A 57,671-nucleotide genomic window follows, 5' to 3' on the forward strand; every position below is an offset into this window, starting at 1 on the left:
GGTGGGGTTTGTCATCAATCTCCAAGACCCTTTGGGGTCTTTTTTCATTTATGGACGAGTCGCAGACCCGTGGTCGGTTGCAACGATTCCGGCTGCATGATTTGAACCGTGTGGACCATGCGCGTCAGTAAAATAATGGATTCGTATTGAACAAAAATTGAACAATCCCTTTTCCTGCAACCAACCGGAAAAGGGATTCGTCCCTTAGTATGAAAGCGATTTTGAGGTGTTTGAATATATTTTTAACATTGGCAATATTACCTTTTTATTTCTATCTTTTTCTTGTAAACTAGTGAATGTATTAACGCACTACATAAAGAAAGGAGCTGATCTGTTTGGAACCCAAAAGGGGAATGGCTTGCTCACTGGCTGCAACGGTGTTTATTGCTGGGGGAGCATTTTCCGGAACGGTTCATGCGCAAAGTTTGCATGCGAATCACATTCCGGCAAAACCTCCGGTAAATCAGGTCAAACCGGCAGCGATTGAAAAAGTGAACCGGATTGAAACAGCAAAGGAGCCGGTATCTCCCGAAGCTCCGGCATCCGTTTCAGGAAGCAATGAAGAAGTTGCCTCCGGGTTTGGTGTGATCAAGGATAAGCTGTTGTCTGACTTTACCGGTCAAACAGAACAAATGACTGCCAAAGGACAAGCTGTTCCCTTCTTGGCCAAACAAAAAGTTTCCGCGAACAATGATCGGGCCGAAACGCTCGCAAATCAAGCAAAAGACAGCACAGGCAGCAAGACGAAGCTTGAAAAGCAAACAAAAAAAGCGCCAACGCCATCACAGCGCAAGCGCAAACGGTTGTGAAACAAGCGAATGATCGTGCCCTTAACGGGAAAACCAATGCACAGTCCCTCATTTCACAGACGTCACAGGATATAAATGATAAAGTTTCCTCGCAACCTTATGATAGCAAAGTGAAAACGTCTGTGCCAGTAAAAAAGGCACCGGGATCCCCGGTGGTTGACAAAGTGGCAGATCATGTTTTGCCGTATCATACGGAAGTTGAGTAAGACTTGGCTGAAACGACGTAACAAATTTAAACGATCTCTCTTTTGCCTTCTTTCCTCCCCGAACCATATTGGCTGGTGGGTAATCCCGCCGGCTTTTTTTGATCAAACCGTCAAACCCGGGAAACGATCAAGGTCAGTTTCCCGCTGATGTTAAAGGGACCGTATCCGGCCGGAAGGATGAAATGGTCTCCTTTGGTCAGCGGAACGATTTCATTTTCCCGGCTCAATTCCCCTGAACCGCTGATGACACTGGTCAAAAGAAAAGTTGAAGTGACAGGGTGGGGAAAGACCCCGTCCAACTCCCATTTTTGCACGGTGAAATACGGGGACTGAACCAGGGTGGTGATGGTTCCGCCTTTCTGTACGTTTACATGCGGTTCCACTTTCGCCTCTTCATGGGGGACATTGATCACCTCAATCGCCTGTTTGAGGTGCAATTCCCGTTTGTTTCCGTTTGCATCGGTCCGGTCATAGTCATAAAGGCGGTACGTGGTGTCCGAGTTTTGCTGCGTTTCCAGGATCAGGGTGCCGGCGCCCAGGGCATGCACGGTGCCGCTGGGAACATAGAAAAAATCCCCCGGTTTTACCTTGACCCGTTTCAGGAGTGTTTTCCAGTCGCCCTGTTTGATGCGGGAGATCAGTTCTTCTTTGCTATGAGCCGTATGTCCGTAGATAATTTCCGCTCCCTCGTCGCAATCGATCACATACCAGCATTCTGTTTTGCCCCGTTCGCCATTTTCATGGAGATTGGCATAGGCATCGTCCGGATGAACCTGAACGGACAGATCGCTGGAAGCGTGAAGGATTTTGGTCAGCAGCGGGAAGGTGTCCGCTTTGTCGCTGATGCCGAAAAATTCGGGTTTCTCTGACCAGAGCTCGCCGAGCGTCATTCCGGCATAAGGGCCGTTTTTCACGATGCTCTGGCCGTGGGGATGAGCGGAGATCGCCCAGCATTCGCCGGTTTGCCCGGAGGGAATATCATAGCCGAATTCCTCTTTCAGCCTTGTTCCTCCCCAGATCCGCTCTTTAAATACCGGCTTTAAAAAAATGGGATAGCGATGCAATGGACTCGCTCCTTTCGTTGGAAAATACCGAGGTCTTGGAGGATGAGAACGGGGATGACCGGGAGCGTTGGATCACGGGCTCCCGGTTTGGTCAGAACGATGTGTCACTATTCCTCAGTCAAGAGGGCATACACGCCTTCTTTGCTGGTTGCGGAGAGAAGTTTCGCCCGGAAGGAGTCATCGATCAATTTGACCGCAAGCATTTGCAGGATTTTCAGATGCTCATTTCCCGCCTGCGATTCCGGCACGGCGATCATGAAGATCAACTGTGCCCGTTCGCCGCTCTGTTCATCCCAGGTCACATCCGAAACCGTCCGGGCAAAGGCGACTCTGGGAGTGCTGACTGCGTCCGATTTTCCGTGCGGGATGGCGACACCGAAGCCAATGCCGGTATGTCCTTGATTTTCCCTGGCGAAGATCGCTTCTTTAAACGCCTCGATATCGTGCAAGGCGCCAGTTTGCTTCAATTGTGCCGCCAGCGTTTCGATCACACTGTCTTTCGTGTCCGCGGTTACGTCGAGCAAAATGAGATCATGGTTGATCAGTTGGGACAAGTTCACTGTAATTCACTCCTATTGTTGATCTGAGACTGGTTTTTTCAGGGCGTTTACCATAAAGGCGGTGACCAGAACGCCTGCGATAATGCCGATGATAAACATCGGGATGTTGTGAATGGCGCTGAACAGCATCACGATTGGCCCGCCGTGCGGAACACTGTCACCCACATGCCCGAGCATGGAGATGACGGAGCCGACCATTCCTCCTGCCATGATGCTCGGAATGACGCGCAGCGGGTCCCGTGAAGCGAACGGAATCGCCCCTTCGGTAATTCCGACCAGCCCCATGGCCAGGGCAGCCTTCCCCGCTTCCTGCTCTTCGGGGTAGTATTTTCGTTTATTCAGCAAGGTGGCCAGTCCCATTCCCAATGGGGGAATACAGATGGCGGTGGCAATCGGGCCCATGATGTAGGGGTTGCCCTGCCCGATCATCGCCGCCCCAAACAGGAAGGCCACTTTGTTGATCGGTCCGCCCATGTCAAAGGTAATCATCGCTCCCAGGATTAACGCCAACACGATTTTGGAAGCTCCCTGCATCGTGTTGAGGAAGTGTGTCAGTGCTTCCATCAGCGCAGAAATCGGGGCGCCGATAATATAAATGAAGATCAGCGAAACCGCTAAAGACGTGAGCAGGGGGATCACCAGGATGGGCATGATCGGCTGAATCATTTTTGGCACTTTCAGCGCTTTGAGCCCTTTGGCGATATAACCGGCGATAAATCCGGCCACAATCCCGCCGATAAACCCGGCTCCGGCCGCACTGCCGTAAAAACTGCCGTTTGCCGCGATGTAGCCGCCGATCATCCCCGGGGCCAGTCCGGGGCGGTCCGCGATGCTCATGGCGATAAATCCGGCCAGAATCGGCACCATGAACTGGAAGCCGACTGTGCCGATATCATTGATGGTTTTCCAGAGCGAGTGCTCCGGAATCACAAAGCCTTTGTCAGTCGGCACCCCGCCCAGCCCGATGGAAATGGCGATCAGCAGGCCGCCGATCACCACAAAGGGGATCATGAAGGAAACGCCGTTCATCAGGTCGCGGTAGAGATAGCGTTTTACTTTTGACTCCTGCTTCAGCTCTTTGCCTTCAGCCGGAATTGCCGCATCAGCTTTTTCCGTTTTGTCTTTATAAACGGGCACTTCTCCATCTTGAAAACGTTTGATCAGACTTTCCGTCTTGTGGATGGCATCGGCGACGGAACACTCCAGTACCCGCTTGCCACGGAAGCGCTCTTTTTCGACGTCTTTGTCTGCGGCGATGATGACCCCATCCGCTTCCATGATTTCTTCCGGGGTAATTTCGTTCTCCACTCCGATTGAACCCCTTGTCTCCACTTTGATCGTTATGCCCAGATCCGCAGCGGTTTTTTTCAGCTTCTCCGCAGCGATATAGGTATGGGCGATCCCTGTCGGACAAGCGGTGACAGCTAAAAGTTTCATCGTTCAACCTCCTGATGTTTACAGATGCTCTAAAAATTGCCCGACTGAATCTGCCTTGCGCAAACGGTTTAAAAGAGGCGGGTTTTCGACCAGCTCGGCCAGCTCGGCAAACATGCGCTCCGCCTTTTCTTTCTCCGCCCATTTCAATGCCGGCATAAAGATGAGAAAAACATGATTGCCATTCCAATCGATGGGCTCCTTTAACCGGGCGACGGCCACTGCCGGTTTTTGGATATAGTCGCACAAACCATGGGGGATCGACACACCCCCGCCGATACAGGTGCTGGAGAGTTGTTCCCGTGCCAGGGCGCTTTCTGCATAACCCTGATGCACATACCCTTGTTTTTGCAGTTCGTCGGCCAACAGTTCAATCACCTGATTTGGCGTGTTTGCTTCCAGATCGAGCCGGATCAGTTCAGGCTTGAGGAGCTTGCGCAAAACCGGATAGCGGCGCTGATCGTTTTCCTGATCGGACAGTTTTTTCAGCTCTGTTTCCAGGATTGCGCGGTCGTATTCGGTAAATAAGGGTGTCACGCAAACCGTCGGCAGGAGCGCATTTGTCAGCGGCACGGTGCTGATCAGCAGATCGGGGCCGTGTTCTGCGATCGCTTTTGGCAATCCCTTGATGGAAACGGTATCAAGAAGATGCAAATCCGGAAAGATGCGCCTGATTTTTGCCGCCAGAAGCTGGGAGGTGCCGATGCCGGTTGTGCAGATAAGAAGCGCTTTCATTATTTTCGTTCGCTTTTGTTTCCCTTTAAAGCGTTCGAGCGCTGCCTGAAAATGCAGAGTGAGATATCCGATTTCATCTTCGGGGATGGATTTCCCGAATTCAGCGGCCAGTGGGTTGGCGGCAAAGACAAGCGTTTCAAACATATAACGGTACGTGCGTTTGATTTCATCCAGAATCGGATTGGTCAGGCTCAGGCGATGCCGAATCCGGTGAAGGGCGGCATGCATATGGATGGCCAAACCAATCCACAGATCCTGATCGGCTGAGAGGGGCAGTTGGACGAGCTCCTCTACTTTGCGGATCAGTTTCCCGGCCATTTCCATCGTTTCCGGGCCCAGCTTGGCCAAGGTGTTTTCGAAAGAGTCGCCTTTTTCCAATGAAGTGTAGTGGAGTTTGGCTCCGAGCAGATGTAACGCCATGTAGCCGATCTCCGCTTCCGGGATGCGAACGGCCAACTTCTGTTCAATGGCCTTCGCCAGTCGGACCGCGAGCGGATATTCATTGCGCTGTTTCAAATCGGTCAATTCTTCCGCCGATAATTGGACGATTTTGCCGAGTTTGATCCGTTTGACGGCGATGGCCAGATGGGCGGCCAAACGGGCGACAGCTTCATCTGTAAAGGAGAAATCTGCGGAACGCTCCAGGGTGCGGATCATCTCTGTGATCAGGGCTTCATCGTAGCCCCTGCCCTGCCCATGCGGAAGTCCCCGCAGTTCCTCCGCATCCAATTTGGCCATTGCTGTACGGCGACTCCGCTCATCCCCTTCCACTTTTAACCCGCAGTTGGGTTTGTGGATCAATTGCAGCCGGAAAGATGACAAGTATTTTTCCACCTCGGCAAGGTCATGGCTGATCGTCGCTTTGCTCACATAAAACAGGTCGGCCAGTTGTGCGGCGGTGACATAACCGTCACTCTCCAGCAACGTTTGAAGGATCAGGATTTTGCGATTTTGCGGGTTGAAAGAAGAGGATTGGAAAGATCCTTCCGCATTCTTGGATAGCGCTTTCGAAATTGCCTGCCGCTGGTGTGAAGGGGCTTCCAGCAAAATCCCCATTCCGGGCTGCCGGATGAGGCGGACATCTGAGAAGGATTGCAGCCATTCATCCAGCCATTTGAGATCAGTGCGAACTGTTTTTTCCGAGACGCCCAGTTCACCGGCAAATTGTTCGGTTGTAGCAAATGTTTCAGTTGCGAGCAAAGATAAGAGTAATCTTTTTTTTCGTTCTTCCATTCATTTCACCACCGGTAGGGAAGGACGGTCACGACGTTCTGTAATTCTGATTATAAATGGTTGTTTCTGTTTAAAGAGCAAATTTATTTCCGGAAGCTTGCGGAAACGTGTAAACAATGGCTGCACTGAAAGAATACGAAGAGACTGCCAAGTCCATGTTGAAGCAGAATTGAGTTTCCAAAAGAAGTGAAAAGCGGAACCGGGGGTCTTTTTCCTCTGCCGGGGCTGGGAGCGGGAATCGCGCATGGATTTGATGCCGGTTGTATGGGGCGTCAACGCAAGTGTGTGGGTCTGGCAAAGGAGTACGGAAACAATGGGACCTGATCTTGGGGTTTGCCGTGGATGGCATGTTGACCAGTTTGTTACAAAAGCCGGAACCTGCGCCATACCAGGGTGCAAGCCGATTGACGGAAGCAAACGACCTTTTGTATGATAGGTTAGAACATGACAAGCGGATAAATCGTACCCACTCAAGCTAAAGGGGAGTAGCTGTTACAGCAAAGTCGTCATTACGGGCGGAAGGCCCCGGCTTTGTTGGCAACGCGACGTTGTTGGCAAGACCTTTACTTTTTCGGTAAAAGTAAAGGTCTTTTCTATTTTTTGGGACTGAAAACGAAGGGGAGGATTCCGGTGGAATGGTTATCAATGGAATTTTTGACTGCGTTGTTGTCGATTGTGGTGATTGACCTCGTTCTGGCGGGGGATAACGCGATTGTGATTGGCCTGGCGGCGCGCAATCTTCCGCGGGAACAGCAAAAGCGCGTGATTTTTCTCGGGACGGCCGGAACTGTGGTCGTGCGCATTTTGTTCACATTGGCGGTTGTATGGTTGTTGAAGGTTCCCGGGCTGCTGCTCGCGGGCGGTTTGATCCTGTTGTGGATTTCCCTCAAACTGCTGTATGAGGAAAAAGATCATGGCGAAGTCAAAGCAGCCAAGAACATGTGGGCGGCCGTGGGGACGATTGTTGTCGCTGATACCGTGATGGGCTTGGATAATGTATTGGGCGTGGCCGGTGCGGCCCATGACAGTTTTCTGCTGGTCATTTTGGGATTACTGATCAGCGTGCCGATTGTTGTCTGGGGAAGCACTCTGTTTTTAAAAGTGATCGAGCGCTTCCCGTGGATCATTTATCTGGGGTCGGCCGTTCTCGCTTACACGGCTGCCCGCATGATTACTGATGAGAAGTTTATCGCTCCCCTGTTTGAAGACAATCCTCTTGTAAAAATTCTGCTGGAAGGGTTGATTGTCGTCGTGATCCTGATAGTCGGAAAAATACTGAAAGGGGAGCGCAAGAAGGCTGCTGATGCATCATAGCCGATCATGCGGTTTCATCCAGCCCAAAGCAACGGCGGTAAATCCATTTGTATGCATCCAAATCCAAGTCGCGTGGATTGCCGAAGGTTTGTGGATCTTCAAATGCAGCCTTTGCGTAGCGATCGATTTGTTCCGGATCTGCCCCTTGTTGGCGAAGGGTGGGGATATTCAGGTCTCTTACCAGTTTTTCCACTTCGATCACGGCCGCTTTAGCTGCGTCTTCCGTACTCATTCCTTCAACAGGAACGCCGAGTGCCCGGGCGATTCGGGCGTATTTTTCCGGTGCTCCCATCCAGTTGTACTCCATCACGGCGGGCAAGATCGCCGAAACGCATTCTCCGTGCATGACCGGGATCATCCCGCCCAGCGTTTGCGCCATCGCATGGGCAGCACCGGCTGAATCGCTTCCATAGGAAAGACCGGCCAGCATTGCTGCCTGAGCCATGTGATAGCGCGCTTCAAGATCCTGTCCGTTTGCATAAGCGCGGCGAATGTATTTGCCGACATATTCGATCGCCAGCAAGGCGACTGCATCCGTCAATGGTTGGGACTGATTCATCGTATAACATTCAATGGCATGAGATAACGCATCAATCCCGGTGGCTGCGGTAATTCGTTTGGGCATGGACAGATGAAGTTCGGGATCGATCACCGCGAGATGGGCAGGGAGCAAAGGTCCGCCAACATTGAATTTAATCTCACGAACGGGATCTTTGATTACCGCCCATTGGGTCACTTCGCTGCCGGTTCCCGCAGTTGTCGGGATTGTTACCAATGGAGGGATTCGCTTTGTCAGCGATTTTCCTTTTTCCGATGCCTCAAAGTGGATGACCGGTTCACCGTGAACCGCTTCAACTCCGATCGCTTTGGCGGTATCCATCGAACTCCCGCCGCCGACGGCAATCAATCCGTCACATTTTTGCTCAGCAAATGTTTTCGACCCCATGGCGACCAACTCGGTATCCGGTTCCCCGGCGATTTCGTGGAAGACATAAACATCGATTCCGTTCTGTTTTAAATGGGTCTCAATCGGCTTGATGATCCCGGATTGATAGAGGGCGCGATCGGTGACAATCATGGCCTTTTTAATGTTCAGCTGTTTAACTTCTTCCCCGATGTTTTTTGACACACCGATGCCAGAAATCACTTTTGTCGGCATCACAAACGCTTTTTGTTCGAGCATTTGTTCAATTCTCATCATAAAGATCCCCTCCTGAAGAATGTTTGATTAACCAAACCAACGCAGCGGTTGAGGTTGCAAGTTCTTATAGACGTGTTTTTGCTCTGTATATTCTTCCAATCCGGTTTTTCCAAGTTCTCTCCCGATGCCGGACTGTTTGTAGCCGCCCCAGGGAGCCTGAGGGAAATAGGGATGATAATCGTTGATCCAGACCGTCCCCATTCTCAAGGCGCGGCTCACGCGCTCAGCCCGGTTCATGTCTTGTGTCCAAACGGCACCCGCCAGACCGTAAATGGTGTCATTCGCCAGGGAAATCGCCTCTTCTTCGGTTTGAAAGGTTTCAACCGTCAAAATGGGCCCGAACGTTTCTTCTTTCACGATCCGCATATCGCTTGTACAATGGTCAAAAATCGTCGGTTCAATAAAAAATCCACGGGCGAATTCGGGGCCGTCGGGACGTTTCCCGCCTGTAAGCAGCTTGGCGCCTTCCCGGATTCCGATGGCGATGTACTTTTCCACTTTGTCCCGATGTTCAGCTGAGATGAGCGGACCCATTTGCGTATCCGGGTTCAGCCCGCTTCCCAGCCGAATGCGTTTGGCTCGTTCCACCACTGCTTTAACGAACCGGTCATGCCATTTTTCTTCAATCAAAAGCCTGGCGCCCGCAGAGCAAACTTGTCCTGCATGAAAAAAAACGGCATTTAACGCGTAATCGACCGCTGTCTCAAAATCACTGTCGGCAAAGATGATATTGGGATTTTTTCCTCCCAGTTCAAGTGCGATTTTTTTCATGTTCCGCGATGCAGCCTTCATGATTTTCCAGCCTGTTTCGATTCCTCCGGTAAAGGAAATCAGATCAACATCTGCTGATTCGGACAGTTCAGCCCCCACGGTTTCACCGGGACCGGTCACAATATTGACCACCCCTTTGGGAATTCCGGCTTTTTCGAGCAACCCGGCCAGTTTCAGCGTGGTTAAAGGGGTGATCTCGCTCGGCTTCAACACCATTGTGCAGCCTGCCGCAAGTGCCGGAGCCAGTTTCCATGATGCCTGCAAGAGCGGATAATTCCAGGGGGTAATCATCCCGCATACCCCGACTGGCTCCCGGACAACCTTGCTTTCGCTGTTTTTCAGGGGGGAATGAAGCATTTCGCCGCCGTCCTTGTCGGCAAGACCGGCATAGTAGTCGAACACGGAGGCGATATCATCCATATCCGCTTCGCTTTCCGCAAGTGTCTTGCCGGTATTTAATGTTTCCAGACGGGCGAATTCATGTTTCTCCTCTCTGATCAGACTGGCAATCCGGCGCAGTTTTTCACCGCGTTCCGGGGCGGGCAGCCGGGGCCATTCTCCTTCGTCAAACGCTTTGCGCGCAGCTTTGATTGCATTTTGCGCATCCGTCCGGTTTCCTTCCGCCACGACGGAAATCACTTCCTGATTGCAGGGGTTGATGATGGACCGGGTTTGGCCGTCTTCTGCATAAACCCACTCGCCGTTAATCCACATCGGTTTCGTTTGCAAAGCATTTCCTTCCTCTCTTAATACAGTTAGTACAGTTTTTTCTGTACAAACTGTACACTTTTACGATATCATGACTGGTGACCGGCTGCAACCCAGCCCGCTCTCCGTAGAGAAAACATCCATCTTTTGATCGGCAAAACTTTGGGATTAAAGTATGAAAACTCGAAAGGGAAGCCGGGTGCCCCTGACCGGCCATGCCCTTTCACATATTTGACAAACATTTTTCTTGTGGTTAAGATTTGTGAAGTACTTTGCAAGGAAAACCAGGTCGTTCATCAGATGTGTTGATTAACCAAATCGTGAATGCAAACGCGGCTGATTCTGAATAAAACGCAAGAAAATTGATAGAGAAGGAGTGACATATGTGGCGCCGCATTATGAAAAATTGGAAGAAGCCCGCCGCGACTATATCGAATCGCTGGCGGAAACGATGGAAATGTATGGATTGAGCCCCTCGATGGGACGTCTTTTTGGCATCATGTTTTTTCACGAAGAACCGATGACTTTGGATGAGATGCGTCAACTGACAGGGATGAGCAAGACGAGCATGAGCACGGGTGTCCGGGCATTATCCCGGTTAAAACTGGTTCAGAAAAAATGGCAAAAAGGGGTCCGCAAGGATTTGTATCAGGCAGAACAGGACCAGTTTCACTCATTTATTGAATTTTTTGTTTATTTATGGGAGAAGGAGATCGAAATCAATGAAAAAGCGCTGAACTCAACGGAGCAAAAGCTGCGTGATCTGTTGACCGATCCGAAATTGTCTCCGGATGAGGCAGCCCTGGTGGAAAGGGACTTGCAAAAATTGGCCAAATCCAAACAGTATTATGCCTGGCTCCGTGCGTTGGTTCAGGCGTTTAAAAATGGAGACATCTTCGATCTTGTTCCAATCCCGGATGATTCGGCAAAGTGATTATCGGCACAGTCTCAGGATGAAAGAGAAGAAAAACAGGAGGGGAAGGTCTTTACACCCCGGACTGCATCACTTTCATATAAAAAAGCGGTTCCCGTAATTTGAACCGCTTTTCGGATTTGTCACGGCCGTCCACGTCTGGGATGGCCGTTTGTTTTTGGCATTTCGCTAATGTAAATAGTCTTCCAGTTTCACAAAGCGGAAGCCTTTTTTCTTGAGGAGCGGAATGCTTTTGATCACGCCTTCTGCCGTGTCGTGGCTTGGTTGGTTCATGTGCATGATCACGATCGAACCGGGTTTTGCGGTGAGCAGGGCTTGTTCGACCTGACGGGTGTTGTAGGTTGCTCCGGCGTCACCCAGAATATCGTAGTTAACAGGCTTTTCACCCAATCCGTATACCAGTTTGACGGCTACATCGTCATAAAAAGCGGTTCCGGTACGGAAAAATTTCGGCTTGCGCCCGGTAAGTCTGGTGATCAGCTGGTCATTTCCCAAAACTTCGTTGATCACCGCCGCGGCATTTTTGGTTCCCCCGATTCCGTAAGCGCTTCGGCCAGTGACGGATAACGGGCGATGCTCCGTCCCGTGGTTTTCAATTTCAAAGAGAGGGTTATGCGCCAGTTTCATAAAGGTTTGGGGATTTGCCTCAATCCAGCGGCTGTTGATGAACAATGTCGCCGGAATCCGTTCCTTGTTCAGATAATCGATCAGCTCCCGGTCATATCCGTTCCCGTGTTTGCCGCCGCATGCATCAAAGGTGAGGGCGATGACTTTCTCCTTTGTCGGGAGACGGTCGATAATCCCGGGAAAGTGTTCTCCCCACCGATGGGGCGACTCACTCCCGTATCGCTCCAGGAGCGTTTGTTCCAATTGTTTCATCTGTGCGGCAGGTGAGGGTTTTGTGGCGGAAGCCTTTGTTTCATGGGAATGGGTGGGGTCCGTCTTGGCGGCCTCGATGTGGGTCACCGGACCGGAGCAAGCGGTCAGAAGGGTGAGACAAAGTGCGCTTCCCAGACAAATGATGTTTCTCCACATAAGTTGCGTCTCCTCTGGATTCTCTCTAGTCTTCGTTAAACCAGCCTTTTTTCTTAAACCAGATGTACATCAACAAGGCGATCAGCGCCATCAATCCGAGTACGGCGAAATAGCCGTAGTGCCAGTGCAATTCGGGCATATAGTCAAAGTTCATGCCGTAGATGCCGGCGATAAAGGTGAGCGGCATGAAGATGACCGTAATCACGGTCAAAACCATCATGATCGAATTGGTGCGGTATGCATTGAGCGAGAGATAGTTGTCGCGGATGTCCGCCGTCAGTTCCCGGCTCGATTCAATCATGGCGGCCAATTTTTCCAAATGGGCGTAAACGTTTCGGTAATAGGGCCTGTCCTTTGCCGTCAGCGAAACCCGTTCTGAATTGAGAATCCGGTAGAGCAAGTCGCGCATCGGCCAGACTATATGGCGCAGGGACAGCAACTGTCCGCGAATGGTAAATACTTCGTTCATCAGGAAATGGATTTTGGCCGAATGCCGTCTCGTCTTTGCTTCCAATTCATCAATGCGCTCTTCCAACTTTTGCGCAACCGGGAAATACTGGTCGACAACCTTGTCCATCACCTTATATAAGAAGAACGAGATTCCCTTTTTCCTCGTTTCATCGTCGGAGAGCAGGCGCTCCCACAGTTCGTTCAATTCCTCGTGCTCCTGATAGTGAAATGAGACAAGAAAGTTTTCGCCGGTAAACAGAGCAATCTCTTCTGCTGTCCATGTATGGGGGTTTAATTTGTGTATGGTATAAAACATGTAGTTTTCATAGTATTCCAGCTTCGGCCGGGAGAGGCCGTGCAAACACTCTTTCACCGACAGCGGATGGAACGGGAATCGGCTCAGTTGGTGCGCTTCCTCCATCGTCGGGGTGTTAAAATCGACCCAATACCACTGAAAGGAAAGGGATTGGATTTCTTCCGGCGGTATATTTTCCAGCAGTTTCCCGTCCGTGGTATAGACGAGCGTGCGTATCACTTGAATCCCCCCTGGATCCGTGTAATCGAACCTGTTTTCCGTGGAAGTTTGCTGAATGTCGGGCGCAGGAGCACCAATCCCTTTACGGCGTGTCTAACTTCCACTCACGGATGATGGCGACAAATTCCGATCGTTTTTATTATAACCCGCCACCGGGAAAACCCCCTGTTGCAACATTATGAAGGGATATCTAAAATTATCTATTTTTGACATAATTGAAACATACAGAAACATCTATTTATGATATTATCGTACATAGATTATATTTTTATTAATAAAGGAGCTAAATGATGAGCAATTTATGGTTACGTGTTTCTAGTATCCTGGTTGCCGGTGCACTCATGGTTAGTGGTTGTTCTGCTTCGGATTCCCCTGATAAACCAAAAGAGCTGACTCCGACTGAAGTCATCGAAAAATCAGTGGAAGCCATGAGTGAAAAAGGCTATACTTACGAAATGAAATTGAAACAAAATACGCAGACCAAAGTGTTTGGGCAACAACAAACGGTCAATATGAATATGGATACCAATGTCGATGTGACCACGCACCCGGTGGCCATGCACACCAAAGGAACGGTGAATGCGAACGGAAGCCCGATTCCGGTTGAAATCTATGTCGCTGATAATGCGATGTATAACCATACACCCCAGGGGTGGACGACGGTTGCCGTTGACACCTCTTCGCTCGATTCTTCCGATGACCCGGCTTCGGGGTTGAAGCAACTGGATAAATGGATTGAACAGTTGGGAGGCAATGTATTGCCCAAGGGCGTATCCGTGAAAAAAGTGGGCGGTTCCTATCTGATGGAGGTTGATTATGCCGCTCTGAAAAGCGATCCCTCTTTTGACAAGATGTTGAAGGATCAGATTGCCGCGGGGATTCAAAGCGGAGGAGGCTTCATCACGATCGACCCGAACCAGATTAAAATTGAAAACTACAAGCAACAAATCTGGATTGATGCAAAAACATTCAAGCAGACGAAACAAGTGGTGGACACAAAAATATCCGCTTCTGATCTGGCGGTCGACCAGCACCTGGAAATGATCCTCAAAGGGGAATTTAACGGGAAAATTACCGTACCGGCCGAAGTGAAGAACAGTGCGAAATCAATGTAAGGAAAAGAAAGACTCCTTTGGTATAAAGAGGAGTCTTTTTTTGTTGCGGGAACTTCCTCTCCGCATTCGATGGCCGGTCAGTGGAATCCCCGCGCTTTTTTAGGAATGGGAAATATTCAAGATTTTACACTGCCAAAAACATGAATGTTATCTTTTGCAATTGGGGGTGGATTTTTTGCTCAAGGAATGTATAATAATCCATGAAGATGAATTTTTATTAAGAGGGGATTCGAATGGGAAAACAAAAAGTCGTATTGGCCTATTCGGGCGGTTTAGATACATCGGTTGCGATAAAGTGGCTCTCGGAAAATTACAGATTTGATGTAATTGCGGTCGCGCTGGATGTAGGAGAGGGGAAGGATCTTGATTTTGTCAAACAAAAAGCGCTGAAAGTCGGTGCGGTCAAATCAATCGTTGTCGACGCCAAGGATTTATTTGCCCGGAATTTTCTGATTCCGGCTCTGCAGGCCAATGCCATGTATGAAGGAAAATATCCTTTGGTTTCGGCATTGTCCCGTCCTTTGATCTCCCAGGTGCTGGTGCAGGTGGCCAAGGAGGAAGGGGCGGTTGCCGTGGCGCACGGTTGCACGGGGAAAGGAAATGACCAGGTGCGTTTTGACGTCTCCGTCTCCGCGCTCGCTCCCGAACTGGAAGTGATTGCTCCGGTGCGCGAGTGGGGGATGTCGCGGGAACAGGAAATCGCTTATGCGGAAAAACACGGGATTCCCATCCCGATCGATCTCGATAACCCGTTCAGTATCGACCAAAATCTGTGGGGCAGAAGCTGTGAGTGCGGAGAATTGGAAAACCCGTGGACTGCTCCTCCGGAAGCGGCTTACGAGTGGACCCATCCGCTCGGCAAAACGCCGGATGAGCCGGATGTGATCGAGCTCTCGTTTGAACAAGGGGTTCCGGTGAAACTGGATGGGAAGAGCATGCCTTTCCACGAACTGCTTGCCGTGTTGAACAAGCTGGCCGGAAAACATGGAATCGGGCGGATTGACCATGTGGAAAACCGTTTGGTGGGAATCAAGTCGCGGGAGGTTTACGAAACGCCGGGTGCGACGGTCTTGATCAATGCTCACCGCGAATTGGAACATCTGACGCAAACACGGGACGTGGCGCGGTTTAAGCCAGCCGTTGAGCAAAAATGGGCGGAGTTGGTCTATGACGGCCTCTGGTTCTCCCCTCTGAAAAAAGCGCTGGACGCCTTCATCAAGGAAACGCAGGCGCCTGTTACAGGAACTGTCCGGGTGGTGCTGTTTAAAGGGCAGGCGACTGTGACGGGCAGAACGTCGCCGTATTCCCTCTATAATGAAAAGCTGGCTACTTATACGGATGAGGACTCGTTTGATCACAAAGCAGCCGTTGGTTTTATTAAATTGTGGGGACTGCCTACGCATATTTATGCAAGCGTGCATAAAGAGGAGGGGGAGAATGAAACTCTGGGGCGGACGCTTTACCAAGCCAACCCATCGGTGGGTGGAGGAGTTTAATGCTTCGATCTCGTTTGATCAGGAACTGGCCGAGGAAGATATCCAGGGGAGCATCGCTCATGTGACCATGCTCGGCGCGTGCGGGATTTTGTCCCCGGAAGAGGCGGGGCAAATCATCAAAGGGCTGGAATCGATTTTGGCCAGAGTGCGTTCGGGAGAAGTTGCTTTTTCCGTCGAGCATGAAGATATCCATATGAATATCGAAAAAATCCTGACAGACGAGATCGGTCCTGTCGGGGGCAAGCTGCATACCGGACGGAGCCGCAATGACCAGGTGGCGCTCGATCTGCATCTGTATGTGCGCAAACAGACGATCGAACTGGTGCGCCTGCTGGTGCAGCTGGAGCAGGTGCTGCTGGAGAAGGCGGAACAGCACATCGATACGATTCTCCCCGGGTACACCCACCTGCAGCGGGCTCAACCTGTCAGGCTGGCGCATCATTTGCTCGCCTATGTCAGCATGTTTGAGCGTGACATCGACCGGCTGAAGGACAGCTTCAAACGGGTGAATCTCTGTCCGCTCGGCGCAGGGGCCATCGCCGGCACCACCTTTCCGATCGACCGGAAGATGGTGGCCAATCAGCTCGGATTTGACGGCATTTATGACAACAGTATGGATGCAGTGAGCGATCGCGATTTCCTGGTCGAGTTTCATTCCATTTGTTCCTTGATTATGGTTCATCTGTCCCGGTTGTCCGAAGAGTTGATCTTGTGGGCGAGCGAAGAGTTTAACTATATTGCCTTGGACGATGCCTTTTGTACGGGCAGCAGCATGATGCCGCAAAAGAAAAACCCGGATATTCCCGAACTGGTGCGGGGGAAAACCGGACGTGTCTTTGGTCACTTAATGGCGATGCTGACGACATTGAAGGCCCTACCGCTCACTTACAACAAGGATTTGCAGGAAGACAAAGAGGGGCTGTTTGATACGGTACGGACGCTGACCGGCTCGCTCAGCCTGATGGTGCCCATGATCCAGTCGATGAAGGTAAACCAAAAAAAGATGCGGGAAAATGCCGAATTTGGTTTTGCCAACGCGACCGATCTGGCCGATTACTTGGTGAACAAAGGCATGCCGTTTCGTCAGGCCCATGAAGTGGTGGGAAAACTGGTTCTTTACTGCATTCGGGAAGACAAATATCTGACCGATCTTTCATTGTCGGAGTTTCGTTCCTTTGCCGGGCAGATCAATGAGGATATTTATGATAAAATCGCGTTGGAACAAGTGGTGGAAGCGCGGAAAAGTGAAGGCGGGACGGCAAAAGAACAAGTGATGGCCACGTTGAACAGCAAGAGAAGCGAAATTGCGAAAATAATGGATTGGCTATCCAGTGTTTTCCAATAGTTGCCATTGGGTGACCGCTTTCTTTATGAAACCCTGACTCCTGACAGTTGGGGTTTTTTGTATATTTGAATAAAATTTGATTTTGAAAAATGTATACCTGGGAAAATGAAAGAATGGTGTTATAATAGGGAAGTAGTTTCGGGAGAGGCCGAAAAAAGCGGGATTTTCAGGTTTTTTTAACTTTTGGTGTCCAGATGAAGGATCTGGCCTTTTTTGGTACTATTAAGTAATGTAGGAGAAAAATAGATTAAGAGTGAACGATCATTTATCATGTTTCCTGGGGTGAGTTTCGTGATTGAAATGCATGATGTCTGGAAAGTTTATCCGAATGGAGTGGAAGCTCTCCGTGGCGTTGATGTGCGTATCGACCAAGGGGAGTTCGTCTATATCGTCGGCCCTAGCGGAGCCGGGAAAAGTTCGTTTATCAAACTGATGTACCGTGAAGAAAAACCGACGCATGGCATCGTGCTGATCAACGGCGTGAATGTCAAACGCGTCCGCGACTGGAAAATCCCGCATGTTCGCCGCAAGATCGGCGTCGTTTTTCAGGACTTCAAGTTGCTTCCCAATATGACGGCTTACGAGAATGTCGCGTTTGCCATGGAAGCGGTGGAAACGCCAAAGCGTAAAATCAAGCCCCGTGTGCAGGAAGTGCTGGAACTGGTCGGTTTGAGCGACCGGATGCACGCGTTGCCTTCTCAGTTGTCAGGCGGTGAGCAGCAACGGGTTGCGATTGCGCGGGCGATTGTCAATAATCCCAGCTTTATTATTGCCGACGAGCCGACAGGAAACCTGGACCCGGAAAACTCCTGGGATATCATGTATCTGCTCGAGGAGATCAACAAGTTTGGCACGACCATTGTGATGGCCACCCACAACAAGGAAATTGTGAACACCATGCGCCAGCGGGTCATTGCCATCGAGCAGGGCGTGATCGTGCGCGACGAGTTGGGAGGTGAGTATGGGTATGAAGATTGAGACCATGATGCGACATTTTCGGGAAGCGTACCGCGGGGTGCGGCGAAATTCCTGGATGAGTTTTGCCGCAGTCAGCGCAGTGGCGGTAACGCTGTTCATCTTCGGGCTCTTTTTGATCACTGCCTTTAATGTCCGCTACATGGCAGGAGAACTGGAGAAGCAGGTTGCGATTCGCGCGGCACTCAGCCCGTCGATGACCGGAGCCCAGGAGCGGCAGCTCACAGAGCAGATTCAGCAGCTTCCGGGCGTTAAGAATGCGACGCTGATCCCCAAGAACGTCGGCCTGAGGCAGATGCGCGATGAATGGGGACCGGGAGGAGAACAGCTGTTCAAGGATTTGGACGGAGAAGGGCAAAACCCGCTCCCGGATATCATTACGGTTGAACCGACAGATCCGAAGAATGTCGAAAGCCTGAAGAAACAGATTGAGAATTTCGGCAGTGATAAAATTGAGCGCGTGGAAGCCGGTGAGGGCGTGACGGACAAGTTGCTCAATTTCTCCAGTATGCTGCGCAACATCGTCCTTATTTTCGGATTGGGATTGGCCGTGCTTGCGGCGTTCCTCATTTCCAATACGATTAAGCTGACGATTATCGCCCGCCAGCGGGAAATCGAGATCCAGCGCCTGGTGGGAGCGAGCAACTGGTTTATCCGATGGCCGTTTTTCATTGAGGGGGCCTTCATCGGATTGGTCGGGGCTATTTTCCCGGTTGTGATCGTACTTACCATTTATCAGGTTTTCTATAATGTCCTCGGAGCCGGTGAAGCAGCAGCGATTCTGAAACTGATGCCGGTCGTCTCCCTGGGGATTTATGTCACGATCAGTATTTTTGCACTGGGGGTTGCCATCGGAACGATCGGAAGTATCATTTCCGTTCGACGATTCCTGAAAGTGTAAAAATGATTGATTTGAGAAGGAGCAAGGTGAAGCAAAAACTTGTGGCTGGGATGTTTACTTTTGTGCTGGTTTTTTCTTTAATCCCCCATCCGAACACCTTTGCGAGCGCAAACTCCTCTGAGATCCAACAGAAAAAGGAAGTCATCAAAGAGCGAGATAAACAGATTTTACAGCTGGAAAAAAAGAAGAAACTGGCGCAGCAGGATCAGGCAGCGATTTTAACCCAAATTGAAACAACCAGAAAGCAACTGAACCAACTCGATTTGGAGGTCGCGCAGCTCGAACAGAGTGTGAATGAGGGTCAGGCGCAGGTGGCCAGGTTGAAGGAGCAAGTGGACAAGCGACGGCGGCTATATGTTGAACGGGTGCGCAATTACTACCTGAAAGGGCGCATGTTCTATTTTTCCTTGCTTTTAAATTCTTCGTCATTTGGTCAGTTTTTGGAGCGATATGATATGCTGTCGATGATGAACAGAGCTGACCAAGAGGCGATTGCCGGGCTTACGCGAAAAAAAGCCGAACTGGAAAAGGCGGAACAGAAGCAAAAGGCAATGCTTGCGCAAATGAAGGATAAACAAGAGCGGGCAGAGAATCTTTATGCCAAATTGCAGGCTGACTACCGGGAGCATAAAGAGTTGATTGCCAAGCTGAGCCAAAGTGTGGAGAATTTAGAGGACGTCAATGCAAAAGAGCAGGCAGAATTGAACCGGCTCGTGGCCAAGGCGGAGCAGGATGCGGCACGCAAGGAGCAGCAGGGAGCGCGTTCTGCCCATCTCTCCGCCGGTGATGGAAAACTGTTGTGGCCGGTTGCCGGCGGTTTGATCACATCTCCGTACGGGATGCGCTATCACCCGATAAAACATACATACCGCATGCATGAAGGGATGGATATCGGCGCCGATTTGGGTGTGCCGATTCGTGCGGCGGAAGCAGGGGAAGTGATTGAAGCCCGGCCTTCCAACGGATATGGTTACATCATCGTCATCTATCACGGAGACGGTTTGGCCACTCTTTATGCCCACATGTACGAGCAAACGGTCAAGGTTAAAAAGGGAGATGTCGTCAAACGAGGCCAGGTGATCGCCGAAGTGGGAACCAATGGCGATTCCACCGCGCCACATCTCCACTTTGAGGTTCATGTGGATGGAAAAACCGTCAACCCTGCGCCGTATCTGAAATAGGTTCCAATGGGGGAAGGGCGAGGGACGATCCCGTTGCAGTTTTTCGCGGTGGGGTCGGCTCTTCATTTTTTTGGTTTAGTTGATGAGATGAAAGAAATCGTTGCTCCCTGATGCGGGATTTGTAGCTTTTCAGCGGTTTTTCGCGTTTGGTCTTTTGGGAAGGGACGACGGGGAACGCAGAAACCCTTTGCAGGAACAGCTCGATATGGGAGGCGCTTCAAACGATGAAGAGGAGATGGTTGGCATTTACGCTGGCGGCAGCGTTGGCGGTCACCGGCGTTCCGGTCTCTGAAACACACGCGGAAGTATCATCGGCAACGAGACAAAAAATTGACGAAATCCGAAAACAGAAGCAGTCCGTTTTGGAAGAGAAGAATCAAATTAATGAAAATATATCGAAGCAACAACAAATAATGGAAAACGCAAAGAAGAAAATCGAGGAAATCCAAAAAGAAGCGGACCCGATTGAGGAAAGATATCAGGAGAAATTAAAGGAAAAAGAGGAAGTTGACCAAAAATTTAAGGCTCGTATCCGCGTTTTGTATATGCAAGGGGAGACCAATTACCTGGCCCAGCTTCTCTCGGCCAATTCGTTTAACCAATTCTTAAAACGGTTTGAGGTAGTCCGGTTGATCGCCGAGCGTGATTATGAACTGGTGGCGGAGCGGCAGAAAGTGCTGAACGATGTGCTGCGCGAGAAAGCCAAATTAGATGAAAAGATCAAGGAGCAAAACAAATACATTGAACAGGCAAATAAAGCTTATCAATCGTTGATGGCGCAACTGAACAAGACGAACTCACAATTGTCCAAGGTTGAAGCGATGGAAGATGATTATGAAGATGAAATCATCAAAATCAACTTGGCGGATTGGAAGGCAGGAAAACTGCATTTCCCGTGGACAGGTCCGCTGAGAAAACCGGTCAACGGGCCGGTCACATCCACTTTCGGCTGGCGTGTTCACCCGATTTTCCATACGAAAAAGCTTCATGAAGGAATGGATTTTGGCGGGAGCCTGGGGACACCGATCTATGCCGCGGCCGATGGCGTGGTTGTATCAAGCCGCCCCTCTTACGGGTATGGATGGCTGATCACGATTTATCACGGGGATTATCACGGCAAGCCCTTCTTTACCCGTTACGCGCACAGCTACCCGTATCAGGTGAAAGTGAAAGTGGGTGAAGAGGTAAAAGCCGGACAACAGATCACCTCCATGGGCAGCAACGGGAACTCCACCGGACCCCATTTGCACTTTGAAGTGCGGATCGGTTACGGGGACAGACCACAACCGTATAATCCAATGGATTATATGAAGTAACACGGATGGAGCGGTCGGTCGGACTGCTCCATTCTGCCAAGGGGCAGTATTTTTGATGACTATTTTCACATGTCAAATCATAAGTTGGAAATGTACAAGGCTCCGGGCAAACTATCTGTCTCAAGAGCGGCCAAAAGGTGGTGTTTACAATATTCAGAGGTAGAACGGTTGCGATCATCGTCGTTGTCGCCATGATTTTCAGCAGTTTGGGAACCGTGCTCGTGGTAGGGGACGGCGGGCTGCTCGATCAATGGAAAGCAGGGGCTTTGTTCTCAAGCGACCTGGCTCGGCAGGAAGCGGCTTTTGATGCCCATTCCGACAAATTGAAACAAGCCTTTGCCTTCATCAAGGCCAACTATGTTCACAATGTCAGCGACCAGAAGCTAATCGACGGCGCGATCTCCGGAATGGTCAATTCGCTGGGAGATCCGTTTTCCACTTATATGAGCCCGGATCAGGCCTCTCAATTCCAGGAAGATCTGAAGTCCAAATTTACCGGGATCGGTGCAGAAGTCACGATGAAAAACGGGCGCCTGACCATTGTATCACCGATTAAGGGCTCACCTGCGGAAAAAGCGGGATTGCGCCCGGAAGATCAAGTGATCAAGGTGAACGGGCAAAGCCTGGAAGGAATGGACATCAACGAGGCGGTTGGCAAAATTCGCGGCCCCAAAGGAACCAAAGCGGTATTGGACATCATGCGGCCCGGTGTGCATGATCTTATTCACATCACGGTGGTACGCGATGAAATCGCCATGGAGACCGTAGAAGGCAAGATATTGCAAGACCGGATCGGGCGCATTACCATCAACCAGTTTTCTGAGGACACCGCAAAAGAGTTTCACAAAACCCTGGCCGGCCTGGAAAAACAGGGGATGAAAGGTTTGATCATCGATGTTCGCGGGAATCCTGGCGGAATTTTGCCGGTCGTGCTCGATATTCTGGATGAACTGGTTCCTCATCATTCGGTGGTGCTGATGACCGAAGACCGAAACGGGAACAAGACGAAATTCACTTCCAAGCTGGATCAGCCCAAACCGTACCCGATCGCTGTGCTCATCGACGGAGGGAGCGCCAGCGCTTCGGAGATTCTGGCTGCCGGATTGAAAGAATCGGCCGGTGCCACCCTGATCGGCGAGCGGTCCTATGGCAAAGGAACCGTGCAAACGACGCAGGATTTCAAGGACGGCAGCAACATTAAGATGACGATTGCCAAATGGTTGACACCAAAAGGGAACTGGATCGATCAACATGGCGGCAGTAAGGGGATCCAGCCGGACGTGCCGGTTTCGCTGCCGGATTATGCGCAGGCGATTCCGCCACAGCCGTCAAAGCCGTTAAAACGGGATGACAACTCCGGTGATGTGAAAAACATGCAGATGATCCTCGATGCACTGGGTTACAATCCGGGACGGCAGGATGGCTATTTTGACGGCCGTACCGAACAGGCGGTCAGGGAGTTCCAGGAGACGAAAAATCTTCCGGTCACCGGACAGTTTGACCGGAAAACCGCCGATCAGCTCCGTTCAGCGTTTATCGACTTCCTGCAGGACCCCAAAAATGACGTTCCGTTGCAAGTGGCGATTGAATGGATGAAGAAAAAATGAAATAAAGGGATTTTCCCTCTGAATGTAGAAATAACCCCAATAATTTCCTTTGGGGTTATTTTTTATTTGAAGGCAGGCGTATTGAATTGCATGGTTGGAAAGCAGTAATCCCTCTGTTTAAGTCCAGTATTTGTGGCTGAGAAACATGCCTGATTTGGAGGAATGAAAGTTGGGTTTGTTGTGGAAGGCCCCACTTCCGTTCTTATGGGAGTGGTTTTCTGTGTTTTGGCATCCCGCCTATCTGTCGTCCGTCTGTTATTCGCTTGCTTATGCAGCCTGGCTGAAACATTATGAACAAAAGCGGTTTGGTTGTACTCTGAAGTCCCCAACATCCCTTTTTTTCCGGACTTTGTTCCTGGGGGCCGGTGCCGGTCTGTTCGTTTCGTTTTGTCTGCTTGTGTCTGACTGGGGAATTGGAGAGGAAGAATGGCTTTTCGTTCTCGGGTGTATGGCTTTGCTGGCGATTGCCGGATTTCGTTTCGTTTGCCTGGCTTATTCCGTCGGGCTGCTCTCCCTGGCCAGCCTTTTTTTGCGAATATTCCCTCTTCCGCCTGTCGGGGCTCCGTGGAATCAACTGATCGGCCATTTGCAGCATTTTTCCATCGGCTACTGGCTTTGGCTGGTCGGGATTCTCCATCTGTTGGAATGGTTCCTGATCCGGCTGGACGGGGCTTATGGTGCTTATCCGATCATTGCCGAACGAGCCGGCGGGCAAGAGGTGAACGGGCTGATGCTGCAACAGGGATGGCCGGTTCCCCTGCTTCTTTTTCATCAAGCCCATCCGTTTGCCCTGCCTGTTTTTCTGTCTTTCAGCAGCGTCACTCTCTCCAAACCGCTGAAACAGCAAAAACGGCTGGTTTCCACCTTGACTCTTCTTTATGGCCTCGGACTGTGCGCCATTTTGGGCCTGATGCGCGTTTGGGATGGAGCGGTCTGGATTGCCGCTGCCTTTGCGCTCATGGCCCATGAAATGATTTATCAATGGGGGAGGATGGCTGAAAAGCGAAGGGAACCGATATACGTTTCCGATCAGAAGGGGATGAAGGTGCTGGCAGTGGTTCCCGGGTCGCCGGCAGCTGAGATGGGATTGAAAAGAGGGGATATCATCCAGCGGTTTAATGGCAGCCGCATCCGGACAATGGAGGATTTGATCCGCTGTTCGGAAAATGCCACTTTTTGCAAACTGGAAGTGCTCGATGAGCGGAACGACCACCATATTATGCAGAAAGTTTTGTATGAAGACGATCCCCGGCACTTGGGCGTGGTCGGAGCCATTCCCGACCCGGAGGCGGAACCGATCGAAGAGTATAAAACGCTTTCCTCTCCCTGAAACTTCCCGAATTACATGCAAATCAGCACGCCTGTTTGAAAGTTTATCTTGAACCTCTGCTGCACGGGGTTCTTTTTTTTCGCAGAAGGGAATCCTTGAGGCAGGAACCTGAGGCGTATAACGGAGGAACAGCACAAGTCACAGAACTTACGTTCTCTTTATGTCAACCGATATGATATAATACGAAGAGTGGAAAAGAGGTGAATCGGATGGAAAGGAAATTTGAGATCGTTTCTGAGTTTCAGCCTCAAGGAGATCAGCCGCAGGCCATTGATCAATTGGTAAAAGGCATCCGGGAGGGAAAGAGGTTTCAAACCCTGCTGGGTGCGACGGGTACAGGAAAAACGTTTACGATTGCGCAGACCATTGCGCGTGTAAATAAACCGACTTTGGTGATTGCTCACAACAAGACGCTGGCGGCCCAGCTGTGCGGGGAGCTGAAGGAGTTTTTCCCGCATAACGCCGTTGAGTATTTTGTCAGCTATTATGATTATTATCAACCGGAAGCGTACGTTCCGGCGACGGACACGTATATCGAAAAAGATGCCTCGATTAACGATGAGATTGACAAGCTGCGCCACTCCGCTACCAGCGCGCTGTTTGAGCGTCGCGATGTGATTATCGTTTCGAGTGTTTCCTGCATTTATGGTTTGGGTTCACCGGAGGAATACCGCGACCTTGTTCTCTCTTTGCGCGTCGGTATGGAACGGGATCGGAACGAGATTTTGCGCAAACTGGTCGATATCCAGTATCAGCGCAATGATTTGAACTTCACCCGCGGGACCTTTCGTGTGCGCGGGGATGTGGTGGAGATCTTCCCTGTTTCCCGGAGTGAGCAGGCGGTCAGGGTCGAATTTTTTGGTGATGAGATTGAACGGATTCGTGAAATCGATGTCCTGACCGGGGAAATTCTCGGGGAACGCGAGCATGTGGCCATCTTTCCGGCCTCTCACTATGTGGCAAGTTCCGGTGTGATGGACCGGGCGCTCAGGGATATCGAGGCGGAACTGGAAGAACGGTTGAAAGAGCTGAGGGATCAGGGCAAGCTGCTGGAGGCGCAGCGCCTTGAACAACGGACACGTTACGATATGGAAATGATGCGGGAAGTCGGTTTCTGTTCCGGCATCGAAAACTATTCACGTCACCTGGTCGGGAAGAAGCCGGGCGAACCGCCGTATACCTTGCTTGACTTTTTCCCCGATGATTATTTGATGATCGTCGATGAGTCCCATGTGACAATTCCCCAGATTCGCGCAATGTACAACGGGGATCAGGCGCGGAAAGATGTCCTGGTGGAGCACGGATTCCGCCTCCCGTCCGCCAAGGATAACCGCCCGCTCAAATTTGAGGAATACGAGGACAAGATCAACCAGATCATTTTTGTTTCGGCCACGCCCGGACCTTATGAGCTGGAGAAAGCGCCGGAAGTGGTTGAACAGATTATCCGCCCCACCGGTCTGGTTGATCCGCAAATTCACATTCATCCCATCCAGGGACAGATCGACCACTTGATCGGGGAAATTCAAAAGAGGATCCAACGGAACGAGCGGGTTCTGGTTACCACCCTGACCAAAAAAATGGCGGAGGATTTGACGGATTACCTGAAGGAAATGGGGATTCGGGTGCGCTATTTGCATTCGGATATCAAAACGATTGAACGGATGCAGATTTTGCGTGACTTGCGCCTGGGTGAATTTGATGTATTGATCGGCATTAACTTGCTTCGGGAAGGATTGGACTTGCCGGAAGTTTCCCTGGTCGCCATTCTCGATGCCGATAAGGAAGGATTCCTCCGTTCGGAACGCTCCCTGATCCAGACGATCGGGCGGGCGGCACGGAACGCCAACGGAGAAGTGATCATGTACGCCGATACGATTACCGACTCGATGAAAAAAGCCATCGATGAGACGGAACGCCGGCGCAAAATCCAGATGGAATACAACCGGAAACACGGCATCGTGCCGCAGACGATCCGCAAGAAAGTGCATGAGATCATCGAAGCGACCAAAGTGGCGGAACAGCCGGCGGAATACGAAGCAAACAAAAAGGCGAAGGCATTGACGAAAAAAGAACGGATCAAGCTGATTGAATCTCTGGAGAAAGAGATGAAAAGTGCGGCCAAGGAACTCAATTTCGAGCGTGCAGCTGAATTGCGTGATCTGATCCTGGAACTGAAAGCGGAGGGTTAAAGGCAGATGGCACATGAGAATATCGTAATCCGCGGTGCGCGGGTGCACAATTTAAAGAATATCGACGTGACGATTCCGCGGGATCAGTTTGTCGTTGTGACCGGACTCAGCGGTTCCGGCAAATCATCCCTCGCTTTTGACACCATCTATGCGGAAGGGCAGCGACGTTATGTCGAGTCGCTGTCCGCCTATGCCCGCCAGTTTCTCGGCCAGATGGATAAACCGGATGTGGATGCGATCGAAGGCCTGTCGCCGGCGATTTCGATCGATCAGAAGACGACCAGCCGCAACCCGCGTTCTACCGTGGGAACAGTGACGGAAATCTACGATTACCTGCGGTTGCTGTTTGCGCGGGTGGGACACGCTTATTGTCCCGAACACGGAATTGAGATCACGTCACAAACGGTCCAGCAAATGGTTGACCGCGTGATGGAGCTTCCGGAGCGGACGCGCATCCAGATTTTGTCTCCTTTGGTGAAAGGACGAAAAGGAGAACATGTCAAGCTGTTGAAAGAGATTGCCGCTCAGGGCTATGTGCGCGTGCGGATCGACGGCGAGATGATGGAATTGTCCGATGAGATCAAGCTGGAGAAAAATAAAAAGCACACGATCGAAGTGGTCGTCGATCGGATTGTGGTGAAACCGGGAGTGGAAACGCGGCTGACCGATTCGGTGGAAATCGCCCTTTCACTGAGCGGCGGCGAGGTGCTTGTTGATGTGATCGGTGGTGAGGAATTGATGTTTAGTTCCAACCTGGCTTGTCCGGAGTGCGGATTCAGTTTGGATGAACTGTCGCCGCGCATGTTTTCCTTTAACAGTCCGTTTGGTGCCTGTCCCACCTGTGACGGTTTGGGCAGTCATATGGAAATCGACCCTGATCTGGTCGTTCCCGATCCGTCCCTTTCCCTGGCAGAAGGGGCGATTGAACCGTGGGCCTCATCCAGCAGCAACTACTATCCGCAGCTTTTGAAAGCAGTGTGTGACCATTTTCAAATCGATATCAACAAACCCTTCAAAGAGCTCAGCCCGAAGGAGAAGGACCTGATCCTTCACGGTTCCAAGGAGCGGTTTCCGTTTCGCTATACCAATGACATGGGCTTCACCAGGGAAGCGCACACCTTGTTTGAAGGAGTTGTTAATAATTTAAATCGCCGCTATCGCGAAACCGGATCGGAACTGATCCGCGAACAGATCGAAACCTATATGACGACCAAGGCATGCAAGACATGCAAAGGAGCTCGATTGAAGCGGGAAGTGCTTCATGTGCTCGTCGGCGGCAAAAATATCGATTATGTGACCAGACTGTCAATCAAAGAAGCACTCGCCTTTTTTGAGAATCTTGAGCTGAGCGAGAAAGAGATGCAAATCGCCCGGCTGGTGTTGAAAGAGATTCGGGAGCGCCTCGGATTTCTGGTGAATGTCGGCCTGGATTATCTCACCCTGAACCGGGCCGCCGGCACCCTGTCAGGAGGGGAAGCGCAGCGGATTCGCCTCGCCACGCAGATCGGTTCCAGCCTGATGGGAGTGCTCTACATCCTGGATGAGCCGAGTATCGGATTGCACCAGCGGGACAATAGCCGGCTCATCGCCACCTTGGAAAAGATGCGGGATTTGGGAAACACCTTGATCGTGGTGGAGCACGATGAAGATACGATGCTCGCCTGCGACTATATCATCGATATCGGACCGGGTGCCGGAGCGCATGGCGGACAGGTGGTTGCCGCCGGAACGCCGCAGGAGATTATGAACCATGAGCGTTCGTTAACGGGACAATATTTGAGCGGACGCAAATTTATTCCCGTTCCTGAAGAGCGCCGCAAGCCGAACGGCAAATGGGTGAAAGTCGTGGGGGCGCAGGAAAACAACCTGAAGAACATCAGTGTGAAATTCCCGCTCGGGGTGTTTACCTGCGTGACCGGCGTCTCCGGTTCCGGGAAAAGCACCCTGGTCAACGAAATCCTGTTAAAGGCGCTGGCTCGTCAGCTAAACAAAGCCAAAACCATTCCCGGGAAGCATAAGAAAATTGAAGGGGCTGATCATCTGGACAAGGTGATCAGCATCGACCAATCGCCGATCGGGCGTACGCCGCGAAGCAATCCGGCCACCTATACCGGGGTGTTTGACGATATTCGCGAAGTTTTTGCTTCCACGCAGGAGGCAAAAGTACGCGGCTATCAAAAGGGCCGGTTCAGTTTCAATGTGAAGGGCGGCCGCTGTGAAGCATGCCGTGGCGACGGCATTATCAAAATCGAGATGCACTTCCTTCCCGATGTTTATGTACCTTGCGAGCAGTGCAAAGGGAAACGGTATAATCGCGATACCCTTGAAATTAAATACAAAGGGAAAAACGTGGCCGATGTCCTTGAGATGACGGTGGAGGAGGCGCTTGACTTTTTTCAGAACATCCCGCGCATCAAACGCAAATTGCAAACCCTCTATGATGTGGGACTCGGCTATATGAAGCTGGGGCAGCCGGCCACCACGCTGTCGGGCGGGGAAGCGCAGCGGGTCAAGCTCGCTTCGGAATTGCACAAGCGGAGTACAGGACGCACCCTGTATGTGCTGGATGAGCCGACAACCGGCCTCCATATTGATGATATCGCCCGTCTTCTTCGGGTGCTGGACAGATTGGTCGAAAACGGGGATACCGTTCTTGTGATTGAACACAATCTCGATGTGATCAAGACCGCCGATTATATTGTTGACATGGGTCCCGAAGGCGGAAGCGGAGGAGGGACTGTGGTTGCTGCCGGAACACCCGAACAGGTGGCCGAGACGAGCGGTTCGTATACCGGACAGTTCCTCGCCCCGATTTTGCAGCGGGATCGCGAGCGCATGAAGCAGAAGATGAAGCAAATCGAAGCGGAGATGGCGGAGACAACAAGGTAGCAGAAGAAACAATAAATGCGTGGCCGATTGCACAAACTAACTGAAGCAAGACGATCTTTCACCATCCGATTCAAGGGGAGTGAGGAATTTGGCAAACAGGAACAAGCTGCTTGTACCAGGTGCCCGAGCTTCACTGAACCAGATGAAAGAGGAGATCGCTCGAGAACAACAGGTAGAGTTGGGAGCGGATACCTCGGCCCGGGCCAATGGCTCGGTCGGTGGTGAAATGACCAAACGTCTTGTGGCAATGGCGCAACAACAGATGATGAAGCGTCAGCAATAAAAAAAGGGGGATGATGCCCCCCCTTTTTTTATACCTTTGCGAATGACTGACGGGATTTTATCAGAATGGTATCATCCCTTTGAAAACTGCGGATATGGGGTTGTTGCAAAAAAACAGTCCGTCCCGTTTTGCCGGAGTTGAGGAACTAAAGCTAAATCAGGGAGCAGCAGAGTATGGAAGGGCCTGCGGGCAGAGTCTGCCAAAAAACCGGTCGTCTGTGTGACCGTTCGCAGGAGCCCTGTCTTCAGGCATGGCGGGGCAAGCTCCGGGTCACTAACACCAACCCAAATCACAATTTTCAACATATGATCGGGTGAATTTGGGTGAAGGTTTTGCTTGTTTCCTGTCGGCACTGAGGAGTTTTTGCGGAATCCTTCCGACCGGCTCCTCTCCAAAATAAAGCAGGATTTCTCCATTTTCCTCACGGAATGAAAGGTTCTCTCTGATTTGTTTAAAGCTGTCCTGTTGCAAAACAGTCACCACCTTCAGGATTACTTATTCATCTTTCTCTCTAAACGAGATTCACCTTGGATTTGATAAAATTCAATTCCGCGGTTTCCAATTGGCCGGACAGAGGCCGCCGGACTGCAGGGCTTGCAGTACACGCAGCGTTTCATCGACGTCACGGCCGATATTTTCATCGGTAACCACCTGATAACGAATGATTCCTTGCGGATCAATGATAAACAAACCTCGTTCCGCCACCCCTGTTTGTTCATTCAGCACACCATAGGCCCGGGCCACTTCTTTTGTTCGGTCTGAAGCCAAAGGATAGCGGATCGCTCCCAAACCGTTATCGGCCGGCAGTGTTTGAATCCAGGCGCGGTGCGTGTAGATACTGTCCGTACTTACTCCGATCACTTCACAATCCAAATCTTTAAATTCCTCATAACGTTCGGACAGGGCACGAAGTTCCGTTGGGCAGACGAAAGAAAAGTCATAGGGATAAAAGAACAGAAGCAGCCATTTGCCTTGGTAATCTCGTAACTTGATCCGTTCATTCAGTGATGACAGATCCTTGGTCGATAAAAGATCAAAGTCAGGTGCCGGCAAGCCGACAGTTCGTTTGTTCATGAAAGATTCCTCCTGTAAACAATAATTTGAAACAGGAGGATGGCCATCCTCATGTCTGTATTTTTACGATATCATCCCTTCAGATTGAAGTCAATATTAAATTATAATTATTATTAACAAGTAATAGTTTTCGCTTGAGGAAGGTGCAGACTGGCTGGTGATTCAAGACTGCGTGCAGGAGAGAGGCAAAACGATTTTCCTGATCGCTCATGGAGGATCTCGCCTGACTGTGTGAAGATCGACCATGGCAAACGATTCGACCCGGCCCGGCGGAAAACAGCGGTTCTTTGTTTGACGAAAGAGACCAAACGGTGAAGCTGACGAATGGTTGTGCACCTGGAACGGAAGGGCTGATTGAACACAGATATGAGTGAAGCACCGTTGTTGGTAATCCGCTGAAATGGTGAAGAAAACCCTGCCTCCGTCCGGATGGCAGGGTGCGAATCTTGCTTGATTTTGTTATTCGATCCATTCGACGACCTGATCCAAGCTTTTTCTTGTTTTGGGGCGATGAGGATCTTCTGCCCGATAACCGAAGGCGACCATGACAGAGACAGCGAAATTTCCGTCTTCCAGCAAGCCTTCTTCGGCGAGCAGCCGGTTTACGGCATCGGGGTCAAAACCTTCAATCGGGCAAGAATCAATGCCGATTTGCGCCGCAGCCGTCATCATGTTTGCCAAAGCGATATAGGTCTGTTTTGATGACCAGTCAAACAAGGACCGGTCATTGTCCAGGATGTGAAAGGATTTCTGGAACGATTTGTACCGCTCGCTCAGCGCTTCCAACTGTTCGGCCGGCATCTTTTTAACATTGATCATATGGTTTTTGACATAATCGGAATCAAATCGGGCATCGGTGCGGGCGAGAATCACGACAAAATGGCTGGCAGTGGGAAGTTGACCTTGAGCTCCCCATGAAAGTTCTCTCAATTTTTCTCTCAGTTCACGGTTTTGCACAACCAGGAATTTCCACGGCTCCAGTCCAACCGAGCTGGGGGATAATCTCCCTGTCTCCAAAATAAAGTTAAAATCTTCATCCGTGATCTTCTTGGTTGGATCAAATTTTTTTGTGGCATGACGAAAGCGGAATGCTTCAAGAACTTGCTCCTTAATGGATTGTTTGTTCATTTTGTATGTTCATTCCTTTCGTGTGTCGGGTGTTTTTGGATTAATATAAACCTGCATTATCTCTTACATTGGGGCGGTCTTCCGATTTTTATGCGCGCTCTAAATGTTATAGAACTGATTACAGTTTATTTTCACGTAAACGATGGAGGAAGTTACGACGATCCAATCTGTAATTATTTTAATGACAGTAAGGGAAAAAGAAACCGGGATTATGGACACTGTTTTATTTTTTCCAAAACGGAACGTATCGTAATCCGGGCAAAATAGGTTTCAAAATACGCTTCAGCGTCGGCGAAAATCTGATCCATAACCCGTTGGGCATTGGATGAAACCGGACAAGTTTGTTCGGGGTCTCCGGTGCACCAGGACGGCTTAAATGATCCGCAGGAAACTGCGCGATAGACCTGGGCCAGAGTTATCTCGTCCGGGTCGCAATCCAGAATATACCCCCCGCCGATCCCTTCTTTTGTTTTCACAAATCCGTGTTTTCGCAGGCATCCCATCACCTTGCGAATTCGTGCCGGATGGGTGGAAACATTGGCTGCAATCGATTCACTGCTTGCCATGTGACCAGGCAGATGGGTTAAGTATACCAAGCTGTGCACTGCTATTGTAAATTCACTGTTCACTAACCGTCTTCCTCCAAGCATACTGTAATCATAATTAATACAGTTAGTATAAAAACTTACGGAGACTCGACCTCAATGTAAACTTAATCATAAAATAACGAAGATTGGCCGTCAATCATCGGGAGCAAACGGGGAAGTCACAGTGATGCGATTGACGCAGATCCGGCAATAAAAAGGCTTCCCCGATGTATTTCGGGAAAGCCTGTGTCCGCATTATTTTTTCTCGACAGCATGTCCGCCGAATTCGTTTCGCAATGCAGCAACCACTTTTCCGTGGAAGGTATCCTCTTCCAGGGAACGATAGCGCATAAACAGTGACATGGCGATCACCGGAGCAGCCGCTTTGAGTTCCAAAGCCGTTTCAACCGTCCATTGTCCTTCGCCGGATGCGTGCATGACGCCGCGGATTCCTTCAAGGCGCGGATCTTTGGAGAAGGCGTTTTGCGTCAAGTCCATCAGCCAGCCGCGGATAACCGAGCCATGGGCCCAAACGCGGGCTACATCCTCGTAGTCATAATTGAATTGGCTTTTGTCGAGAACCTCAAACCCTTCACCGATCGCTTGCATCATGCCGTATTCAATTCCATTGTGCACCATTTTCAGGAAGTGTCCGCTGCCGCTTTCGCCCGTATACAGATAGCCGTCTTTTACAGCGAGATCGCGGAAGAGCGGTTCGATATGGGCAAATGCTTCTTTGTCGCCGCCGATCATGAAGCAGCCGCCTTCACGTGCCCCTTCCATCCCGCCGGAAGTGCCGACATCCATAAAATGAATTCCTTTTTCCGCACATTGTTTGCTCCGGCGCAGAGAATCCTTATAATGGGAATTTCCGCCATCGATTACGATATCCCCTTGTTGCAGTTGCGGAAGAATATCTTGTAACAGCGTATCGACGATTTCACCGGCAGGAACCATCAGCCATACCACCCGCGGAGACGGGAGGTCTGCAATCAGGGCTTGTACCGAATCAGCCGCAATCGCTCCTTTTTCGGCCAGTTTTTGTCTTGGCTCCGGATTGACGTCGTATACTACCACTTCATGTTGATGATCAAGCAGGTTCAGAACCAGATTCATCCCCATTTTGCCGAGGCCAATCATTCCTAGTTTCATGTTGTCCACTCCTTTGCGCCATACGAAAAACGTACATTTCAACTCCCAAAAGTATACTATAAATAAAAAAAAACTGCATGTAAAAATCGGGGAAAACCGCATGGAAATAAGGGTTTTGAAAACGTTGCCATCCAGGTTGCAAGCTCATTTTAGAGGTTGCGCATTAAAGGAAAAATCATGTATGAGAAACGCGTTTTTCTTGTAAAAAACGGGAAAGAAATAACGGAGGAAGGGGATTGACCAACCAAATAATGGATGGAACCGAGAGAAATGGGGACTTTGCTGCAGAATGAAGCGGAAATTAAAGGAAAAATCTTTGAAAGTCATATGCCTGAAAGCAAGGAGGCAATTTAGATGGGCATTATTGTGAGGCTCGTGATTAATTCGCTGGCCGTTTTGCTGGCATCCAAAATCGTCACGGGAATTTATGTGCAAAGCTGGGGAACGGCACTGTTGGCCGCACTGGTACTCGGGCTGATAAACCTGATTATCCGGCCGCTGATTATGTTGCTCACCCTCCCGATCAATATCGTCACACTCGGGCTGTTTTCACTCGTGGTCAATGCCATTTTGTTCTGGTTGACCGGTGCGCTGATCAGGGGATTTGATGTCAACGGGTTTGTGCCTGCCTTCCTCGGCGCATTGATTGTAGCCGTGGCATCGTGGATTGCTGACCGAATTATGGATTAAATCGATGAGTGGGGGTCGGTGTCAACGTGCCGTCTCCATTTTTTGTGAAAGTGAGAAAGTGCATCGCAGGTCAGGGTTATGGTATCCCCTCCTGACTTCCCCGATTCCGGGGCCCCCGGCGGAAGGGGACACCACTTCCTGCCTGAATGGCTGGTGGTGGCAACGCTGGTTGATGACAGGATTTAATTGCCCGATGTTTGGGTGTCTTTTTGGTTTTCGTTTTCGATCTTGATCAAATCGGCGCGGATGATATACCGGTCCGGTGCGCTGCCGACGTAGTTAAAAGGATAACAGGTGGTCAGGGACAGAACCGGACGGGGGATCGGAACGATGACAGTGAGGTCATCCGCCTTGGTGATCCACGTTTTGCGAATTTGGTATGTAAAGACCTTATGGTGATATTTTACATAGAGGCGGTCGCCCGTTTGCAATTTTCCCACTCCGCGAAAAACGGTATCGCGGTGGCCGGACAGGACGACATGGCCGGTTTCCCCTGGATTTACCGTGCCATATCCTTCATACAGCCCGACGCCTTTTTTCAGGGAGTCCGCGTCCGTTCCCTGCACGATGGGGAGGATGGCTCCGAGACGGGGGATCACCAACTGTCCGACGACGGTTCCCTTTTTGGCGTGCTCACCGGTGACCGGTTCCCCTTTGTCGAGTGAGGGCATCCTGGTTCTGTCGTCCCATTCTTTTGAGATGGCCATCGCCATTTTCGGATCAACGACGGCGACCCGGATTTCTCCCCACCACTGATATGCGTTGTAACCGAGCAGGAGAACTCCTGCTACGATCAGCAACCATGCGATTTTTCGCGCCATTCATTATCACTCCTGCTCAGGTTTGCACCGCTGTTGTTCGGCGCATCTTCCGGAACTGTTCCTAATCTATTTTACATTGGAGTTTCGAAATCCTTGTATAGAAAAGTATCATCCATTTTATTCGATGACAAATTCTTTTTTGTGTCATGATTTTGAGTGAGTATTAGTGGCTGGTGCTTTGTTTGCAGGGGTGGAATCTTGTATACTGACGATGAAATGAGAAGATCTTTTTGGTTGTGAAATCTTTTTAACAAGGAGCGAAGTGCCAAATGGTCTGGTTATCCCCGCAGGAACAGAAATGGCTGAGGGAGCTGGAGCGGGCGATCGGTGCCGGGGCACGGGTGAAGAAGCCGATGGAGGGAACTTCACCGGTTTTTTATTTGCCGTCCGGAACGGCCTTTACCTTTGAAATTCCCTTAACCCCGCGTGAGTGCGCATTGGTGGAACTGTGGCTGCGGGACCGGCGGGGACAGGGGGAGGGGATTAGCCTTTCCGACTGGTTCCAATCGTTGGTGAAGGATGAAGGGGAGGTTCCGGTTCCGCCCGAAATCGCCAAGCTTTCATGGAACGATCGTGTGCCTTTTTACGTCCAGCTAACTTCACCGGCCGGAGGAACGGCTGATGAGCCCGCCCAATTGTTTCAAGCTTATTTCGGGGAAGAGATGGCATGGGTGATCTCCATCCATGAGCGCGAATGGCTGGTGCTGGCCTCTTTGTCATCATTCAGCGAAGGGACGGATTTCAAACGGTCGCTGGAAAAAGCGGCAGAGGAATTGTGCGAGGTGTTTGCCGGTGAAGCCGGAACCTGGATTCGGGTGCTGGTGCATCCGCCGATTCATCATGCGAAAGAAGCGGCCCGCATGTGGAGTGAACTTCGGAGAGCGGCCGGGCTGTTCCGCATTTTTTATCCGGAGCGCCAGGTGATGGCGACCTGGAAGCTGGAACTGGAAAAGCTGATTACGCAATTGGACGATGAGGCCGTCGCCTCGTTTAAGAAAAATTTCCCTTCCGTTTCTCTGCTGAAAGAACCCGAGTTGGCGAAAACGCTGAAAGCGCTGTTTGCATTTAATCTCAACATCAGTGAAACGGCAAGGCATCTTTATATTCATCGCAATACGCTTTTGTACCGTTTGGACCGCATTAAACAGGAAACAGGCTATGATGTGCGTTCGTTTGACGATGCCGTGCTGGTGAAAATCATGTTGCTCTTGTTGCAAAAAGATGCGGAATGATGGGTTGTGCAAACTGTCAAAAAAGGTTTGTGCGATTTGTACATAGAATATTTTTAATCTTTAATCTAAAATAGATTTTAATTAAACAGAAAGCGCTATCAAGGAGGAAACCGAATGGCCCAAGTCCGGCTCAATCATGTCTTTAAGAGATATAACAACGGTTTTACTGCGGTTAAAGACTTTCATCTGGACATTAAAGACAAAGAGTTTCTCGTCCTGGTCGGTCCCTCAGGATGCGGAAAATCAACGACTTTACGGATGATCGCGGGTTTGGAGGATATTTCCGAAGGGGAACTGTATATCGGTGACCGCCTGGTCAATGACGTTCCGCCCAAAGATCGCGACATTGCCATGGTTTTTCAAAGCTATGCACTTTATCCTCATATGACAGTATATGAAAACATGGCGTTTGGCTTGAAGTTGCGCAAATTCAAAAAAGAGGAAATCAAAGAAAGGGTGCATGAAGCGGCCAGGATTTTGGATATTGAGCACCTGCTGGACCGGAAGCCGAAGCAATTGTCCGGTGGCCAGCGGCAGCGGGTGGCCCTGGGCCGGGCCATCGTTCGCGAACCGCAGGTGTTCCTGATGGACGAGCCTCTCTCCAATCTGGATGCCAAATTGCGCGTGCAGATGCGGACAGAGATCAGCAAGCTGCATCAGCGCCTGGAAACGACGATTATTTACGTCACCCATGACCAGACGGAAGCGATGACCATGGGGGACCGCATTGTCGTTATGCGTGACGGTGTCATTCAGCAGGTGGATACCCCGACCGAAATTTACAACAAGCCGGCCAATATGTTTGTGGCAGGATTTATCGGCTCTCCGTCCATGAACTTCGTTGAAGGATCCCTCATTGAGGAAAGTGGCGATGTTTATTTCACCACTACCGGCGCCAAAGTAAAAATTCCGGCAGGGAAGGCTTCCGGGCTGCGTGAACAAGGATATGTCGGCAAGGAAGTGGTGTTTGGCATCCGTCCGGAAGCGGTGCATGATGAACCGGTCTTTCTCGAGGCTTCCCCGGACAGCGCCTTTGAAGGCAAAGTGGAAGTGGCCGAAAATATGGGAGCGGAAATGTATTTATACATGAGCGGTTTTGGGGAAAAATGGCTGACCGCCAGAGTGAATGCACGAACCCAATATGCACCCGGGGCGCGAATCAAGCTGGCGTTCGACATGAATAAAGCGCATATTTTTGACAAGGAAACGGAAAAAACAGTATTGTAAACTTAGGCATAGGCATGAGCGACTGGATGCTGACCCAGTCGCTTCTTCTTTACAGATGGTGGCAAGAAGCGAAGTAGGAGAGACCATTGATGAAAAAAGTGACATTGGAACATCTGGTGCAGGATTTTGATCTGGAAGTCATTTGCGGATGGGACCAGCTGAACAGGGAAGTGGAGGTCTCTGATCTGTATCGCCCGGGATTGGAACTTGCAGGCTTTTTTACGTTTCATCCGACGGAACGGCTCCAGCTCCTCGGAAAAACCGAACTTTCCTTTATCGACAGACTGAGCGGCGAGGAGAGAAAAAAACGGTTTGATCGTTTGTGCGATCCGCGAATTCCGTGCTTTATCGTCACGCGCAATTTTGAGGTTCCCACTGAATTGATCAAGGCGGCCGAGACAAGAAAGATTCCGATTTTGCGCACACCGGTGGCAACGACGAGATTCGCCAGCAAGTTAACCAATTACCTGGAAAAACATCTGGCCCCGATGACCACCCTTCACGGAGTATTGGTGGATGTATACGGCATTGGGGTTCTGATCACAGGCTCAAGCGGGATCGGCAAAAGTGAGACCGCGTTGGAACTGGTCAAGCGCGGGCATCGCCTGGTGGCCGACGATGCGGTGGAGATTCAGCAGACCGAAGAAGGGGAGCTGATCGGACATGCTCCCAAATTGATCCGCTATCTGCTGGAAATTCGCGGGCTGGGAATTATCAATGTGATGACCTTGTTCGGAGCGGGGGCGGTTCGGGACAAAAAGAAAATTTCGCTGGCCATCCATTTGGAAGCATGGCAGGAAAAACAGCAATATGACCGTCTCGGCCTGGATGAGGAAAAAATCCGCATCATTGATACCGAGTTGCCGCAGTTGATCATTCCGGTGCGCCCCGGGCGAAATCTGGCCGTCATCATTGAAGTGGCGGCGATGAATTTTCGTCTTAAGCGCATGGGTTATCATGCTGCCCAGCAATTTGTGCAGCAACTGGGCGAAGCGATCGACGAGACGGATGACTGGGATTAAACGCAAAAAAGGTGCTGAATCATGGTTCGGCACCTCTTGTTTATGGTCACTTTAAAAATCTTTTTCGCTCAATATGGCACGCCTTTGGTTTGGGCCACTGGGGAAAAAAGACAAATTGAACCGGATCATTATGGAGGCAGCCCGGCGTGCTGCAAAAACCCCGGTTGTCGATGATCACGATGCTTTCTTGTGCTCCGCATTCCATACAGTCATAACGTTCTTCATCGCCTTCCAGGAACGGATCCGACGGATTGATTGCAAGCAATATAAATCCCTCCAAAATATTGTGTATATTATTTTAATGAATCTGACTTTTTCTGTCCATAATAAAAACGGGGAGATAAGTGAATAAATTTTAAATTTCAGGGTTTAAGCGAACATTTTTGGGATCATTTCTTATGTTATACCAGTCAGGGGCATTGGAAAAGGCCGGGGGGATATATTTTTTTGAACAGTATGTAAATTTGATAAAGAGAACGGACGAAAATATTTTTCATATGCAGTACCGGTTTTTGATGTTATCTGGAAAAAATAGGTTAAAATAAATAGAAATGTTGAATGAATCAGGTCTGTTGATTAATCAATATTTGATGCAAATCAACATGCCTGCCGATAAGCGGACTTTCAAATCTTCCTCAGGATGAAGGTACAGTCAAAACAAAAAGGGGACAATACCCCGATTTCTCCAATGAACTTTCACAGAAAAGGAGCGGAAAAACGATGACTTTGGCTGTGATCGATCCGGTCGCTTTTTCCCTGGGACCGATCCGCATTTACTGGTATGGAATTATCCTGGGCAGTTCTGCCCTTCTGGGATTATGGCTTGCGATCCGGGAAGGAAAGCGTCACCAGCTGCCAGCTGAAATTTTTCTGGATTTGGTGGTTTGGGTGCTGCCGGCGGCCGTTGTGGGAGCGCGCCTTTACTACGTCGGGTTTCAATGGGAGTATTATCTCCATCACCCGATGGACATTTTTGCCGTGTGGAATGGAGGGCTTGCAATTCACGGCGGGTTGCTCGGAGCTTTTCTGGCGGGGGCATTCTTTATGAGAAAATACCACCTTTCCTTTTTGAACATGGCGGATATTATTGCCCCCAGCATACTGCTCGGCCAGGCGCTGGGAAGGTGGGGGAATTTTATCAACCAGGAAGCGCACGGGGGGATGGTCAGCAGGGCGATGCTGGAAGCTCTTCAGTTGCCCGAATGGATCATCAGCCAGATGAATATCCAGGGCGTTTATTACCAGCCCACTTTTTTGTATGAATCGATATGGGACGGGATCGGCTTTCTTCTCCTCCTGTTGCTTCGCAAAATCAACTTGCGCCGCGGAGAAATCTTTTTTACATATATGGTATGGTATTCATTGGGCCGCTTTTTTATCGAAGGATTGCGGACTGACAGTCTTTCCTTCACCGGTCCAATGTGGTTAAGCGACATGCTGAATGCATTGTGGCAGCCGTTGGGAGCGTGGCTTCAGGCGGGGAGTCTGGAGCATGGTAACATCCGGGTGGCGCAATTGGTCAGTCTGCTCGGGATGCTGATCGGACTGGGCATGATTTTATGGCGCCGTCTGAGCAGGCGGGCTTGGGTTCCTTACCGGTCGGCCGTAGAGACAAATGAAGCATAAGGAGAGGAGAACGAGTGAAAAAACCGATTCTGCTTTTTGATCTGGATGGGACTTTGATTAATACAAATGAGCTGATTTTGGCTTCCTTTATGCATACATTGGAACTTCATTGTCCGGGGAAATACACCGAGCAGGATGTTCTGGAGATTATGGGTGAGCCTCTTTACGACCAGATGCGCCGCTTTGATCCCGATCAGGCTGAGGAGATGGTGAAGACCTATCATGCCTTTAATGAGAGAAAACACGACGAATTGGTGTTGGAATTTCCCCATGTCCGGGAGACGCTCAGCGAGCTGGACCGGGCCGGAGTGCTGATGGGGGTTGTTTCCAACAAACGCCGCCTTGTCGTGGAAATGGGTTTAAAACTCTTTGATCTGGGACGGTTTATGAAAACAGTCGTTTGCATAGGCGATACGGAAAAAGCGAAGCCGGAGCCGGATATGATTTTTCTGGCCATGGAGCATTTGGGCGGAACACCCGGACAGGTGATCATGGTCGGGGACAGCCGTTATGATATCCTGGCGGCGAAACGGGCAGGTGTCGCTTCGGCAGCCGTAGCCTGGAGCTTGCATGCGGAGGAATTGAAAAAGTATGATCCCGATTATTATTTGGAGGATATGAGGGACTTGCTGCAAATTGTCGGAGTCCGCTCATAGGGTGACCGCCGCATGAGAAAAACGGAACGCTATCCCGTCAAGGGGGCCAATTCGCTATGGCAGGTTTACCGGACGGTTTCGTTTTGGAAAGTGTTCAAAAATACGCTCGTAATCGTCATTGCCAGGTACATTCCCTTTATGTGGTTGAAAAATTGGCTGTATCGCACCTTTTTGCGGATGGAAGTGGGGGAGAAAACGGCAGTGGCGTTTATGGTGATGATGGATATTCTCTACCCGGAGAAAATCCGGATCGGCCGCAACAGCATCATCGGTTACAATTCCACAATTTTGACACACGAATACCTGATCGACGAGTATCGTCTGGGCGAAGTAACGATCGGGAATCATGTGATGATCGGAGCGAACACCACCATTTTGCCCGGAGTGACAATCGGGGATCATGCCGTGATCGGAGCCGGTTCTGTCGTAACCCGGGATGTGCCTCCCCGGGCCTTTGCCGCCGGAAATCCGATTCGCCTGATCCGTGTGGACGGCGAAGACGGAGGAACATGAAAGTTCACAAAACGGAAATTGACCCACCCTCCGCCTGTTCGGTAAGATGATAGTGATTATTTATTAAGTTTTATTTGTAGTTTGTAAGGTTATTCAGAAATAATCTATAGACAGCACATGAAACTTTGTTGGGAAGGGAAGAAAAACTTGCTCGTTGACCATGCAGACACCGGCAAGTTTTTTTACGCAAAAAAAGGAGGGCCAAGAGTGAGCTGGCTGACCCGGTTTTCTTTGAAAAATGTGTCGGCGATCGTTCTTTTGGTGATCCTGGTAATCGGCGGCGGGCTGTACGAAGCGTCACAGCTTAAGATGGAAGCAATGCCGGACATCGATTTTCCGGTCATTGTCGCGATTACTCCTTATCCGGGAGCGTCGCCGGAGGACATTGATCAGAAAGTGACGGGGCCGATTGAAAAAGAAGTGATGGGAGTAAAGGGGGTACAGAAAGTCACCTCCGTTTCTGCGGACAGCACGTCCGTGGTTATAGCGCAATTTGATTTTTCTGCTGATTTGGATAAGGCGCAGCAGGAGATGCAAGATGCCATCCATCGTCTCAAACTGCCGGATGGCGTGATGAACACCACTTTTAACCGATTCGGTTTAAATACGTACCCGCTGATCACCCTGGCTGTGACCAGCGACAAGAAAAATGCGGCTGATCTCGAACGCTGGGTAACCGACAAAGCGAAGCCGGAGCTGGAGACGGTTGACGGTGTCGGTGAAGTGCAAGTCAAGGGAGAAGGGGCCAAAGCGGTCTATATTCGCCTCAAACCGGATCAATTGAAAAAATATAACTTGTCGTTGCAGCAGGTCGAGCAGGCCCTGCAAAGTGCCGACATGTCCCTGCCTGTCGGTGACCTGGAATCGGGCTCTGTCGATATGCCGATTCGGATCAACCAAAAAATCACGAATATCGACCAGTTAAAGAACTACGAACTCACGGTTCCGGCAAACCCCGGAGAAGGAATGCAGGATGCCTTCAATCAGATCGGCCAGGGAATGGGACAGTTGGGACAGGCGGTCGGCGGACTGGGTCAGGCGGTATCAGGGCTCGGTCAGGCAGTCAACGGCCTGGGACAAGGAATGGGCCAGATGAGTCAGGGAATGGCCATGCTGCAAATGGCACAGGCCAAACAGGCACAGGTGCTCGGCGATCAGTTGGAACTGAACAAAACGCTTCAGCAACTGCAACAAAATCCCGATGATGCCGGACTGAAAGCGAAAGCGGCTGAATTGCAGCGCGATATCGCCATCAATATGGCCGTGCTGAAACAGCTCAGTGAGAAAATGAAAGCGTCCGGTGCCGGGACCAAGTCGAAATTGTCCGTGCCGAAGCTGAATATGGCGGGAAAACCTTCGCTTCCTTCCGCCAAAACGAAAAAACCCGAACTGAAAAACCCGGAGATCAAGACGGTAAAATTGGGCGATATCGCCACCATTACTGAATCAGCAGATAACAATACCATGATCACCCGTACCGATGGGAAGCCGTCGGTCAATATCGACATCATCAAAAATCCGGATGCCAATGTAGTCGATGTGGCCACTCAGGTCAACAAGAAAATTGCCGGATTGAAAAAAGCAAATCCCGATCTCCATCTGATCAAGCTGTTTGATCAATCGGAGGGCGTGAAAGCATCGATTCGTTCAATAATTCGCGAAGGGCTGCTTGGTGCGCTGTTCGCCTCGGTGGTCATCCTGCTTTTCCTTCGCAAATTCAGGATTACCCTGATTTCGATCATTTCGATTCCCATTTCGATCTTTGCCACGATCGTGTTATTAAAAGAGGCGGATATCTCCCTCAACATTATGACTTTGGGGGGAATTGCCGTAGCAGTCGGACGGGTGGTGGATGACAGCATCGTCGTCATTGAGAACATTTACCGCCATCTGATGCGCAAACCAGAACGCACGTCGGAGATTATCTACCTGGCGACCAAAGAAGTGGGGGCAGCGATCACCTCCTCAACGCTGACAACGGTGTCCGTCTTTATTCCGCTCGGGTTTATCGACGGAATTGTCGGCAAGGTCTTTTATCCGTTTGCCGTGACAGTTGCGATTGCCTTGCTTTGCTCCTTGTTGGTCGCTGTTACCATTGTTCCGGTTCTGTCCAAAATCATGTTGCTGCGCGGGACAAAAATGAGCGAGAAGCGCAGTCACAGCCGCTTTGCTTCCGGCTATAAAAAGGCACTGGCGTGGTCGCTTCGCCATAAGGCGATCGTGCTGGGCGGAGCCGTCGCGCTCCTTGTCCTGAGCCTTGGACTGGTTCCGCTCGTGGGCACCAGTTTTCTGCCTTCGGAAAAAGAGAAGGCGATGCAGGTCAATTTGAAAATGCCTTCCGGAACCGATCTCGAAAAGACAAATGAGGTTACCGGTAAGATTGAGAAGACCCTGAAGAAACACCCGGAAGTTGAGATCATCTCCTCTTCGGTGGGGAACCTGCGCGGACAGTTGATGTCCGATGGCAGCATCGGCAGTCCGAACCGCGCCTCCATTTTCGTCAAACTGGCTGATCACACCAACATGGATCCCTTTTTGAACCAAGTGCGGACGGAATTAAAACCGCTGGGGCAACAAGGGGAAATCGAAGTGAATGAAGTGAGGAGCGTCGGACCGCCTTCCAGTTCAATTTCCGTAAGCATTCAGGGAAGCAACATGGACCAGGTCAAAAATGTGACCGAAGCGCTCACCTCCCGGTTAAAACACGTCCACGGTTTGACCAATGTGAGCAACAATCTGAGTGCCAGCCGGCAAATTGTCGATGTCCATGTGGATGAAGCCAAAGCCGCCCGCAAAGGACTGGTGGCGCAACAAGTGGCTTATACCATACGAGACCTTCTCGATGCCGATAAAGTGTTTGAGATAAACAATGGCCCGACTGCAGAGGACGTTCGCCTCGGTCTGGAGGAGAACGATCTCAATTCTCTCAACCGGCTGAAAGAGATCCAGATCTTGTCGCAGACGGGCGATTTGATCAAACTGGGGGAAATCGCCGATGTCAAAGTCGTGAGCGGACCGGTTTCGATTCAAAAGCAAAACGGTCAGCGCTATGCCACCGTTTCCGGCGATGTGACGATCAAGGATACGGGGGCTGTCTCCCGGGAAGTGCAATCGGCGATCAATCAGGTGAAGATCCCCAAAGGTATTTCCGTCAGAATCGGCGGTGACACGGAAGAGATGAATAAAAGCTTTGCCCAATTGGGCGTGGCGATGGTGGTGGCCATTGCCGCCGTTTACATCGTAATGATGATCTCATTTGGCGAGGCGACCGCACCCTTTACCATTCTCTTCTCCCTGCCGTTCGCTGTGATCGGCGGGCTGGCGGGATTATGGATCTCCGGGCAGCCGATCAGCGTTTCCGCGATGATTGGTGCTTTGATGCTGATCGGAATCGTGGTTACCAACGCCATCGTCCTGATCGACCGCGTCAAACAGGTGCAGGCGCGCGGACTCCGGATCGAAGAAGCCTTGCTCGAAGCGGCCGGCACTCGTTTGCGGCCGATCCTGATGACTGCCTTTGCCACGATCTTCGCGCTTCTCCCCCTCGGACTGGGGTATGGAGAAGGAACCCTGATGTCCCAGGGGCTGGCAGTTGTCGTCATCGGCGGGCTTACTTCCTCCACCTTTTTAACCTTGTTTATTGTTCCGATCGTCTATCTTTTATTGACACGCATCCGGGAAAGATTGATAAAAGTGCAGGCATAAGCTTAAGCCCCGAGGGAAACCCCGGGGCTTCTTTTGTTTCAGAACCAGTCCACTTCGATCAGCTGACGAAAGCGGAGCCGTTGCTTTATCTGGCCGTTAGCCATGATAAACCAACCTTCATAAGGTTGGACGTAAATCACTTGACCGTAAAATTGCAGCGGGGAGTGTTTGCCCGCATACGTGACCAGAACCGGTTTTTCCAGTTCATGTGCTTCTTCCAGTAAAAAAGCCATATATTCCAATTGGTCAGGTTCAATTTGCGGCGGTTCATATTTCCAGGTTCGCTTCGGTTCGGATTGATGCATAAGCGCAAGATACAAACGGTTCTCATACCATTGATGAAAGTTGATCACATTCATCCCGCTCCCCCCTTTGCTAATCATCATACACGAACATATGTTCTGATATCAAGAAGGAAATAAAAAAAGTTGGCAAGCACGGGGGAACCAGGCAAATTTGCGGGGGATCGGCGCACCGGCCTCAGACCGGCAACACATGCTCACAAAAAAACGCCGGGACAACGCCATCATCCGGCGTTACCGGCTTTGAACACTTATTTTCGCATTAATTTTTTACCAGCTTCACCGCATCGGCAATCACATAGCCTGTTCCCGATGTCCAGCGGGAAACCCCGACGATGTATTGATCGCCTGCGGGGAGATTGAAGGTGCCGAGATAATTCCATTTTCCTCCGCCCGCTTGCTGGTTGGCATAAACCGTTTGATTTCCGCTGGATGTCCTGATGATATAGGGCGTGTTGCTGTTATAGCCGGGATCAGCGGGCCACCAGGCGTAAACGCTGTAGGAACCGGAAGAAGGTACGTTAAATTTGAACCAGACAGGTTCGCTGACCGCCTGGGGAGTGGTATAGTAATAGTCGGCTCCGTATTTTTGGGAGTTCCAGGAGCTGAGCGCCCAGTTGCCGCTGACGGAAACGCGGGATGTATTGGAATTGTCGACAACGATCTCCGTGGATGAGGATGATTGGTTGACCAGTGACATATAATAGTTCCAGTCCCATCCGGAGCCGGGGTCGGTGTGCGTGGAACCTGGAACCTGATTGTGTCCGATGATGTGGGAACGGTCTTTGGGAATTCCGTACTTGTCGCAGAGCCAGCGCGTCAAACTGGCGGAGGCGCGGTACATCGCATCAGTAAACCAGGATGGATCGCTGACATATCCTTCATGTTCGATGCCGATGCTGTGGACGTTGTAATCCCAGTTACCGGCATGCCAGGCGATGTCCTTGTTTTGGACCATCTGCGTGATTTCCCCGTCGCTGGAGCGGACGACATAGTGTGAGCTCACCTGTGCCTGTGGATTTTGGAACCAGCTGATGGTGCCGCTGTAGGAACCCTCTGTTGTATGAATAATGACATAATTGATGCTGTTTCCGTCTGCCACGCGATTGGCTGCCGTGTAATTGCTGCTGGAGGCGGCAACCCAATTGGCATAGGGGTAGTCCGGAGTGGATGCCGCCTGCACCGCTTTCACGTCTGCATAGATACCTTTGTCGGGGATTACCCGCGTCGGACGGATAAACATATCTTTGCCGTCGACCAGACGGTAAGCGCCGTGGTTGATCAAATCATAAACTTCATCCGCGTACCACTTGGCCGTCAGTTTGGAGGATAGTCCGCTGTAGGCGGCAACAGCGGTATACCATTTGGCCAAATCCTGCGGCAGCTTGCCCTGATTCAGCTCTTTGGCCCGCTGGGCGAGAACGGCTGCACCGCCGCGGATATTTTGTTTGACATCATTTTTGAGCTGATTTTCCGGAATGCCCAGCAATTGACTCGCTTCCGGCAATGAATGGTTCGTCGGGTTATCGGCCAGGTGCATCAACCCGTAGCCGTTCAGTTCACTCGGTTTGCCGTGATGGTCTTGCCAGTGCGTTTCGGCGTAGCTGACGGCGAGGAGAATGGTCAAGGGAACATGAAACTCCTTCGCTGCTTGCTCAAACTGTTCATAAAGAGGCCCGGGGTGGTAAACGGGTTCGGAGGAACCGTTTTCCGATGGATGCGCAGCAGATGCCCGGATGCTGCCGGAAAACAACATGGCCGGACTAAACGCGAGGACAAGCAGGAAGATGAGCAAACAGGATCCCCAACGATTCCGAAACACAAGCACTCCTCCCAATAATATTTAATTGAAAAATCAAAATATTTAGTCTTAATATATTATAACGCCTCTATTTTTATATAGCAATATATTTATACATTATTAGGATGAATTTATTAGATTATTAAATTTGTATTCTTTTCTGTACATTGCTGAATTGCTGGTTTTATTTTATTCATGATGCCGGTTTTATGTCAGGGGAGAGCGGAAAAACGACGAGAAGACGATGGAAAAGAGGAATTCGTTTGCCTGAGGGGGAATTGGGAAAGAAATGCAGTAGAAGACGTTAAAACGAGAGGAAGGAGAATGGTCCTGATGGACAACATTCAGGAGAATTTTCTTACGCAGCTGGTGGAAAGGAACATGCCGGTCACATTGTTTTTAGTGAATGGATTTCAATACAGGGGAGTGATTCGGGATTTTGACAAATTCACCATTTCAATCGAAGCAGAGGGCAACCAATTTCTCATTTTCAAGAAGATGGTCAGTACGATCCAGACCCAGTCGCCTGTCATTGCAATGTAATATCTTCAATCTCTCGGATTATTCAAAATGCGAAGACCAGAAAGTAGGGGTAGTAGCAGGTCATACGATGCTCTCGCCGGCGAGAACGGGTTGTTGGACGGGGGGGGCAGCAAAGTTAAAAAAGTTACACCGATGGAAACAAGCCTTTAAGAATATTTGCTTAAGGGCTTTTTGTATAAAATTTTAATAAATTATTCTGCCATCGAATGAAAAATTTTATATAATTTGAAGGTAAATTCCATTAAATAGATTCTTTCTCTTTGCGAAAGAGGGAAATTTACGGAAAAGCAAGCGGGGATTTTTTGCTTTCCGTAAAGGGCTATGAGGAAGAGCGTGTTCAAATGGGTTGTGGTCATGCTCCTCATTTTTGCAGGGGCAGGACTGCTGGGACATGTCCCGGTTTATGCCGAGAGCGGGAGCTTCCAAGTCCCGGAAGTAAATGATCACTTTGACAAAGTGAAATCGGGCCCTGCACCGGCACCGTCCAAAGCAGTCACCGAGGCAAAAAACGAGAATCACAGCTTTTGGAAAGAGATGAAGGATGGTGTTTCCAGTCTCTGGTCCAAAACGAAACAGAAAGTTTCGGCTGCCTGGCAGAAAACGAAAGAAGGTTTTGCCGAAGCCTGGGACTGGATTGCCAAGGTATGTGACCAGTTTGCGCGCGGCGTGGTCGACGGGCTGTCCGCCGCCTGGGACTAGGTTTGGAAATACAAAGGGTACATATTGTTTACCGCCGTCATCATCGTCGGTGTGGTTTTGTGCTTTATTGCACCACCACTCGGTGCATCGGTTCTGGGGGGCGCGATAACTTCATTTGGGATCAGTGTTTTGCTCAATGGCGGGAAAATCGACCAGTCCACCTTTTTGGAAGGCGGCATCGGCGGAGTGCTCGGGCTGTGCGGCATGGGCTTCTCCGCAGCGTTGGAGCGAGGTTTGGGCTGGCTTGGAGTGAAAATGCTTCCCTACTTGAGCCGGTTTAAAACCGCGGGTGCATTGATGGAAAAAGGAAGCCGGTGGATCAGCCGCTTCCCGAAAGCCATGCAGAAGCTCTTCTCCCGGAAAATCGTGATCGGCGCCGGAGAAGGAGCAGGCACCACGATCGTTGATGACTGGCTGCACGGGCGAAAGTTCAGCTTCAAACGCGTGCTGGCCGGAGCTTTGACCGGGGGATTGTTGGTCGGTGGCTATCACTTGATGGAACCGGTGATCCAACCGGCCGTTCAGATGGTCAAAGCGTCCGTCCAGAAACAGACAGGGCCGGTCTTGGCGAAACTGGAAAAGTATCTGGCCAGGTCCGCTGATCCTTGCTTCGGCTACCAGCCCATGCCCAAGTATTTTGCCGCTGCGGAAGGGCCGCTCCATTGTTTCCGTCCCGGCAGCGGCCCGAAAGATGTGATCTCCTACAGTGACCAACTCGACCCGCACGGCTGGGCCAGCCCCACACAAAAAATCACTCCGGAACTGCTGGCCAAGCAGACTCAGGGCTTATCCACCGAAGCGGAAAAATCACGGAAAAAGCTAATAGAAGAGATTATTGAATTAGTTGGGACTGAAAATAAGGATAAAGCGACTAAACAGTTAACTGCGAAAGGGTATAGTAAAAATAAAGCAAATAGTATTGTTAAGTTTCGAGATTCTCTTTTAGACGGAGGCAAAAATTTCGCCACGGCCAAAGTGGAAATCGCGGGAATTTCGGAACATGAGCTGAAGGCTTATTCCGGGAAAAACATTCCTATTTTTGAAGAGGGATGGGTAAAGGAAGTCCCGAGAGATAAGTTTAAGTTTGACTATGTGAAAGCAAAAGAGGGGCAAGAAGAGGTATACCCAATGGATTATCAACCTGATGAAAATGAGAATATCGGACATGGGCGCCAGTATGACTCCGAACCAAAAATACTGGAATATATATCCAGTAAACTAGGGAACAGTCCGGGGAAAGAGGGAGACCGGCTCATCCTGTTTACCGAACGGAGGACGTGTCCCGGTTGTCAAGGGAAAAATCGAAAATTAATTAAGGCAGATAATCAGGTCGGAGAGTATGATGGATCCATTGACCAATTCAGTAAGCTTCACCCTAAGATCGAAGTGATTGTTTATGATGGAGAAGGAAGAAGGTTGATCCTGAAAGGCGGAAAAGTTGTGACCCCGAAGAAACAGGAGGGATAAGATGTTTCGACCGGAAGACTATGAACAATACCAGTGGTACATGTATTGCCTGGATGCAGATGAGGAATTAATCAAAGGATTTGCAGAGGCGATGGAGATCCGGATTTCCGGGGAAGAGTTAAAGGATTACGGTGATGCTTGGTATAACCGAAGAGAAAAGGATCTGTTCTATCTGTTTCGAAATGAGGAAAAAGACCGGAATGCCGTGATCGCGGTGTATTTTTATGCCGGAGTCGGAGATGAAAATGATTATTGCCATGTAGTGGTGCGTTGCCGGAAAGAAGATGCGCCCAAGGTGCAGCAAGCATTCCGTAGATTTGTGGAAACAGCGGAAGATCTTTATGAAGACTATAACATGGATTTTGTAAACTATGTGAATGATCCTTATAAAAATTGGTTAAGGCCCTATGCAGAAAAATATAATCTGGACATCGATGTACCGGAAAAACCACCGGAAAAGAAGTATTGCCCGGAGGAGTATCAGCAGTACCAGTTTGAATTGCGTACCGTTGATTTACAACCGGAATTGATCAAAGAAATCGCAGAAGCGATGAGAATTCGCTATGGAGAGGGGGACATAAAGCTACATCAGGATAGCTTGGATCGATTACAATATAATCAAACAAGCTTTTATCTTCTTCGAAATAGATACGTCAATCCCCATGCAGTCATTCATGTTGAATTTTATCGGAAGGAAGGCCGGCCAAAGGAGTTTTATGCCAAGCTGACGATCCGCTGTCAAAATGAAGATGCAGAGAAGATCCGGCAGATCATCCAAGAGTACTTTTGGAAGCAGGGGATTGTGAAAAAATATCGCCGGGAACCGGATTTTACGAATTATATTGATCATCCAAAGCAAAATTGGCTAAAAAAGGCCATAGAGAAATATCAGCTTGACGTCGAAGGTATAGAGTTAAAGGCATAGTCGGAGAAGCTGCAGCCCGGCTTTTTACAAGGAAGGGGCTCAGATGTTTCGAGTGAAGGCCTGAAGCCCCCTGACAGCTGTCTTGTCTTATTCATTCCGTTTCAAAAATGGTTCAGGAAGGATTGCCCTTTTGGCTTTGACGGATTTTATCGACTTCGGTATAAAACAGGCTCTCCCGAACGAAAAAGAGGGAGAGCCTGAAATTTGCCGGCGATGAACGGACGCGTTACTGATGATCAAGACCGACCAGATCGCTGATGCTGGACACTTGATCCCGATTCATCAGTTCGAGCAGTTCCTGATTAATCCATTTGGCGATGGAAGGCCCGCGGTAGATCATGCCGGTATAAACCTGGATGAGATTGGCCCCGGCACGGATTTTGTCATAGGCGTCCTGACCGGTAAAGATCCCGCCGACTCCGATGATCGGCACCCGGCCCCGGGTGATTTTGTAAATTCGGCGAATCATAGCCGTGGAGCGGTTGACGAGCGGACGGCCGCTGAGCCCGCCTGTTTCTTTCTGCAAAGGAGAGGACAAACCTTCGCGGGAAATGGTGGTATTGGTGGCAATGATACCGTCAATTCCTTTTTCAAGGGCGATGGTGACAATCTCTTCCACTTCTTCGTTCTCTAAATCCGGGGCAATTTTTAAGAGGATTGGCCGTTTTTGTTCATATTTTTTCGCCAGTTCATCGCGCTTTTCCAGGATGGCGGCCAACAGGCTGTTTAACGAGGCGGCATGTTGGAGATCGCGCAATCCCTTGGTGTTGGGAGAACTGATATTGATCACGAAATAATCGCCGCAGGAATAAAGTTCATTTAATCCTTTCCGGTAATCCTCGGCAGCCTCGTCATTGGGTGTGTCCTTGTTTTTGCCCAAATTGATGCCGATCGGAATGGAGGGGCGGGGCAGGCGGGTAAATGATGCCTTGGCTGCTTCCGCCCCATCGTTGTTAAAGCCCATACGGTTGATCACCGCTTGGTCGGGAAGAAGCCGAAAGAGGCGTGGTTTGGGGTTTCCGCTTTGCGGCTGTGGAGTGAGTGTTCCCACTTCTACATAACCAAAGCCAAGAGCGGCCAAACCCGGGTATACGTTGGCGTGTTTGTCAAACCCGGCTGCCAGTCCGACGGGGTTTGGAAATGAAAGTCCCCAGTAAGTGGTGTGAAGGCGCGGGTCGTTCACGGTCATTTGCCTTTGAAACGAGTTTTTTATCCATGGATTTGCCTGCATCCATTTGAGCGAGCGGATCGTCCATTCGTGAGCCTGTTCCGGGTCCATCTGAAACAGTAAACGGCGTAAGGAGCGATAGATCATGGACTGAACTTCCTTTCCAAAACCCTGATTTTCCGAAACGTAGCATACCACAATCGGGGACAAAAACAAAGCCGGCCGGTACGGACCGGCCAGCTTTTCAAGTGCAGACATGGGATGGATATTTGCAAGGGATGAAAAGCATGCAAAGGTTTATGTTTGATAGCGTGTAAATAAACTCGCTGTATAAGATTCCTCTTTACCGACGTAAGTGGTTAAGAAGGAAGAGGCGCTTCCCACCCAGACTTCGGCGATCGCTTTCCCCTGTTCGCTCTCCAGAACTTGTTGCAATGCATCCGAGCTGGCGAAGTAGATTTCGCACATCAGGAAATAGTCATTGTATTCGTTAATATCACTTGGAGATGACGGGGAGGGGACGAGGTGTGTGATATCGACTTTGATAATCCCGGGAATCTTCAGCGCTTGGGGAATAATGTTATTGGTGAGATGGTTTATAAATTCTTCTTCTTTCTCTGTCTTTTTGTATAGCCCGATCACCTTGTACATGCAAAAACTCCTCTCCAGAAAACATTCATGTCTCGTCAAATGCAACCCAATATGGATTGAGGAATGCAACAAAAAACGAATAAAAAGAAGAATAAAAGATAATTGCTTAATGGAGACTAATAATTTAATTTTAATATTTTTGGTGTAGAAAAAAATGAATCTTTTCAAGATCATTTTATTTATTTTTCTGCAAGCAACCTTTTTTTTATAGACGAAGAATGGATGTAAGTAGTTGCGGAATAATTATTTTAAATATAAATGTTTGCAAAACGATATAGAAGGGTAACAGGGGTTTTATAGAGTGAAACAATTTAAGTATGGAAGTTATTTCAAAATAGAATCAAGAAGTTTATTTTGAAATAACTTCCATCGGCAAAAGGAGGTTTTTGTAATTCGTTTCCTTTGGATATCCGGTATTTCTTTTTTGCTGATGGCGTTTTTGGGTTTGACCGCTTGTGCCGGTCCTGGACCAAAAGGGCAGATTACCCTGGAAAAAGGCACATTCTCATTTGCTATGAGCGGATTGTACAAGCCGTTTAACTATCGTGATTTTAAAAATGGGGGCCGGGTGACCGGTTTTGATGTGGAAATCGGAAAGGCGCTGGCCAAAGAGATGGGATTGAAGCCGAAGCCCGTGACCACTCCCTGGGAGACGATCATTGCCGGCTTGCAGGCGCAAAAGTATGATGCGATCATCGGGAGCATGGCGATTACGGATGAGCGGAAGAAGGCCGTTGACTTTACCGACCCGTATTACCGTTCAGGGGCGCAGATTTTCGTGAAAAAGGGGAACCGCAGCATTACATCGGCCGCAGACCTGAAAGGGAAAAAAATCGGTGTGGTCAAGGCGAGTACGTTTAAAGATGTTGCTGCAAAATATTCCCCGGATATTGTGGAGTATACCAGCGATATTACCGCCTTGCAGGATTTGCCGACCGATCGGATTGATGCCGTGATTACGGATCAGGCAGTCGGCCTGTATGCCATGAACAAGATGCGATTTCCGATTCAGGATGTCGGTAAGCCGCTGACCACGGATAACATGGCGATTGCGGTTCGCAAAGGTAATGACCGGTTAAGGGAGAAGATGAACCGGGCTCTGCAAAAGATCATTGCCAACGGAACTTATGAACGAATCAGCCAAAAATATTTTAATCGGAATATTTTGACAAACGAACAAGAGGAGGGAGCCCGCTGATGATAACGTTACTGGAGATTTTCCAAACCACTTTTGACGAGTTTATGCAGGCGGCTTGGCAGACCGTGCAGCTCACTTTTTGGTCACTGCTGCTGGCGACGGCGATCGGTTTGTTTTTCGCTTTTTGCCGCCTGTCGGGGAATCCTGTTCTCAAGGGAATGGCTCTTCTTTACATCGCGATTATTCGCGGGACACCGCTGATTGTACAAATTGTCACCCTTTATTTTGGCCTGGCGGAATTCGTGGTACTGGATTCCTTTACGGCGGGGGTGATCGCTTTGGCTGTCCATGCCGGAGCCTATATCGCCGAGATTTTCCGCGGGGCGATTCAATCGATTGAAAATGGCCAGATGGAAGCGGCGCGCTCCCTGGGGATGTCTTATTGGCTGGCGATGCGCCGGATCATCCTGCCGCAGGCGTTTCGCCGTTCGATTCCTGCTTTGGGCAATCAGTTTATTATTGGGCTGAAAGATTCTTCACTGGTTGCTTACATCGGCGGAACAGAACTGTGGGCGAGCGGATTGGGGGCAGCTGCGGACAACTTCAGACAGTTTCCAACCTATTTGGTTAACGGGCTTTATTATCTTGCGCTCATTCTCATCTTCACCTTTATGCTGAGATGGCTGGAAAAACGGCTTAATGTCGAACAAAGGAGTGTCAGGGCTTGATTCAACTGAAGGCGGTCAGCAAGTGGTACGGGCAGCTGCAAGTATTGAAAGAGATTGATCTTCAGGTAAACGAAGGGGAAGTGGTGGTGCTGATCGGGGCCAGCGGTTCAGGAAAAAGCACCCTGCTTCGCTGCATGAACTTTCTGGAACAGTCCGATTCCGGGGAAATTTACCTCTTCGGGGAAAAGGTCGACCCAAAAGAAAGCGATTTAAATTGGATTCGTCAGGAGGTGGGGATGGTCTTCCAACACTTTCACTTGTTCCCCCATAAAAATGTGTTGGAAAACATCATGGAAGCTCCGGTTTATGTGAAGAAAAAGAAGAAAAAAGAAGCGAAAGAAATGGCGTGGAAATTGCTGTGCAAGGTGGGGTTGGAGGACAAGGCAAATGTGTATCCCGGCTCCCTGTCCGGCGGTCAGAAGCAGAGGGTGGCCATCGCCCGGGCTTTGGCCATGGAACCGAAAGCCATGTTGTTTGATGAACCTACTTCGGCTCTTGATCCGGAGTTGGTCGGGGAAGTGCTGTCGGTGATGAAGGAACTGGCCAAAGAGGGGATGACGATGGTGATCGTGACACATGAAATGGGATTTGCCCGTGAGGTGGCCGATCAGGTCGTCTTCCTGGATGAAGGCCGGATTGTGGAGACAGGAACGCCGGAGAAAATATTTGAGCATCCGAGCGAAGAGCGAACAAGTCAGTTTTTGAGTCAAGTGCTGGGATAAAAAACAAAGGCCATAAGCACTCATCCGGCGAGGGTGAGTGCTTTTTTATGTAAATGGTCGGATTCAGCGGGCCAAAAAACCGATTAAAAAGCAGACCAGTCCCAGAATGATAGGCTCCAGTGAGGTTGCTTTTCCTTTTAATATGAGAATGAAGCCGAGCAATTCGAGGACGACCCCAGCTGTGAAAAACAAGAAAGCCAACATCGCCATAATGTGCGTCCTCTCCTTTCCACAAGCGTTGAATCGGAAACATCAGGTTCAGTCACAAAAAGTCAATCATCCGGGCAGTGGATAAACTTCAGCGGAAGGGGGCTTCTCTGCAACGACTTTTTCAGGAGCGGAAAGTGAAGAAAACCACCAAACCCCGCATCCTCCTGCTCCGGGAGACTTTGGCCATAAGCTTAAAATAAATATATTTATATATTCGTAACAAAGCGCCATTTTTTGTCCACTTCTTTTAAATTATGGCCGGGCGGTGCGGAGATGTGAATGAAAAACGGGCTTAGGGTAGATTAAGATAGGAAAGCAGGGGTGCGGAAGAGCAAAAATGGATTCCGATAAAAGGAGAACAGCATGCCTGATGTGCGATAAGAGGAGAGAGTCAGATGAAGATTTTTTTTGCAACACAAAATACGGGGAAATTGGCAGAAGCGAGGGAAATTTTATCTCCATTCGGCTTTGAAGTGGAAAGCATCGACCTTCCGCTGGACGAACCGGATGCAGGAACGGTGACAGAAGTGGCCCGCATCAAATTGGAGCAAGCGGCCGTTAGCGGATCCGGTCCCATTATGGTGGATGATGCGGGACTGTATTTGGCCGCTTATCCCGGATTCCCCGGGGTCCTGACCAAACGCGTGTTTGAGAGAATCGGCTATCGCGGGATCGCGAAGCTGCTGGCAGGGGAAGACCGGAGGGCCTGGTTTGAAGGTGCAGTCGGGGTAAGCTGGCGAGGGAAACAGAAGGTATTCACCGGGAAGACGAGGGGCGTCATTTTGGAGGAGTGGCCGGAGAGGATCAAACCGGAGCCGGGGTTCCCGTTTGATCCCATTTTTCTTCCCGATGGTGCGACAAAGGTATTAAAAGATATGACATCAGCGGAACGAATGCATTATTCGTATCGGCGGAAGGCGTTGGAAAAGATGGTGAACTGGCTGAAAGAGACCGAACAGGTGGACTGATTTTCCAACTAAAAGCCAGACAAAACCGGCAATAAATTTTTTACGGGAAAAGCCTCCTAGCCAAAGTGCCGCAAGCGTGTTATACTATGAAACAATTGATCCTTTAGCGTATTAGCAAACTAAAGCAAAACGGATGAAGGGGAGCCAGAATGACCAAGCCGCTTATTTTTGAAAAACCGACTGGTTTTCGTGATTTTCCGCCGCCACTGGCTGCAAGGAAACGCATGATGGAAGAATTGATCCAAACCGAGTTTGCCAAATGGGGCTATGCGGAAGTGGGGACGCCGACCCTGGAATTTTATGAGACGGTTGGCCAAGCGAGCGCCATCGCTGAATCACGCATGTTCAAATGCATGGATCGGGAAGGGAACACCCTTGTGTTGCGGCCGGACCAAACCGCCCCGATCGCCAGGGTGGTTACTTCCCTGTTGAAACACGAACCGCTTCCGCTGCGTTTGTGTTACCATGCCAATGTTTTTCGTGCGCAGGAAAATGAAGCTGGCCGCAATTCCGAATTTTTTCAGTCCGGGGTTGAGTTGGTCGGGGAAGCGGGGGCGGAGGCAGATGCCGAAGTGATTGCGCTCTCTGTCAAGGTCTTGACCGCTTGCCGGGTCGATTCCTTTCAAATCGCGCTGGGTCATGTCGGGCTGTTGGAAGGGTTCCTGCGTGAGCGCATTGAGGATGATGAAGCGCTCACCCGGCTGAAAGAGCAGCTGGGAGCGCGAAATTTGGTCGAATTTCGCAAGCAGCTTGGGGAAATCGGGTTGAAGGAGTCTCAACGGATTGAGATTGAAACGTTGGTTCAGGCAGGAACGACGCTGGATCAGATCAAACGTTTAACGAGCGGAAGCCGGAGTCTTGCCGTTCAGGAAGCGGGACAGCATCTGGAAGAGTTGTTTGAATATCTGGATGCTTATGGATGCGCCGGAGCGGTGACCCTTGATCTCGGGCTGGTGGGCAGCCTTGATTACTACACCGGTGTTTACTTTGAAGGATATGCTGCCGGCCAGGGATTCCCGTTGCTCAGCGGGGGACGGTATGACGGGTTGTATCGTCATTTCCGCCGTTTTTTGCCGGCGACCGGTTTTGCGGTACAACTTGACCATTTGCTTGCCGCACGCCCGCTCCGTCCCGAACCTCGGGAAACGATCGGCTTGTTTTATCAGGCAGACCGGAAAAAAGAAGCTCTGTCCCAGGCCCGTCAGTTGCGGGAGGAAGGATATGCGGTGGCGACCCATCTGCTTGCGGAAGAGGACGGGCTGCCCGAGATTGCAAAGCGCTATGACAGGGTTGTGACCTT

Annotated in this window: 49 protein-coding genes and 1 pseudogene (1 of these 50 running past the window's edge); 32 read left to right on the top strand and 18 right to left on the bottom strand. The window is 50.2% G+C overall.

All coding sequences use genetic code 11. From position 1 onward, the window contains the following. Positions 1 to 335 precede the first annotated feature (335 nt). Positions 336 to 809, top strand: coding sequence for a hypothetical protein (locus JG50_RS0103770; RefSeq protein ID WP_033099789.1), 474 nt, complete (start codon positions 336 to 338; stop codon positions 807 to 809). 316 nt (positions 810 to 1,125) lie between these two features. Here the strand turns inward: JG50_RS0103770 and manA are convergent, their stop codons facing one another. The 3 genes and pseudogenes from manA to JG50_RS0103795 all read right to left on the bottom strand — a co-directional run bounded on the left by manA (position 1,126) and on the right by JG50_RS0103795 (position 6,041). After that, complete coding sequence (gene manA / locus JG50_RS0103780) at positions 1,126 to 2,079, bottom strand: mannose-6-phosphate isomerase, class I (RefSeq protein WP_033099791.1); 954 nt, start codon at positions 2,077 to 2,079, stop codon at positions 1,126 to 1,128. Positions 2,080 to 2,186: 107 nt separating this feature from the next. After that, positions 2,187 to 4,076 (bottom strand): annotated as a pseudogene (locus JG50_RS0103790) (fructose-specific PTS transporter subunit EIIC). Positions 4,077 to 4,094: 18 nt separating this feature from the next. Continuing rightward, positions 4,095 to 6,041 (bottom strand): BglG family transcription antiterminator, encoded by a 1,947-nt coding sequence (locus JG50_RS0103795; protein ID WP_033099794.1) that lies wholly within the window; start codon positions 6,039 to 6,041, stop codon positions 4,095 to 4,097. Positions 6,042 to 6,671: 630 nt separating this feature from the next. Between JG50_RS0103795 and JG50_RS0103800 the strand changes: the two genes are divergently transcribed. Beyond that, entirely contained in the window at positions 6,672 to 7,355 is a 684-nt protein-coding gene (locus JG50_RS0103800; protein ID WP_033099868.1) for a TerC family protein, read from the top strand. Positions 7,356 to 7,359: 4 nt separating this feature from the next. Here the strand turns inward: JG50_RS0103800 and JG50_RS0103805 are convergent, their stop codons facing one another. Next, the gene (locus JG50_RS0103805; RefSeq protein WP_033099869.1) at positions 7,360 to 8,553 is read right to left on the bottom strand and encodes an iron-containing alcohol dehydrogenase; all 1,194 of its coding nucleotides are present in this window, start codon (positions 8,551 to 8,553) and stop codon (positions 7,360 to 7,362) included. A 30-nt stretch (positions 8,554 to 8,583) separates the two neighbouring features. After that, complete coding sequence (gene betB, locus JG50_RS0103810) at positions 8,584 to 10,041, bottom strand: betaine-aldehyde dehydrogenase (RefSeq protein WP_033099870.1); 1,458 nt, start codon at positions 10,039 to 10,041, stop codon at positions 8,584 to 8,586. A 379-nt stretch (positions 10,042 to 10,420) separates the two neighbouring features. Here betB and cudC point away from each other — a divergent pair, with 379 nt between their 5' ends. Beyond that, entirely contained in the window at positions 10,421 to 10,969 is a 549-nt protein-coding gene (gene cudC, locus JG50_RS0103815) for a choline uptake/conversion transcriptional regulator CudC (RefSeq protein WP_052153974.1), read from the top strand. Positions 10,970 to 11,137: 168 nt separating this feature from the next. Here cudC and JG50_RS0103820 read toward each other — a convergent pair whose 3' ends face one another. After that, positions 11,138 to 12,004, bottom strand: coding sequence for a polysaccharide deacetylase family protein (locus tag JG50_RS0103820; RefSeq protein ID WP_052153975.1), 867 nt, complete (start codon positions 12,002 to 12,004; stop codon positions 11,138 to 11,140). A gap of 25 nt (positions 12,005 to 12,029) precedes the next feature. Next, positions 12,030 to 12,989, bottom strand: coding sequence for a magnesium/cobalt transporter CorA (gene corA / locus JG50_RS0103825; RefSeq protein WP_052153976.1), 960 nt, complete (start codon positions 12,987 to 12,989; stop codon positions 12,030 to 12,032). Positions 12,990 to 13,279: 290 nt separating this feature from the next. On the opposite strand from corA, the gene JG50_RS0103830 reads away from it, so the two are divergent. The 12 genes from JG50_RS0103830 (at position 13,280) to JG50_RS0103885 (ending at position 29,616) form a co-directional block, all read left to right on the top strand. Further along, the gene (locus JG50_RS0103830) at positions 13,280 to 14,104 is read left to right on the top strand and encodes a DUF6612 family protein (RefSeq protein WP_033099797.1); all 825 of its coding nucleotides are present in this window, start codon (positions 13,280 to 13,282) and stop codon (positions 14,102 to 14,104) included. Between the two features lie 233 nt (positions 14,105 to 14,337). Further along, positions 14,338 to 15,600: an argininosuccinate synthase gene (locus tag JG50_RS0103835; protein ID WP_033099798.1), complete on the top strand. Its 1,263-nt coding sequence runs from the start codon at positions 14,338 to 14,340 to the stop codon at positions 15,598 to 15,600. Beyond that, the gene (argH, locus tag JG50_RS0103840; RefSeq protein ID WP_033099799.1) at positions 15,542 to 16,945 is read left to right on the top strand and encodes an argininosuccinate lyase; all 1,404 of its coding nucleotides are present in this window, start codon (positions 15,542 to 15,544) and stop codon (positions 16,943 to 16,945) included. The genes JG50_RS0103835 and argH overlap by 59 nt, the downstream gene beginning before the upstream one ends. Before the next feature lie 291 nt (positions 16,946 to 17,236). After that, positions 17,237 to 17,923 carry a cell division ATP-binding protein FtsE gene (gene ftsE / locus JG50_RS0103845; RefSeq protein WP_033099872.1) on the top strand — a complete coding sequence of 229 codons (687 nt, stop codon included), beginning with the start codon at positions 17,237 to 17,239 and terminating at the stop codon, positions 17,921 to 17,923. Then, on the top strand, positions 17,913 to 18,821 hold the full coding sequence (ftsX, locus tag JG50_RS0103850) for a permease-like cell division protein FtsX (RefSeq protein WP_033099800.1): 909 nt from the start codon (positions 17,913 to 17,915) through the stop codon (positions 18,819 to 18,821). The genes ftsE and ftsX overlap by 11 nt, the downstream gene beginning before the upstream one ends. A 26-nt stretch (positions 18,822 to 18,847) precedes the next feature. Continuing rightward, on the top strand, positions 18,848 to 20,002 hold the full coding sequence (locus JG50_RS0103855) for a murein hydrolase activator EnvC family protein (protein ID WP_160173798.1): 1,155 nt from the start codon (positions 18,848 to 18,850) through the stop codon (positions 20,000 to 20,002). Positions 20,003 to 20,226: 224 nt separating this feature from the next. After that, positions 20,227 to 21,318, top strand: a complete 1,092-nt coding sequence (locus tag JG50_RS18630; protein ID WP_081943700.1) for a murein hydrolase activator EnvC family protein — start codon at positions 20,227 to 20,229, stop codon at positions 21,316 to 21,318. A gap of 137 nt (positions 21,319 to 21,455) precedes the next feature. Beyond that, positions 21,456 to 22,925, top strand: coding sequence for a S41 family peptidase (locus tag JG50_RS0103865; protein ID WP_309485171.1), 1,470 nt, complete (start codon positions 21,456 to 21,458; stop codon positions 22,923 to 22,925). A 220-nt stretch (positions 22,926 to 23,145) separates the two neighbouring features. Further along, positions 23,146 to 24,255, top strand: coding sequence for a PDZ domain-containing protein (locus tag JG50_RS0103870; RefSeq protein WP_152568474.1), 1,110 nt, complete (start codon positions 23,146 to 23,148; stop codon positions 24,253 to 24,255). Between the two features lie 209 nt (positions 24,256 to 24,464). Continuing rightward, positions 24,465 to 26,444, top strand: a complete 1,980-nt coding sequence (gene uvrB / locus JG50_RS0103875; RefSeq protein ID WP_033099803.1) for an excinuclease ABC subunit UvrB — start codon at positions 24,465 to 24,467, stop codon at positions 26,442 to 26,444. 6 nt (positions 26,445 to 26,450) lie between these two features. Continuing rightward, positions 26,451 to 29,333, top strand: coding sequence for an excinuclease ABC subunit UvrA (uvrA, locus tag JG50_RS0103880; protein ID WP_033099804.1), 2,883 nt, complete (start codon positions 26,451 to 26,453; stop codon positions 29,331 to 29,333). An 88-nt stretch (positions 29,334 to 29,421) separates the two neighbouring features. Further along, a complete protein-coding gene (locus JG50_RS0103885) occupies positions 29,422 to 29,616 on the top strand; it encodes an alpha/beta-type small acid-soluble spore protein (RefSeq protein WP_033099805.1) in 195 nt (64 codons plus the stop codon). Between the two features lie 543 nt (positions 29,617 to 30,159). Here JG50_RS0103885 and JG50_RS0103895 read toward each other — a convergent pair. From JG50_RS0103895 to gnd, 4 genes are all read right to left on the bottom strand, one after another. Further along, positions 30,160 to 30,690 (bottom strand): peroxiredoxin, encoded by a 531-nt coding sequence (locus tag JG50_RS0103895; RefSeq protein ID WP_033099807.1) that lies wholly within the window; start codon positions 30,688 to 30,690, stop codon positions 30,160 to 30,162. 459 nt (positions 30,691 to 31,149) lie between these two features. Next, the gene (locus tag JG50_RS0103900) at positions 31,150 to 31,818 is read right to left on the bottom strand and encodes an NAD(P)H-dependent oxidoreductase (protein ID WP_033099808.1); all 669 of its coding nucleotides are present in this window, start codon (positions 31,816 to 31,818) and stop codon (positions 31,150 to 31,152) included. Between the two features lie 209 nt (positions 31,819 to 32,027). Beyond that, positions 32,028 to 32,447: an Rrf2 family transcriptional regulator gene (locus JG50_RS0103905; RefSeq protein WP_033099809.1), complete on the bottom strand. Its 420-nt coding sequence runs from the start codon at positions 32,445 to 32,447 to the stop codon at positions 32,028 to 32,030. A gap of 213 nt (positions 32,448 to 32,660) precedes the next feature. Then, positions 32,661 to 33,557 carry a phosphogluconate dehydrogenase (NAD(+)-dependent, decarboxylating) gene (gnd, locus tag JG50_RS0103910; RefSeq protein ID WP_033099810.1) on the bottom strand — a complete coding sequence of 299 codons (897 nt, stop codon included), beginning with the start codon at positions 33,555 to 33,557 and terminating at the stop codon, positions 32,661 to 32,663. A gap of 354 nt (positions 33,558 to 33,911) precedes the next feature. On the opposite strand from gnd, the gene JG50_RS0103915 reads away from it, so the two are divergent. Further along, positions 33,912 to 34,247, top strand: a complete 336-nt coding sequence (locus JG50_RS0103915; protein ID WP_033099811.1) for a phage holin family protein — start codon at positions 33,912 to 33,914, stop codon at positions 34,245 to 34,247. A gap of 182 nt (positions 34,248 to 34,429) precedes the next feature. Here JG50_RS0103915 and JG50_RS0103920 read toward each other — a convergent pair whose 3' ends face one another. After that, a complete protein-coding gene (locus JG50_RS0103920; RefSeq protein ID WP_033099812.1) occupies positions 34,430 to 35,068 on the bottom strand; it encodes a class D sortase in 639 nt (212 codons plus the stop codon). 269 nt (positions 35,069 to 35,337) lie between these two features. Here JG50_RS0103920 and JG50_RS18635 point away from each other — a divergent pair, with 269 nt between their 5' ends. From JG50_RS18635 to hprK, 3 genes are all read left to right on the top strand, one after another. Beyond that, the gene (locus tag JG50_RS18635) at positions 35,338 to 36,300 is read left to right on the top strand and encodes a PucR family transcriptional regulator (protein ID WP_052153978.1); all 963 of its coding nucleotides are present in this window, start codon (positions 35,338 to 35,340) and stop codon (positions 36,298 to 36,300) included. Between the two features lie 114 nt (positions 36,301 to 36,414). Then, positions 36,415 to 37,527, top strand: a complete 1,113-nt coding sequence (locus JG50_RS0103930) for an ABC transporter ATP-binding protein (protein WP_033099813.1) — start codon at positions 36,415 to 36,417, stop codon at positions 37,525 to 37,527. Positions 37,528 to 37,616: 89 nt separating this feature from the next. Beyond that, positions 37,617 to 38,549, top strand: a complete 933-nt coding sequence (gene hprK, locus JG50_RS0103935; RefSeq protein WP_152568475.1) for an HPr(Ser) kinase/phosphatase — start codon at positions 37,617 to 37,619, stop codon at positions 38,547 to 38,549. 46 nt (positions 38,550 to 38,595) lie between these two features. Here the strand turns inward: hprK and JG50_RS0103940 are convergent, their stop codons facing one another. Next, a complete protein-coding gene (locus tag JG50_RS0103940; protein ID WP_033099815.1) occupies positions 38,596 to 38,814 on the bottom strand; it encodes a hypothetical protein in 219 nt (72 codons plus the stop codon). A 455-nt stretch (positions 38,815 to 39,269) separates the two neighbouring features. Here JG50_RS0103940 and lgt point away from each other — a divergent pair, with 455 nt between their 5' ends. From lgt to JG50_RS0103960, 4 genes are all read left to right on the top strand, one after another. Beyond that, entirely contained in the window at positions 39,270 to 40,175 is a 906-nt protein-coding gene (gene lgt / locus JG50_RS0103945) for a prolipoprotein diacylglyceryl transferase (RefSeq protein ID WP_033099816.1), read from the top strand. Positions 40,176 to 40,189: 14 nt separating this feature from the next. Beyond that, on the top strand, positions 40,190 to 40,831 hold the full coding sequence (ppaX, locus tag JG50_RS0103950) for a pyrophosphatase PpaX (protein ID WP_033099817.1): 642 nt from the start codon (positions 40,190 to 40,192) through the stop codon (positions 40,829 to 40,831). Between the two features lie 12 nt (positions 40,832 to 40,843). Further along, positions 40,844 to 41,344: an acyltransferase gene (locus tag JG50_RS0103955; RefSeq protein WP_033099818.1), complete on the top strand. Its 501-nt coding sequence runs from the start codon at positions 40,844 to 40,846 to the stop codon at positions 41,342 to 41,344. A gap of 207 nt (positions 41,345 to 41,551) precedes the next feature. After that, positions 41,552 to 45,049, top strand: coding sequence for an efflux RND transporter permease subunit (locus JG50_RS0103960; RefSeq protein WP_033099819.1), 3,498 nt, complete (start codon positions 41,552 to 41,554; stop codon positions 45,047 to 45,049). A 38-nt stretch (positions 45,050 to 45,087) separates the two neighbouring features. Here JG50_RS0103960 and JG50_RS0103965 read toward each other — a convergent pair whose 3' ends face one another. Continuing rightward, the gene (locus tag JG50_RS0103965) at positions 45,088 to 45,408 is read right to left on the bottom strand and encodes a YolD-like family protein (protein ID WP_033099820.1); all 321 of its coding nucleotides are present in this window, start codon (positions 45,406 to 45,408) and stop codon (positions 45,088 to 45,090) included. Between the two features lie 205 nt (positions 45,409 to 45,613). Further along, entirely contained in the window at positions 45,614 to 47,173 is a 1,560-nt protein-coding gene (locus tag JG50_RS0103970; protein ID WP_052153979.1) for a golvesin C-terminal-like domain-containing protein, read from the bottom strand. A 312-nt stretch (positions 47,174 to 47,485) separates the two neighbouring features. Between JG50_RS0103970 and hfq the strand changes: the two genes are divergently transcribed. The 4 genes from hfq to JG50_RS0103990 all read left to right on the top strand — a co-directional run bounded on the left by hfq (position 47,486) and on the right by JG50_RS0103990 (position 50,786). Then, positions 47,486 to 47,695, top strand: coding sequence for an RNA chaperone Hfq (gene hfq / locus JG50_RS0103975; protein ID WP_033099821.1), 210 nt, complete (start codon positions 47,486 to 47,488; stop codon positions 47,693 to 47,695). A gap of 333 nt (positions 47,696 to 48,028) precedes the next feature. Next, positions 48,029 to 48,394, top strand: a complete 366-nt coding sequence (locus JG50_RS0103980) for a hypothetical protein (protein WP_033099822.1) — start codon at positions 48,029 to 48,031, stop codon at positions 48,392 to 48,394. A gap of 24 nt (positions 48,395 to 48,418) precedes the next feature. After that, positions 48,419 to 49,861 carry a deaminase domain-containing protein gene (locus JG50_RS0103985; protein ID WP_033099823.1) on the top strand — a complete coding sequence of 481 codons (1,443 nt, stop codon included), beginning with the start codon at positions 48,419 to 48,421 and terminating at the stop codon, positions 49,859 to 49,861. A 1-nt stretch (position 49,862) separates the two neighbouring features. Further along, on the top strand, positions 49,863 to 50,786 hold the full coding sequence (locus JG50_RS0103990) for a hypothetical protein (protein ID WP_033099824.1): 924 nt from the start codon (positions 49,863 to 49,865) through the stop codon (positions 50,784 to 50,786). Positions 50,787 to 51,012: 226 nt separating this feature from the next. Here JG50_RS0103990 and JG50_RS0103995 read toward each other — a convergent pair whose 3' ends face one another. Beyond that, a complete protein-coding gene (locus tag JG50_RS0103995; RefSeq protein WP_033099877.1) occupies positions 51,013 to 52,098 on the bottom strand; it encodes a quinone-dependent dihydroorotate dehydrogenase in 1,086 nt (361 codons plus the stop codon). A 153-nt stretch (positions 52,099 to 52,251) separates the two neighbouring features. Then, the gene (locus JG50_RS0104000) at positions 52,252 to 52,605 is read right to left on the bottom strand and encodes an EthD family reductase (protein WP_160173799.1); all 354 of its coding nucleotides are present in this window, start codon (positions 52,603 to 52,605) and stop codon (positions 52,252 to 52,254) included. Positions 52,606 to 53,035: 430 nt separating this feature from the next. Here JG50_RS0104000 and JG50_RS0104005 point away from each other — a divergent pair, with 430 nt between their 5' ends. Genes JG50_RS0104005 through JG50_RS0104015 form a run of 3 tightly spaced genes read left to right on the top strand, consistent with a single transcriptional unit; the run spans position 53,036 to position 55,193 of the window. Continuing rightward, positions 53,036 to 53,803 (top strand): ABC transporter substrate-binding protein, encoded by a 768-nt coding sequence (locus JG50_RS0104005; protein ID WP_052153989.1) that lies wholly within the window; start codon positions 53,036 to 53,038, stop codon positions 53,801 to 53,803. Further along, positions 53,803 to 54,471, top strand: a complete 669-nt coding sequence (locus JG50_RS0104010; protein WP_033099827.1) for an amino acid ABC transporter permease — start codon at positions 53,803 to 53,805, stop codon at positions 54,469 to 54,471. Before JG50_RS0104005 ends, JG50_RS0104010 begins: the two co-directional genes overlap by 1 nt. Continuing rightward, positions 54,468 to 55,193, top strand: coding sequence for an amino acid ABC transporter ATP-binding protein (locus JG50_RS0104015; protein WP_033099828.1), 726 nt, complete (start codon positions 54,468 to 54,470; stop codon positions 55,191 to 55,193). The genes JG50_RS0104010 and JG50_RS0104015 overlap by 4 nt, the downstream gene beginning before the upstream one ends. A gap of 63 nt (positions 55,194 to 55,256) precedes the next feature. Here JG50_RS0104015 and JG50_RS19940 read toward each other — a convergent pair whose 3' ends face one another. Then, a complete protein-coding gene (locus JG50_RS19940) occupies positions 55,257 to 55,403 on the bottom strand; it encodes a hypothetical protein (RefSeq protein WP_160173800.1) in 147 nt (48 codons plus the stop codon). A 395-nt stretch (positions 55,404 to 55,798) separates the two neighbouring features. Here JG50_RS19940 and JG50_RS0104020 point away from each other — a divergent pair, with 395 nt between their 5' ends. Further along, the gene (locus JG50_RS0104020) at positions 55,799 to 56,371 is read left to right on the top strand and encodes a non-canonical purine NTP pyrophosphatase (protein WP_033099829.1); all 573 of its coding nucleotides are present in this window, start codon (positions 55,799 to 55,801) and stop codon (positions 56,369 to 56,371) included. A 149-nt stretch (positions 56,372 to 56,520) separates the two neighbouring features. Continuing rightward, a protein-coding gene (gene hisZ, locus JG50_RS0104025) for an ATP phosphoribosyltransferase regulatory subunit (protein ID WP_033099830.1) crosses the window boundary here: on the top strand, positions 56,521 to 57,671 show its 5' portion. It continues 31 nt past the right edge of the window; the window shows 1,151 of its 1,182 coding nt (coding positions 1-1,151); its start codon is at positions 56,521 to 56,523; its stop codon lies beyond the right edge, outside the window.

Origin of the sequence: Thermoactinomyces daqus (assembly GCF_000763315.1) — a bacterium.
GTDB classification, from domain to species: domain Bacteria; phylum Bacillota; class Bacilli; order Thermoactinomycetales; family Thermoactinomycetaceae; genus Thermoactinomyces_A; species Thermoactinomyces_A daqus.

Coding starts and splice junctions, on each gene's coding strand:
- JG50_RS0103795 (WP_033099794.1), bottom strand. CDS start 6,041: ATGGAAGAACGAAAAAAAAGATTACTCTTATCTTTGCTCGCAACTGAA.
- JG50_RS0103805 (WP_033099869.1), bottom strand. CDS start 8,553: ATGAGAATTGAACAAATGCTCGAACAAAAAGCGTTTGTGATGCCGACA.
- betB (WP_033099870.1), bottom strand. CDS start 10,041: ATGTGGATTAACGGCGAGTGGGTTTATGCAGAAGACGGCCAAACCCGG.
- JG50_RS0103820 (WP_052153975.1), bottom strand. CDS start 12,004: ATGTGGAGAAACATCATTTGTCTGGGAAGCGCACTTTGTCTCACCCTT.
- JG50_RS0103830 (WP_033099797.1), top strand. CDS start 13,280: ATGAGCAATTTATGGTTACGTGTTTCTAGTATCCTGGTTGCCGGTGCA.
- JG50_RS0103835 (WP_033099798.1), top strand. CDS start 14,338: ATGGGAAAACAAAAAGTCGTATTGGCCTATTCGGGCGGTTTAGATACA.
- argH (WP_033099799.1), top strand. CDS start 15,542: ATGAAACTCTGGGGCGGACGCTTTACCAAGCCAACCCATCGGTGGGTG.
- ftsX (WP_033099800.1), top strand. CDS start 17,913: ATGAAGATTGAGACCATGATGCGACATTTTCGGGAAGCGTACCGCGGG.
- JG50_RS18630 (WP_081943700.1), top strand. CDS start 20,227: ATGAAGAGGAGATGGTTGGCATTTACGCTGGCGGCAGCGTTGGCGGTC.
- uvrB (WP_033099803.1), top strand. CDS start 24,465: ATGGAAAGGAAATTTGAGATCGTTTCTGAGTTTCAGCCTCAAGGAGAT.
- uvrA (WP_033099804.1), top strand. CDS start 26,451: ATGGCACATGAGAATATCGTAATCCGCGGTGCGCGGGTGCACAATTTA.
- JG50_RS0103895 (WP_033099807.1), bottom strand. CDS start 30,690: ATGAACAAACGAACTGTCGGCTTGCCGGCACCTGACTTTGATCTTTTA.
- JG50_RS0103900 (WP_033099808.1), bottom strand. CDS start 31,818: ATGAACAAACAATCCATTAAGGAGCAAGTTCTTGAAGCATTCCGCTTT.
- gnd (WP_033099810.1), bottom strand. CDS start 33,557: ATGAAACTAGGAATGATTGGCCTCGGCAAAATGGGGATGAATCTGGTT.
- JG50_RS0103915 (WP_033099811.1), top strand. CDS start 33,912: ATGGGCATTATTGTGAGGCTCGTGATTAATTCGCTGGCCGTTTTGCTG.
- JG50_RS0103920 (WP_033099812.1), bottom strand. CDS start 35,068: ATGGCGCGAAAAATCGCATGGTTGCTGATCGTAGCAGGAGTTCTCCTG.
- JG50_RS18635 (WP_052153978.1), top strand. CDS start 35,338: ATGGTCTGGTTATCCCCGCAGGAACAGAAATGGCTGAGGGAGCTGGAG.
- JG50_RS0103930 (WP_033099813.1), top strand. CDS start 36,415: ATGGCCCAAGTCCGGCTCAATCATGTCTTTAAGAGATATAACAACGGT.
- hprK (WP_152568475.1), top strand. CDS start 37,617: ATGAAAAAAGTGACATTGGAACATCTGGTGCAGGATTTTGATCTGGAA.
- lgt (WP_033099816.1), top strand. CDS start 39,270: ATGACTTTGGCTGTGATCGATCCGGTCGCTTTTTCCCTGGGACCGATC.
- JG50_RS0103955 (WP_033099818.1), top strand. CDS start 40,844: ATGAGAAAAACGGAACGCTATCCCGTCAAGGGGGCCAATTCGCTATGG.
- JG50_RS0103965 (WP_033099820.1), bottom strand. CDS start 45,408: ATGAATGTGATCAACTTTCATCAATGGTATGAGAACCGTTTGTATCTT.
- hfq (WP_033099821.1), top strand. CDS start 47,486: ATGGACAACATTCAGGAGAATTTTCTTACGCAGCTGGTGGAAAGGAAC.
- JG50_RS0103990 (WP_033099824.1), top strand. CDS start 49,863: ATGTTTCGACCGGAAGACTATGAACAATACCAGTGGTACATGTATTGC.
- JG50_RS0104000 (WP_160173799.1), bottom strand. CDS start 52,605: ATGTACAAGGTGATCGGGCTATACAAAAAGACAGAGAAAGAAGAAGAA.
- JG50_RS0104005 (WP_052153989.1), top strand. CDS start 53,036: ATGGCGTTTTTGGGTTTGACCGCTTGTGCCGGTCCTGGACCAAAAGGG.
- JG50_RS0104010 (WP_033099827.1), top strand. CDS start 53,803: ATGATAACGTTACTGGAGATTTTCCAAACCACTTTTGACGAGTTTATG.
- JG50_RS19940 (WP_160173800.1), bottom strand. CDS start 55,403: ATGGCGATGTTGGCTTTCTTGTTTTTCACAGCTGGGGTCGTCCTCGAA.
- JG50_RS0104020 (WP_033099829.1), top strand. CDS start 55,799: ATGAAGATTTTTTTTGCAACACAAAATACGGGGAAATTGGCAGAAGCG.